At 62.3% G+C, this 57,671-nt stretch carries 55 protein-coding genes (1 of these 55 cut by a window edge); 23 read left to right on the top strand and 32 right to left on the bottom strand.

Annotated elements, in window-relative coordinates; translation table 11 throughout:
• A protein-coding gene (locus C7T36_RS19625) for an SDR family NAD(P)-dependent oxidoreductase (RefSeq protein WP_045067289.1) crosses the window boundary here: on the top strand, window positions 1-725 show its 3' portion. 106 nt of this gene lie to the left of the window's left edge; 725 of the gene's 831 nt are visible here — the last part of the coding sequence; its start codon lies beyond the left edge, outside the window; the stop codon is at window positions 723-725.
• Here the strand turns inward: C7T36_RS19625 and C7T36_RS19620 are convergent.
• Window positions 687-1,679, bottom strand: coding sequence for a DMT family transporter (locus tag C7T36_RS19620; protein WP_045067288.1), 993 nt, complete (start codon window positions 1,677-1,679; stop codon window positions 687-689). The genes C7T36_RS19625 and C7T36_RS19620 overlap by 39 nt on opposite strands.
• Between C7T36_RS19620 and C7T36_RS19615 the strand changes: the two genes are divergently transcribed.
• The gene (locus tag C7T36_RS19615) at window positions 1,678-3,078 is read left to right on the top strand and encodes a PLP-dependent aminotransferase family protein (protein ID WP_045067286.1); all 1,401 of its coding nucleotides are present in this window, start codon (window positions 1,678-1,680) and stop codon (window positions 3,076-3,078) included. The two genes, C7T36_RS19620 and C7T36_RS19615, sit on opposite strands and share 2 nt — an antisense overlap.
• A gap of 50 nt (window positions 3,079-3,128) precedes the next feature.
• A complete protein-coding gene (locus C7T36_RS19610; RefSeq protein WP_033234918.1) occupies window positions 3,129-3,554 on the top strand; it encodes a pyridoxamine 5'-phosphate oxidase family protein in 426 nt (141 codons plus the stop codon).
• Between the two features lie 53 nt (window positions 3,555-3,607).
• Here the strand turns inward: C7T36_RS19610 and C7T36_RS19605 are convergent, their stop codons facing one another.
• From C7T36_RS19605 to C7T36_RS19585, 5 genes are all read right to left on the bottom strand, one after another.
• Window positions 3,608-4,387: a nuclear transport factor 2 family protein gene (locus C7T36_RS19605; RefSeq protein ID WP_033234919.1), complete on the bottom strand. Its 780-nt coding sequence runs from the start codon at window positions 4,385-4,387 to the stop codon at window positions 3,608-3,610.
• Window positions 4,384-6,114 (bottom strand): acyl-CoA dehydrogenase family protein, encoded by a 1,731-nt coding sequence (locus tag C7T36_RS19600; RefSeq protein WP_045067284.1) that lies wholly within the window; start codon window positions 6,112-6,114, stop codon window positions 4,384-4,386. Before C7T36_RS19600 ends, C7T36_RS19605 begins: the two co-directional genes overlap by 4 nt.
• Before the next feature lie 58 nt (window positions 6,115-6,172).
• The gene (locus C7T36_RS19595; protein WP_045067282.1) at window positions 6,173-6,832 is read right to left on the bottom strand and encodes a rhomboid-like protein; all 660 of its coding nucleotides are present in this window, start codon (window positions 6,830-6,832) and stop codon (window positions 6,173-6,175) included.
• A 22-nt stretch (window positions 6,833-6,854) separates the two neighbouring features.
• Window positions 6,855-7,526, bottom strand: a complete 672-nt coding sequence (locus C7T36_RS19590) for an O-methyltransferase (protein ID WP_033234922.1) — start codon at window positions 7,524-7,526, stop codon at window positions 6,855-6,857.
• A gap of 79 nt (window positions 7,527-7,605) precedes the next feature.
• Window positions 7,606-9,351, bottom strand: coding sequence for a proline--tRNA ligase (locus C7T36_RS19585; RefSeq protein ID WP_033234923.1), 1,746 nt, complete (start codon window positions 9,349-9,351; stop codon window positions 7,606-7,608).
• A 55-nt stretch (window positions 9,352-9,406) separates the two neighbouring features.
• Here C7T36_RS19585 and yaaA point away from each other — a divergent pair, with 55 nt between their 5' ends.
• Together yaaA and C7T36_RS19575 are read left to right on the top strand one after the other, a co-directional pair.
• Window positions 9,407-10,150 (top strand): peroxide stress protein YaaA, encoded by a 744-nt coding sequence (gene yaaA, locus C7T36_RS19580; RefSeq protein ID WP_045067279.1) that lies wholly within the window; start codon window positions 9,407-9,409, stop codon window positions 10,148-10,150.
• 175 nt (window positions 10,151-10,325) lie between these two features.
• A complete protein-coding gene (locus tag C7T36_RS19575) occupies window positions 10,326-11,192 on the top strand; it encodes an AraC family transcriptional regulator (RefSeq protein ID WP_045067943.1) in 867 nt (288 codons plus the stop codon).
• 73 nt (window positions 11,193-11,265) lie between these two features.
• On the opposite strand, the gene C7T36_RS19570 is transcribed toward C7T36_RS19575, so the two are convergent.
• The 10 genes from C7T36_RS19570 to mqo all read right to left on the bottom strand — a co-directional run bounded on the left by C7T36_RS19570 (window position 11,266) and on the right by mqo (window position 22,686).
• Window positions 11,266-12,774 (bottom strand): YdiU family protein, encoded by a 1,509-nt coding sequence (locus tag C7T36_RS19570; protein ID WP_045067277.1) that lies wholly within the window; start codon window positions 12,772-12,774, stop codon window positions 11,266-11,268.
• Between the two features lie 35 nt (window positions 12,775-12,809).
• Window positions 12,810-13,238, bottom strand: coding sequence for a CBS domain-containing protein (locus C7T36_RS19565; RefSeq protein ID WP_033234926.1), 429 nt, complete (start codon window positions 13,236-13,238; stop codon window positions 12,810-12,812).
• Window positions 13,239-13,317: 79 nt separating this feature from the next.
• Window positions 13,318-14,829, bottom strand: a complete 1,512-nt coding sequence (locus tag C7T36_RS19560) for an MFS transporter (RefSeq protein WP_045067275.1) — start codon at window positions 14,827-14,829, stop codon at window positions 13,318-13,320.
• Between the two features lie 11 nt (window positions 14,830-14,840).
• Window positions 14,841-16,067 carry a uroporphyrinogen-III C-methyltransferase gene (gene cobA / locus C7T36_RS19555; protein ID WP_045067274.1) on the bottom strand — a complete coding sequence of 409 codons (1,227 nt, stop codon included), beginning with the start codon at window positions 16,065-16,067 and terminating at the stop codon, window positions 14,841-14,843.
• Window positions 16,064-16,504, bottom strand: coding sequence for a cobalamin biosynthesis protein (locus C7T36_RS19550; RefSeq protein ID WP_084702745.1), 441 nt, complete (start codon window positions 16,502-16,504; stop codon window positions 16,064-16,066). Before C7T36_RS19550 ends, cobA begins: the two co-directional genes overlap by 4 nt.
• Complete coding sequence (locus C7T36_RS19545) at window positions 16,497-17,873, bottom strand: cobyrinate a,c-diamide synthase (protein ID WP_045067273.1); 1,377 nt, start codon at window positions 17,871-17,873, stop codon at window positions 16,497-16,499. The genes C7T36_RS19550 and C7T36_RS19545 overlap by 8 nt, the downstream gene beginning before the upstream one ends.
• Window positions 17,867-18,481, bottom strand: a complete 615-nt coding sequence (cobO, locus tag C7T36_RS19540; RefSeq protein ID WP_033234930.1) for a cob(I)yrinic acid a,c-diamide adenosyltransferase — start codon at window positions 18,479-18,481, stop codon at window positions 17,867-17,869. The genes C7T36_RS19545 and cobO overlap by 7 nt, the downstream gene beginning before the upstream one ends.
• A 23-nt stretch (window positions 18,482-18,504) precedes the next feature.
• Window positions 18,505-20,424: a magnesium chelatase subunit D family protein gene (locus tag C7T36_RS19535; protein WP_106939807.1), complete on the bottom strand. Its 1,920-nt coding sequence runs from the start codon at window positions 20,422-20,424 to the stop codon at window positions 18,505-18,507.
• 235 nt (window positions 20,425-20,659) lie between these two features.
• A complete protein-coding gene (locus C7T36_RS19530) occupies window positions 20,660-21,136 on the bottom strand; it encodes a GNAT family N-acetyltransferase (protein WP_045067941.1) in 477 nt (158 codons plus the stop codon).
• An 11-nt stretch (window positions 21,137-21,147) separates the two neighbouring features.
• Window positions 21,148-22,686, bottom strand: a complete 1,539-nt coding sequence (gene mqo, locus C7T36_RS19525) for a malate dehydrogenase (quinone) (RefSeq protein WP_084702743.1) — start codon at window positions 22,684-22,686, stop codon at window positions 21,148-21,150.
• A 146-nt stretch (window positions 22,687-22,832) separates the two neighbouring features.
• On the opposite strand from mqo, the gene C7T36_RS19520 reads away from it, so the two are divergent.
• Window positions 22,833-23,864 carry an alpha/beta hydrolase gene (locus C7T36_RS19520; protein ID WP_045067271.1) on the top strand — a complete coding sequence of 344 codons (1,032 nt, stop codon included), beginning with the start codon at window positions 22,833-22,835 and terminating at the stop codon, window positions 23,862-23,864.
• Complete coding sequence (mtr, locus tag C7T36_RS19515) at window positions 23,861-25,237, top strand: mycothione reductase (protein ID WP_045067268.1); 1,377 nt, start codon at window positions 23,861-23,863, stop codon at window positions 25,235-25,237. The genes C7T36_RS19520 and mtr overlap by 4 nt, the downstream gene beginning before the upstream one ends.
• A 95-nt stretch (window positions 25,238-25,332) precedes the next feature.
• Here mtr and C7T36_RS19510 read toward each other — a convergent pair whose 3' ends face one another.
• Window positions 25,333-25,878, bottom strand: a complete 546-nt coding sequence (locus tag C7T36_RS19510; RefSeq protein ID WP_045067266.1) for an alpha/beta fold hydrolase — start codon at window positions 25,876-25,878, stop codon at window positions 25,333-25,335.
• Between the two features lie 161 nt (window positions 25,879-26,039).
• Between C7T36_RS19510 and C7T36_RS19505 the strand changes: the two genes are divergently transcribed.
• Entirely contained in the window at window positions 26,040-26,348 is a 309-nt protein-coding gene (locus tag C7T36_RS19505; protein WP_033235026.1) for an amphi-Trp domain-containing protein, read from the top strand.
• 241 nt (window positions 26,349-26,589) lie between these two features.
• A complete protein-coding gene (locus tag C7T36_RS19500) occupies window positions 26,590-27,987 on the top strand; it encodes a DUF1254 domain-containing protein (protein ID WP_045067264.1) in 1,398 nt (465 codons plus the stop codon).
• Between the two features lie 188 nt (window positions 27,988-28,175).
• Here C7T36_RS19500 and C7T36_RS19495 read toward each other — a convergent pair whose 3' ends face one another.
• The 3 genes from C7T36_RS19495 to C7T36_RS19485 are packed head-to-tail and all read right to left on the bottom strand — an operon-like array spanning window position 28,176 to window position 32,588.
• Window positions 28,176-29,156: a linear amide C-N hydrolase gene (locus C7T36_RS19495; RefSeq protein WP_045067263.1), complete on the bottom strand. Its 981-nt coding sequence runs from the start codon at window positions 29,154-29,156 to the stop codon at window positions 28,176-28,178.
• 26 nt (window positions 29,157-29,182) lie between these two features.
• Window positions 29,183-31,090, bottom strand: coding sequence for an alkyl/aryl-sulfatase (locus C7T36_RS19490; RefSeq protein WP_045067262.1), 1,908 nt, complete (start codon window positions 31,088-31,090; stop codon window positions 29,183-29,185).
• Window positions 31,091-31,133: 43 nt separating this feature from the next.
• On the bottom strand, window positions 31,134-32,588 hold the full coding sequence (locus C7T36_RS19485) for an MFS transporter (RefSeq protein WP_045067260.1): 1,455 nt from the start codon (window positions 32,586-32,588) through the stop codon (window positions 31,134-31,136).
• 125 nt (window positions 32,589-32,713) lie between these two features.
• Here C7T36_RS19485 and C7T36_RS19480 point away from each other — a divergent pair, with 125 nt between their 5' ends.
• Window positions 32,714-33,301 carry a helix-turn-helix domain-containing protein gene (locus tag C7T36_RS19480; RefSeq protein WP_045067257.1) on the top strand — a complete coding sequence of 196 codons (588 nt, stop codon included), beginning with the start codon at window positions 32,714-32,716 and terminating at the stop codon, window positions 33,299-33,301.
• Window positions 33,302-33,458: 157 nt separating this feature from the next.
• On the top strand, window positions 33,459-35,264 hold the full coding sequence (locus tag C7T36_RS19475; protein WP_045067256.1) for an alkyl/aryl-sulfatase: 1,806 nt from the start codon (window positions 33,459-33,461) through the stop codon (window positions 35,262-35,264).
• 67 nt (window positions 35,265-35,331) lie between these two features.
• Here C7T36_RS19475 and katG read toward each other — a convergent pair whose 3' ends face one another.
• The 3 genes from katG to C7T36_RS19460 form a co-directional block, all read right to left on the bottom strand.
• Window positions 35,332-37,557, bottom strand: a complete 2,226-nt coding sequence (gene katG / locus C7T36_RS19470) for a catalase/peroxidase HPI (RefSeq protein ID WP_045067255.1) — start codon at window positions 37,555-37,557, stop codon at window positions 35,332-35,334.
• 36 nt (window positions 37,558-37,593) lie between these two features.
• Window positions 37,594-38,037: a Fur family transcriptional regulator gene (locus C7T36_RS19465; protein ID WP_045067939.1), complete on the bottom strand. Its 444-nt coding sequence runs from the start codon at window positions 38,035-38,037 to the stop codon at window positions 37,594-37,596.
• Between the two features lie 210 nt (window positions 38,038-38,247).
• Complete coding sequence (locus C7T36_RS19460; protein ID WP_239654714.1) at window positions 38,248-38,877, bottom strand: TetR/AcrR family transcriptional regulator; 630 nt, start codon at window positions 38,875-38,877, stop codon at window positions 38,248-38,250.
• 100 nt (window positions 38,878-38,977) lie between these two features.
• Between C7T36_RS19460 and C7T36_RS19455 the strand changes: the two genes are divergently transcribed.
• Both C7T36_RS19455 and C7T36_RS19450 read left to right on the top strand, forming a co-directional pair.
• Window positions 38,978-40,123: a hypothetical protein gene (locus tag C7T36_RS19455; RefSeq protein ID WP_045067251.1), complete on the top strand. Its 1,146-nt coding sequence runs from the start codon at window positions 38,978-38,980 to the stop codon at window positions 40,121-40,123.
• Window positions 40,116-41,147: a phosphotransferase family protein gene (locus tag C7T36_RS19450; RefSeq protein ID WP_045067248.1), complete on the top strand. Its 1,032-nt coding sequence runs from the start codon at window positions 40,116-40,118 to the stop codon at window positions 41,145-41,147. Before C7T36_RS19455 ends, C7T36_RS19450 begins: the two co-directional genes overlap by 8 nt.
• Before the next feature lie 22 nt (window positions 41,148-41,169).
• Here the strand turns inward: C7T36_RS19450 and C7T36_RS19445 are convergent, their stop codons facing one another.
• From C7T36_RS19445 to C7T36_RS19430, 4 genes are read right to left on the bottom strand one after another with little or no spacing between them, the layout of a single operon-like run.
• Window positions 41,170-41,985 carry an enoyl-CoA hydratase/isomerase family protein gene (locus C7T36_RS19445; RefSeq protein ID WP_045067246.1) on the bottom strand — a complete coding sequence of 272 codons (816 nt, stop codon included), beginning with the start codon at window positions 41,983-41,985 and terminating at the stop codon, window positions 41,170-41,172.
• Window positions 41,982-42,995, bottom strand: coding sequence for a TIGR03617 family F420-dependent LLM class oxidoreductase (locus tag C7T36_RS19440; protein WP_045067244.1), 1,014 nt, complete (start codon window positions 42,993-42,995; stop codon window positions 41,982-41,984). The genes C7T36_RS19445 and C7T36_RS19440 overlap by 4 nt, the downstream gene beginning before the upstream one ends.
• On the bottom strand, window positions 42,992-43,609 hold the full coding sequence (locus tag C7T36_RS19435; protein ID WP_045067242.1) for a TetR/AcrR family transcriptional regulator: 618 nt from the start codon (window positions 43,607-43,609) through the stop codon (window positions 42,992-42,994). Before C7T36_RS19435 ends, C7T36_RS19440 begins: the two co-directional genes overlap by 4 nt.
• Window positions 43,610-43,631: 22 nt before the next feature.
• Window positions 43,632-44,078: a PPOX class F420-dependent oxidoreductase gene (locus C7T36_RS19430; protein WP_045067240.1), complete on the bottom strand. Its 447-nt coding sequence runs from the start codon at window positions 44,076-44,078 to the stop codon at window positions 43,632-43,634.
• Window positions 44,079-44,230: 152 nt separating this feature from the next.
• Here C7T36_RS19430 and ctaD point away from each other — a divergent pair, with 152 nt between their 5' ends.
• The 3 genes from ctaD (at window position 44,231) to C7T36_RS19415 (ending at window position 46,898) form a co-directional block, all read left to right on the top strand.
• Complete coding sequence (gene ctaD / locus C7T36_RS19425; RefSeq protein WP_033234946.1) at window positions 44,231-45,961, top strand: cytochrome c oxidase subunit I; 1,731 nt, start codon at window positions 44,231-44,233, stop codon at window positions 45,959-45,961.
• Between the two features lie 122 nt (window positions 45,962-46,083).
• Window positions 46,084-46,488: a YtxH domain-containing protein gene (locus C7T36_RS30605; RefSeq protein WP_045067238.1), complete on the top strand. Its 405-nt coding sequence runs from the start codon at window positions 46,084-46,086 to the stop codon at window positions 46,486-46,488.
• Between the two features lie 107 nt (window positions 46,489-46,595).
• The gene (locus C7T36_RS19415; protein ID WP_033234947.1) at window positions 46,596-46,898 is read left to right on the top strand and encodes a hypothetical protein; all 303 of its coding nucleotides are present in this window, start codon (window positions 46,596-46,598) and stop codon (window positions 46,896-46,898) included.
• 139 nt (window positions 46,899-47,037) lie between these two features.
• On the opposite strand, the gene C7T36_RS19410 is transcribed toward C7T36_RS19415, so the two are convergent.
• Both C7T36_RS19410 and C7T36_RS19405 read right to left on the bottom strand, forming a co-directional pair.
• Window positions 47,038-47,958, bottom strand: coding sequence for an NAD(P)-dependent oxidoreductase (locus tag C7T36_RS19410; RefSeq protein ID WP_033234948.1), 921 nt, complete (start codon window positions 47,956-47,958; stop codon window positions 47,038-47,040).
• Window positions 47,959-48,076: 118 nt separating this feature from the next.
• Entirely contained in the window at window positions 48,077-48,832 is a 756-nt protein-coding gene (locus tag C7T36_RS19405) for a tryptophan-rich sensory protein (RefSeq protein ID WP_045067938.1), read from the bottom strand.
• Between the two features lie 94 nt (window positions 48,833-48,926).
• Between C7T36_RS19405 and C7T36_RS19400 the strand changes: the two genes are divergently transcribed.
• The 4 genes from C7T36_RS19400 to C7T36_RS19385 all read left to right on the top strand — a co-directional run bounded on the left by C7T36_RS19400 (window position 48,927) and on the right by C7T36_RS19385 (window position 51,758).
• Window positions 48,927-49,730, top strand: a complete 804-nt coding sequence (locus C7T36_RS19400; protein ID WP_033234949.1) for a hypothetical protein — start codon at window positions 48,927-48,929, stop codon at window positions 49,728-49,730.
• A gap of 197 nt (window positions 49,731-49,927) precedes the next feature.
• Complete coding sequence (locus tag C7T36_RS19395) at window positions 49,928-50,344, top strand: ATP-binding protein (protein WP_141486061.1); 417 nt, start codon at window positions 49,928-49,930, stop codon at window positions 50,342-50,344.
• Between the two features lie 99 nt (window positions 50,345-50,443).
• Window positions 50,444-50,824, top strand: a complete 381-nt coding sequence (locus tag C7T36_RS19390; RefSeq protein ID WP_045067236.1) for a hypothetical protein — start codon at window positions 50,444-50,446, stop codon at window positions 50,822-50,824.
• A 73-nt stretch (window positions 50,825-50,897) separates the two neighbouring features.
• Entirely contained in the window at window positions 50,898-51,758 is an 861-nt protein-coding gene (locus tag C7T36_RS19385; protein ID WP_045067235.1) for a PhzF family phenazine biosynthesis protein, read from the top strand.
• A 14-nt stretch (window positions 51,759-51,772) separates the two neighbouring features.
• Here C7T36_RS19385 and C7T36_RS19380 read toward each other — a convergent pair whose 3' ends face one another.
• Both C7T36_RS19380 and map read right to left on the bottom strand, forming a co-directional pair.
• Window positions 51,773-53,287 carry a cobyric acid synthase gene (locus tag C7T36_RS19380; RefSeq protein ID WP_045067937.1) on the bottom strand — a complete coding sequence of 505 codons (1,515 nt, stop codon included), beginning with the start codon at window positions 53,285-53,287 and terminating at the stop codon, window positions 51,773-51,775.
• A gap of 2 nt (window positions 53,288-53,289) precedes the next feature.
• Window positions 53,290-54,147, bottom strand: coding sequence for a type I methionyl aminopeptidase (gene map / locus C7T36_RS19375; protein WP_033234952.1), 858 nt, complete (start codon window positions 54,145-54,147; stop codon window positions 53,290-53,292).
• On the opposite strand from map, the gene C7T36_RS29920 reads away from it, so the two are divergent.
• The 3 genes from C7T36_RS29920 to C7T36_RS19365 are packed head-to-tail and all read left to right on the top strand — an operon-like array spanning window position 54,146 to window position 55,178.
• The gene (locus tag C7T36_RS29920) at window positions 54,146-54,490 is read left to right on the top strand and encodes a hypothetical protein (protein WP_146153461.1); all 345 of its coding nucleotides are present in this window, start codon (window positions 54,146-54,148) and stop codon (window positions 54,488-54,490) included. The genes map and C7T36_RS29920 overlap by 2 nt on opposite strands.
• 14 nt (window positions 54,491-54,504) lie before the next feature.
• Window positions 54,505-54,855 carry a multidrug efflux SMR transporter gene (locus C7T36_RS19370; protein WP_045067234.1) on the top strand — a complete coding sequence of 117 codons (351 nt, stop codon included), beginning with the start codon at window positions 54,505-54,507 and terminating at the stop codon, window positions 54,853-54,855.
• On the top strand, window positions 54,852-55,178 hold the full coding sequence (locus tag C7T36_RS19365; protein ID WP_084702742.1) for a multidrug efflux SMR transporter: 327 nt from the start codon (window positions 54,852-54,854) through the stop codon (window positions 55,176-55,178). Before C7T36_RS19370 ends, C7T36_RS19365 begins: the two co-directional genes overlap by 4 nt.
• Here the strand turns inward: C7T36_RS19365 and C7T36_RS30180 are convergent.
• A complete protein-coding gene (locus C7T36_RS30180; protein ID WP_258190625.1) occupies window positions 55,062-57,671 on the bottom strand; it encodes an amino acid adenylation domain-containing protein in 2,610 nt (869 codons plus the stop codon). The two genes, C7T36_RS19365 and C7T36_RS30180, sit on opposite strands and share 117 nt — an antisense overlap.

Raw genomic sequence — 57,671 nt, 5'->3', positions numbered from 1 at the left:
GCGGTGAAGTCGGCACCAACAGCCCACTCGACGCTGCAGCCGCGGAGATCACCGAGCGTGGTGGCCGGGGAATCGCCGTGCAGTGTGATCACAGCGATGATCAGCAAATCGTTGATCTCTTTGCCCGCATTGCCGACGAGCAGTCCGGCCGTCTCGATCTCCTCGTCAACAACGTGTGGGCCAACCCTGCCGGCTACGCAGGTTTCACGGATCCGTTCTGGAAGCGCCCCGTCGCCGACTGGGACTCCCTGATCGGAATCGGTTTGCGCGCGCATTACGTCGCGTCCGTGGAAGCCGCCAAGTTGATGGTCCCGCGCGGAAGCGGTGTCATCGGCCATATCTCGTCGTTCGGCAGCCGCGGATACTTGCACTCCGTGCTGTACGGGATGTCGAAGACCGGACTCGACAAGATGGCCGCGGACATGGCCGTCGAGTTGAAAGGAACCGGAGTCACCGCACTGTCCTTCTGGCTCGGCTTGATTCGCAACGAGCGAATGGAAGCCAGCGGAATGGAGAGCTTCGAGGGCTTCTCCCTCGCCGAGGCGGAAACCCCGGAATTCGTCGGGCAGGTCATCACGGCACTGGCCAACGATCCCGACGTCAACTCCCGCAGCGGGCACACGCTGATCACCGCGGAAACTGCACTCGACTACGGAATCACCGACGCCAACGGCAAGCAGCCGGCGTCACATCGTGCTGCATTCGGTGGCGGCCCGCTCTTCTGAGCCACGCACACCGGACGCCGTAGCGGCGTCGCGCACCCTCGCGGTGCCCGGCGCCGCTACGCGCGCCTTGAGCGCAAGCCACGCGCAGCCAATCACCACGATGCCGCCCGCGACGATGGACAGCGACAATTCCTCGCCCAGGATCAAGGCCGACCACGCGATGCTGAGAACCGGTTGAACCAGCTGCGTCTGACTGACTGTGGAGATCGGCCCCATCGCCAGGCCTCGGTACCAGGGGAAGAAACCGAGAAACATGCTGATGGCACCGAGGTAGGCAAACGCAAGCCATGAATTGGCGTCGGCGTGGACGGGCGTATTCACCACCGACACAACGGTCATGGTGGCCGTAACGGGCAGTGCGAGAATCAACGCCCAGGCGATTGTCTGCCATGATCCGATTTCGCGGGCCAGCAAAGCTCCTTCGGAGTACCCGAGAGCAGCACAGATCACTGCCCCGACCAGCAGAAGATCCGCGAGGTGGAACGAACCGAGTCCGCCGCCTGCACATGCGACAAACACTGCCACCGATATCGCGCCGGCCGCACTCGCCCACCAAAACGCCTGACTCGGCCGTTCTTTCCCCCGAAGTACGGCCAGTACGGCCGTCGCGGCAGGCAATAGCCCGATCACGACGGCGGCATGACTGGCCGGTGATGTTTGCACTGCAAACGTGGTGAGTAGAGGGAACCCGAGAACAACTCCGATGGTGACAAGGGCAATCCGTGCCCATTGCCGAAGGCTCGGAATGGCGGCGCGCGAAGCCAGCAGCGCAATCGTCGCCAACCCTCCCGCCACTACAGCTCGGCCGGCGCCGATGAACAACGGATCAAGGTCAGCGACTGCGATTCTGGTCAGTGGAACCGTGAACGAAAACGCCAGAACTCCCAGGAGCCCCCACCACAGACCCGATAGCGGTGCCGATTCGTTCGCGATAGCGCTACTATTGTCATTCATGTCCCACGATAGCAGTAGCCGACGGGTAGTCGACGGCTTACGCACGCTGATCACGTCGTCGACCGCCGGAATGCAACTCCCCTCCACTCGGGCGCTGGCCGCAACGCACGGCGTGGGGCCTGTCACTGTGCAGCACGCAATCCGCCAACTCGTGGGTGAAGGCCTGGTTGAAACCCGCCCAGGTTCGGGAAATTTCGTCGCCCGCACGCGAGCGCCTCAGATATCCGACTATTCTTGGCAGACAACCAGTCTCGGGCCGAGCCGGGTCGACGCCAATCCCATCGGATCAAGCATGCTCACGGTTACGGCAGACACGATCTCGCTGCACAGCGGCTACCCAACGGACGAGTTGCTTCCCCTTCGTCAGATCCGCGGAGCACTGTCGAGGGCTGCGCGGAGCTCACTTGCGGCACGTCGACCGCACACTGCAGGGCTTGGAGAACTCCGCGAGTGGTTCGCCCACGAGCTCACCACGGGCGGCGCTACCACGGTGCGCGATTCCGACGTCCTGATCACACCGGGTGGGCAGAGCGCACTGTCTTCGACGTTCCGCGCGCTTGCAGGTCCCGGCGATGCCATCGTGATGGAGTCGCCCACGTACTGGGGTGCCATCGCAGCAGCCAAACAGGCCGGGCTGACCGTTGTGCCCGTCGCCCGCGGGACGCACGCGCCGGATCCGGATGATCTTGCCAGCGCGTTCGAACTCTCCGGGGCGCGCTTGTTCTATGCGCAACCACATTTTGCCAACCCAACCGGAGCACTCTGGTCGGACGCTGAGAGGCAATCGATCATGAAGGTCGTGCGTGATCACGGCGTATTCATGATCGAAGACGACTGGGCGCACGATTTCGGAATAGACAAGGACGTCACTCCCCTGGCTGCGAACGACCCCGACGGTCACGTGATCTACGTCCGGTCGCTCACCAAGAGCACGTCTCCGGCACTACGGGTCGCGGCCGTTGTTGCACGCGGTCCGGCGCGACGACGAATCGAAACCGATCGCACCATCGATGACCTGTACGTTTCCGGGATTCTCCAAGCTGCGGCGGTCGACGTCCTCACCCAACCTTCGTGGGTTACTCATCGGCGAAACGTTCGCGAACTACTGCGCGAACGGCGTGACCATCTGATCCGCGAATTGGATACTCATGCACCGGAACTCACGCTCACCCACAAACCCGCCGGTGGTCTCAACTTATGGCTTCGCCTGCCTGAGGGTTTCGATTCCGAAACGTTTGCAACCAGGTGCCTCACGCACGGCCTCTCGATTTCCCCTGGGGCCGAGTGGTTTCCGGCGGAACCAACCGCCGCATACATTCGTCTGAACTTCGGCGGTTCACATCCAGATCGTTTCGAGGAAGCCGCCCGGATCCTCGCCGCTCAACTCGTCCCGAAATGAGGGCGCCACAACGCTGGCCAGCCTGTCGAACACCGCTGTAGTCTCAGGTGATGGCACTCTCCGAGAATGAGCGTGAACAGTTTCTGGCCGAGCCGCACGTAGCAGCGCTGTCGGTGGCGAACAATTCCGAGCGCGGTCCGTTGACAGTCCCCATCTGGTATCTCTACTCACCAGGTGGCAGCCCCTGGATTCTCACGGGAAAAGGATCGAAAAAGGCCCAGCTCATAGAGTCTGCTGGGCACTTCTCCCTCATGGCTCAACGACTCGAGCCGACCATCCGCTATGTGAGCGTCGAAGGTTCCGTCGACAAAATCGTGCCAGGAACCGATGAGATGCTGGTCGAAGTATCGCGGCGATATTTGACCCCGGACAAGGTTGACGGATATCTCGACTTTGCCCGCTCTCAACTGGGCGAGCAGGTCGCAATTTACATGAAACCGCACACCTGGCTATCCGCCGATCTCGGCGCTCTCTAAACAAGGACGACGCACGCTCGGCGCGCCGGAATCGGTGCGCCGAGCCAATAACGTCAGCTCTCGGTGAAGAACCGCACCCGGTTGATCCGATGCCCCGAGGCCTCGAATCCGAAGAGCGCGATGGCCGGTTCACCGCAGACGACAACGCTTGCCGTGACCGTGCGGCCGGCAGCGAGGACCTTGCCCCGGCTCACGCCGGCCAGAAGATCGTTGGCGTCTGCGGTAGACAGGTGCGTGCCCGCCGGAAGCTCGACCGGAATGGGCGGAATCCGGCCGACCTTTGCGGCGTCGAGGAATCGTGTTGCCGCCCGCTTGCCCTTGGACCCGACCCCGAGGATGCCGCTGGAGAAGCCAATCGCTCCCCCGATCCCCTGGTTGGACAGCAACTGCGGCGTGAGCTTGGCCGCAGCCTTGACGCCTGCTGCGCCCGCGGTGGCAAGCTGACTCAACATGGTCGCCAATTCCCAATGGGCGTAGAGGGTTCCGATCTGCAACGAATCCGGCTCGCCCACCAGGTCGTAGCGCAGATGCATCGGCACGTTCAGGACAACGCCCGTCGACATTTCGGTGGCGAGGCTGAGGTCGCGCCACACTGTTCGGCCACACACTATGTCGCGCTCGACATGGAACGTGATGGTGTTCGGGGCAATGAATGTGTCGTAGAACTTCTCGATCGACGCCCGCCCGTTGTGCGGACGCGAACCAACAGGATCATTGACCTGACCGTCTGCGCTGAACAGCGACACCCACGCCGAACGATCGTGCGCACCGACAGCTTTGGGAGATCCCTCGACTACCGCCATCAACTGATCGCGGGTTGCCACCGCGCTCATGCGCGCATCTCGTACGCGCCGTCGTAGGCCTTGACCTGCTGCCACACGCGGTCGAAGCGCTCACTGTCTACGACGGGTTTGCGCACAGCTGCGAGCGCCCAAGCTTGCTGTTCCGGTGTCGACGACGGTTTCCCGTGCAGCGCAATCGCATAGCCGGAGAAATCGCGAATCTGGAAGTCGAAGATCTGATCCACGACATCGGAGTCGAGTCCGGCGATGTCAGCCTGCTCGAGGATCAGATGCCCGTACACGACGAGCGAGAACAGGTGCCCGACGTTGAGCATGAAATCGAGATCCTTTTGCTGCGCCGCGTCCGGGGCCGCCGACGTCAGCAGTTCGGTCAACGCGATCGCCTGCTCGTAGAAACGAGCGACATTCGGGATACCGGAGTGCTTCTCGTACACCGGCTTCCACTCGTGGAACTGAATTTTCGCGGCGCCGCGAGTCGGTCCCTGATTCCAGAAGAACTCGTCGTCCGCAGCGTCGTCGCGCGTGACAATCTCCGGGAACTCTGCCGGATTGAAGAGGTAGTTCGGCAAGAACTTGAGGATCAAGCCCACATTGACGTGAACGGTGCCTTCGAGCTTGGGCAGTGTGCCGATCACCTGCGCGGCTTCGCGGAAGTACGTGGACTTCTCGTAGCCCTTGGCAGCAATCACGTCGTGCAGAAGTCCGACAACGCGCTCACCTTCTGAGGTGACCTTGGCCTTGGTCATCGGGTTGAACAGAAGGTAGCGACGGTCATCGAGACTCGCACTTCGGAAGTAGTCGACAGCCCGCGCGCTGAACTGCTTCATCGCAACCAGCCGGGAGTACGCGTCGACAAACGCCGCTCGGACGTGAGCGAAGTCGGTGACGGGATTTCCGTACAGAATTCGGTTCTGCGCGTGGGTGATTGCCTCGAAGAACGCGTGCTCGCTGATTCCGATCGAACCGGTGCAGAGGTTGAACTTTCCGACGTTCACGGTGTTGAGCGCTGCCTCGAACGCCGCGACACCGGTGTGCAGGATGTCTTCCTCGCGGACCGGGTAGTCCTCCAAGCGGAAGTTGCTGACGTACATCTGACCACGGAGGACGTTGTCGACGAGGTGGTAGTTCGGGTGCGCGCTGTCCGCAACGAAGAACACGTACCCCTCGGGTCCGTCGACATCGGTGCGACGCCCGAATACCGACACCATTCCGGCGACGTTGCCGTTGCCGATGTAGTACTTCTCACCGCTGGCCCGGAAGGCAACGTCGCCGTCGGCCGGAGTGAGAAGCATGTCGGTGGAGTAGACGTCGGCGCCATGGTCGCGCTCGGAGAGTCCGAACGCCATGACTCCGCCGTCGGTGAGTTCCTGCGCTGCACGCTTCTTTGCGGCGTCGTTGTCACTCATCCAGATCGGTCCGAGTCCGAGGATCGTGACCTGCCACGCGTACCAGTACGCGAGTCCGTAAAAGCCGAAGACCTCACTCAGTGCCGCGTTGCGGGCACCGTCCCAGCGACGGTTCTCGTCGCCGTCGGCGTAAGCCGCTGGAGTCTGGAATGTCGCGAACAACTTCTCCTTCTTGACGAAGTCGAGGAAGTCCGACACCCAAACAGCTTCGAGATCGTCATGCAGGAGCTGATTCTTGCCACGGCTTTCGAACCATTCGACTGTTGCCAGCAGCAGCCTGCGAGTCTCGGGATCAAAACGGGCAAAATCTTCGGTGTGGGGGTTGAACAGCAATCCGTCGGTGTCAGACATGTCATACCTTTCGTCGATGCCGTAAACCTACCAGTGAGTAACTTAGGTTGGGAAGAGTTCACGAAGCCGGCGCAGCCCTCCGCGCCGGCAATAGATCCGCCGGATTCCACACCCCCGTCCGAGCCCGCGTCAGCGGATAACACGCCACTCCGAGAAGTAACGCCGACATGTGCCCGACCGCAGTGAATGTCGTAGCAAAGATCAACGGCACCGCAAAGAAAATCACTGCTGCGCCGAGGTAGACGTAACGCCAGGGCTTCGAAATCCGGTACACGAGAACACCGACGACACCGGCCAATCCGTAGCTGACCCCGACGTCGAGAGTGTTGACCGCCGACTCTGCGACATATCCGTGCCGAATGCCTTCGTAGAGAACACCTTCACTGATGTAGGTGGCGCCGACGTGCGCGATCACGACAACGCACAACCACCGCCACGTCCCGAGCCAGCGCTCTGCCGTGGCATGAAAAACAGTGAACAGAACCAAATACCCCAGCCAGCCACCACCTTCGAGCCAGAAGGCACTCGAGAACAGGACGCGGATCGGGTCTTCGGAGAGGTGATGCAGATTAGTGGAGCGTTTACCGAGAAAGTGTTCCTCGACATTGTCGGGAAGATGCCGCAGGAACAGTGTGGTGAAGAGCAGGGCCAACAACCAGATATACGTCCCGGGTGCGCTCCGCACCCACTGCCATACCGCCTTTGCTGTCCCCAGCATCCTCACCGCTTCGAGTGTGCGCTCACTCGTTGACTACTGCAACGGCGAACCCGTCCCACCCCTTCGATCCGACGGTCTGAATCGCGGTGCCGTCGAGTCGCGGTTCGGCCGCGATCATCTCGAGGACGGCCCGACTGGCCTTGACTCGCTCGTCGTCGATGTCCGGATTCGAGACGTGTCCCCCACGCACGACGTTGTCGACGACGATGACGGTTCCCGGGTGCGACAGTGCAAGGGCCCACCGCACGTATTCGCTGTTGTTTTCCTTGTCCGCGTCGATGAACACCAGGTCGAAGGGACCGAGTTCTTCCTTCGCGATCAACGGCAGGCTGTCAAGGGCAGCGCCGACGCGGATATCGACCCGATCGGCGAGTTCGGCGCGTTCGATGTTGGCGCGCGCTACCTCGGCGTGTGCCGGCTCGAATTCGAGACTGATGACGCGTCCCGACGGTCCGACGGCGCGGGCCAACCAGATGGTGCTGTACCCGCCGAGGGTTCCGATTTCGAGAACGTTGCGCGCCAAGCACATTCGAGCAAACAGATGTAGCAACTTGCCTTGGTTCGGCGCTACGTCGATAGGCGGCAGGCCGGCCGCGGTGTTGGCGGCGAGTGCCGCATCGAGGACCGGATCTTCACCTACCAACGTGGAGACAAGGTAACCGTCGACTTCTGCCCAATCCGGTTCGCGTTCCATAGGAACGATTGTGGCAGAAAAGAAGGGCCGCCGCAGACACCTCGAACGGTGTCTGCGGCGGCCCGCACATCTTCTCGGATCAGCCGCGAACTGCGGCGATGATTTCCTCGATTGCCGAATCGGCGTCGATTTCGCGGCTTTCGCCGGTGAAGCGGTCGCGGATTTCGACCTTACCGTCGGCCCAACCACGGCCGACGACAACGATCAGCGGAACACCGATCAGCTCGGAGTCCTTGAACTTCACGCCAGGCGACGCCTTGCGGTCGTCGAGAATCACTTCGAGTCCGGCACGGTCGAGTTGCGCCGCGAGGCCTTCGGCGCCTTCGCGCGCGGTCTCGTCCTTGTTCGCGATGACGAGGTAGACATCGGCCGGTGAGACCTCGGCGGGCCAACGCAGGCCCTTCTCGTCGTGGTGCTGCTCGGCGATGACGGCCACGAGGCGCGAGACGCCGACGCCGTACGAACCCATGGTCGGGCGAACCGGCTTGCCGTTCTCGGCGAGGACGTCGACGTTGAACACATCGGTGTACTTGCGGCCGAGCTGGAAGACGTGACCGATTTCGATACCGCGGGCCGAGACCAGCGTGCCGGCTCCGTCGGGAGATGCGTCGCCGTCGCGAACCTCGGCGGCTTCGATGGTTCCGTCGGGTGTGAAGTCGCGCCCGGCAACAAGGCCGACAACGTGCTTGCCGTCTTCGTCGGCGCCGGTGATCCAGCTGGTGCCATCCACGACGCGCGGATCAACGAGATAACGAACACCGTTGGCCTGCAGTGCCTTCGGGCCGATGTAGCCCTTAGCCAGGAACGGGTTGTTCTTGAAGTCGGTCTCGGTGATCATCACGAACTCGGCGGGCTCGAGCGAAGCTTCGAGGCGCTTTTCGTCGACCTCACGGTCGCCGGGGATGCCGATGCCGAGAAGTTCCCATTCGCCGCCGGGCAGGCGGGTCTTGACCATGATGTTCTTGAGGGTGTCGGCAGCGGTGATCGTGCGGCCGAGGTCGGCACCATTCGCCCAGTCCACCAGGGTGTCGATGGTGGGGGTGTTCGCGGTGTCGTAGACCTTGGCCTCAGGCAGACCGTCGAACGGAATAGCCTCGGGCACAACCGTCTTGACGGCCTCGACATTTGCGGCGTAACCGGATTCGAGGCAGCGCACGTAGGTGTCTTCGCCGATCTCACTCTCGGCGAGGAACTCCTCGGATGCGCTGCCGCCCATCGCGCCCGACGTAGCCGAGACGATGACGTACTTGACGCCCAACCGCGTGAAGATCTTCTCGTACGCGTCGCGGTGCGCTTGGTACGACGCCGTCAGACCCTCGTCGGTGAGGTCGAAGGAGTACGAGTCCTTCATGACGAACTCGCGGCCACGCAGAATGCCGGCGCGCGGACGCTCTTCGTCGCGGTACTTGGTCTGTACCTGGTACAGAGTGACCGGGAAATCCTTGTAGGAGTTGTACTCACCCTTGACCGTCAGAGCAAAGAGCTCCTCGTGGGTCGGGCCGAGCATGTAGTCGTTGCCCTTGCGGTCCTTGAGGCGGAACAGTCCGGCGCCGTATTCGGTCCACCGGTTGGATGCCTCGTAGGGTTCACGCGGCAGCAATGCGGGGAGCAGGATTTCCTGGCCGCCCATGGCATTCATCTCTTCGCGGACAACGCGCTCGACCTCGCGCAGCACCCGCAATCCCAGTGGCAACCACGAGTAGACGCCTGGAGCGATTCGGCGCACGTAGCCGGCGCGAACCAGCAGTTTGTGGCTCGCAACTTCGGCGTCCGAGGGATCGTCACGCAGGGTACGCAGGAACAGGTGGGACAGACGGGTAATCACGAGGTACAAGGATAGTCGGCGCTGTACCGTCCGCAGGCGTCGGTACGGTATCAGGGTGCTTGTATTGCTGCCTCCCTCAGAAACCAAGTCCGACGGCGGCAAGGACGCGCCCCTCGATCTGGCTGAACTGTCGATGCCCCAGTTGACCGAAACGCGCGAATTGCTGGTGCAGACGCTCGTCGATCTAGCCGCCGATGTCGACGCCTCGTGCCAGGCGCTGGGGCTCGGACCGACCCAGGCGGACGAGGTGGAACGCAACGCGAAACTGTGGGTCTCGGCAACCCGCCCCGCGCTGCAGCGCTACACCGGTGTGCTGTTCGACGCCCTTGACGCGAAGTCGTTCACGCGCGCTCAGAAGGCCAAGGCACTGGATCGAATCGCTATCGGTTCTGCCCTGTTCGGTGCCGTCCGCGCAGGTGATCTGATTCCCGCCTACCGCCTCTCCGGCGGGTCCAAGCTGCCGGGGATGGGGACGCTGCGCTCGCTGTGGAAGCCGGAGCTGCCGAAGGCCTTGGCCGCCGAAGCCGACGGACTTGTCATCGATCTACGATCCGGCACCTACCAAGACCTCGGACCTGTTCCGGACGCCTTGATCGCAACGGTCCTCACCGAGAAGCCGGACGGCAGTCGCACCGTGGTCAGTCACTTCAACAAGCATCACAAGGGTCTGCTCGCGCGCGCCCTGGTGGTCTCGCGCGCCGAACCCAGCGACATCAAGGGAGTTGCCCGAGTCGCATCGAAGGCGGGCCTGCGCGTGGAAATCGCATCGGACCGCGAATTGATCATCCTGACGGATTGATGACTTCACCAGCCGATCAACCCTGCACCGCAAAGTCAGCTGGACGGTTTGTGCACAGCACTTCTGAAGACGGAATGTCGGAGGACGACTGCGCGTACGAAGACGATCCGATCGGACCGCGATAGTAGGGTGCCGATCGGGACGACCCGGAAGTGTGGGTGTCGAAGGAGGCGCCATGATCGCGGAGTTGAACAGACTGGTCGAACTCGTCGAGGATCGTCTGAACGACGACCTCGATGTGGCTTCATTGGCGACTGAGCTCGGCACGACGGAATACCACCTCCGGCGGATGTTCTCGTCCCTGGCAGGCATGCCGCTGTCGGAGTACATCCGGCGTCGCCGCATGTCGGTCGCAGCGGCAGACGTTCTCGGAAACGGGAACCTGCTGAGCATCGCGGTCCGCTACGGCTACGGGTCGACCGAAGCCTTCGGCCGAGCCTTCCGATCCGTGCACGGCGTCAGCCCCGGCGACGTCAAGCGAGATGGCGGCCCCCTTCGAACGCAACCGCAGCTCAGGTTCCGCCTGACCGTAGAAGGGAACATCACCATGGATACCCGCATCACCGATCGACCGGCGCTCCGCCTCGTCGGCCACGCCACGCGCGTGCCCCTCATCCACGAGGGCGTCAACCCCCACATCCAAGCCCACATCGCTTCTCTGCCGACTGCAGAGCACGCCCGCCTCAAAGCGCTGGGCAACACCGAACCGGCCGGCCTGCTCCAAGTGAGCGCCGACGTCGACCCGGATTACACCGAGGGAAGCGAGTTGACCTACCTGCACGGCGTCGCCGTCACCGACACGACGCCGGTGCCCGACGATCTCGACACGATCGAGGTTCCCGCCGGTAGGTGGGCGGTGTTCCGCACCGAGGGCGAGTATCCGGCTGCGTTGCAGGCGACCTGGGCAGCGACCGCGACGGACTGGTTTCCGTCGAACCCGTGGCGACTCCGGCCGGGTCCGTCGATCGTCGCAGTTCTCGACCGCGCCGATGATTTCAGTACGGCCACGTGCGAGCTGTGGTTCCCGGTGGAACGCGCGTGATCAAGCGGCCCGCCGGCAGTGAGGTGCTGGCGGGCCCGAATTTCACCTTGTGCTGGCGGCGCTCGATCATAAATCAAGTGCCACAGAAGGTTTGGAACGTTTCGCTGAAAGACTGCGGAGCCGCCTCGGTGTAGTCGGACCACTCGTCGCGTCGGTCGAATGGATGCGTGACAACCTCGAGCAGCTTCTCGAAGGGAACGAGGTCGCCGTCGGTCGCGGCAGACAGAGCAGCATCGAGCTGATGATTACGCGGAATATATAGCGGGTTGACGCGATCCATCGCGCTCGCGGTCTCCACCGCCGCGCGTCCCTGTTCCGTCAGGGCGCCGTGCCACCGCTGCAACCAGGGCGCGATGTGATCCCGTGGCACGAGGTCGTCGAGGCGCGCGGAATTTACGCGCAGTTCGTCCGCGAGAGCACGGAAACTGCCCGTCCAATCAGCACCGTGTTCCGCCAACAATGTCAGCAGATCGTCGACAAGCGCCCGATCGACAATCGGGTGGGCTAGACCGAGCTTTGCCGCCATCCCGACCGCGTAGTGGCCCTCGTAACGCTCGTCGAAGGTGTCGAGAACTGCCGACGCCGCGGTAATCGCATCGTCGGGTGTGGAATCGATCAGCGGCAACAGTGTTTCCGCGAAGCGCGCCAGATTCCACTTCAAGACGGCGGGCTGATTGCCGAACGCGTAGCGGCCGCTGCTGTCGATCGAGCTGAACACTGCCGCCGGATCGAACGCGTCAAGGAAGGCGCACGGACCGTAATCGATGGTCTCCCCCGAAATTGTCGTGTTGTCGGTGTTCATCACTCCGTGTACAAAACCGATGAGCATCCACCGCGCCACCAGTGACGCCTGCGCCTCGACCACCCCCTCGAGGAACCTCAGGTAGCGATTGTGTGTAACCGTTGCCGGCAGTTCGGTCAGCTCCGGGTAGTGCCGGGCGATCGCGTAATCGGCGAGCGACTGCAAGACCTCGCCCTGCCGGGCCGCGAACTCGAAGGTCCCAACGCGTAGGTGACTCGACGCGATCCGTGCAAGCACGGCACCGGGTTCTGCGCCGTTGCGGCGAACGTCCCGGCCCGTCGCCACGACAGACAGCGCGCGTGTAGTCGGGACACCGAGGGCACACATCGCCTCACTGACCAGATATTCGCGCAGCATCGGCCCGACAACTGCATACCCGTCACCGCCCCGAGAGAACGGGGTGCGCCCCGAGCCCTTGAGATGCAGATCCACTCGCCGACCGTCACCGGTCAACAGTTCACCGAGTAGCAACGCCCGACCGTCCCCGAGGATCGGTGCGTATCCACCGAACTGATGACCCGCATACGCCATCGCCACCGGTTTTGCGCCGACCGGCACCGTCGACCCGGACAGGACGCCAACCCCGTCCACACTTCGCAGCGCTTCTACGTCCAAGCGCAACGACGCAGCCAGCCGCTCGTTCACGACGAGCAATTGCGGGTCAGGTGCGGCAGTACCTTGCCACGGAACTGTCAAAGCGCCCAACTCGTCAGCGAACGTGCTCTCGAGGCCGGCAACGGTGGTGTCCGTGCCTACTGTGGAATCCTGGATTGCAGCCATCACACGAGAGTAGCCACCGTGAAACAGCCCATCGATCAGCCCTGGTCGATGTACGACTCGAGGTGATCGCGCTCGCTCTGCAACTCGTCGATCCGGCTCTTGACCACGTCACCGATGCTGACGATTCCGAGCAGTTCGCCGTCTTCGATGACCGGCAGATGGCGGATTCGGCGATCGGTCATGATCGCGGCAATGCTGTCCACGGAATCAGCAGGCACGCACGTGTACATCAACGCTGTCATCACCTCGGACACTTCCGTGGCCAGCAATTCCGGACCCCGCTCGTGCAAACGCCGCACGACATCGCGCTCGGAGATGATTCCGACAACAGCGTCGCCGTCCAGCACGACCATTGCGCCGATGTTGTGGCGGGCAAGATCGCACAGCAACGCGTTGACGGTGGTGTGGGCATCGATGGTGACAATGCTGTTGCCCTTGTTGCGCAAGATATCCGCGATCCGCATCACGGCACTCCGATCCTTCGAGAATCTCGGCCCTCTTGCAACGATCGTATCCAGTTGCGACGCACAAAAACAGGGCTGATCAGCTAATTCCCTGAGCTGCCTTCTCCGCAGCCTGCGCCTGAGCTACCTGAGCAGGAGTGAATCTGATGCACACGGCCGCAATGCCGGCAAGTACGGCGCAGATCGCGCAGCCGACAAGCGCAAAGGTGTACCCCTCTCCGAGGGCAATCAGCTGGGCCGGATTCATGTCGGCAGCCTTGCCCGAAATACCGCCGAGCGAGAGAGTTTTCGACGTCGCCATCGCACCGATGACCGACAGCGCGAGTGGGCCGCCAAGCGTCTGGGCGACCTGGGAAATGGCGGTCAACGGACCGATCTCCGTCTCGGGAACACCGGCGATCGCGCACAGTGGCAGCGGCACCATCGCCAGTCCGATACCGAATCCGATGCCGATGACGGGGACAAAAAGGTTGGCAAGGTAGGTGGAACTGGAGTCGAGGGTGGAGCCGTAGAGAAGTCCGACGATCATGATCAGCACACCGGTCAGAACCAGCCAGCGAGGTTGGACACGCACCGCCAACTTCGACGCGACCGTTGCTGCGGCGCCTAGTCCGATGGCAAACGGAATGAACGCCAAACCTGCGCGCAGCGGCGAGTACTCCATGATGTCCTGCACGAAGAGCGCAACAAACGCGGTCATACTGAACATCGCGCCACCGACGAAGAAGATCGCCAGGAAGGTCGCAACGCGGTTCCGATCGGCAAACAACGAGAACGGGAGCAACGGATTCTTGGCGGTGCGTTCGACGAAGAGGAATGCTCCGAGAGCGATCAGTCCGGCGACCAACGCACCGATAACGGCGACGCTCCCCCAGCCCATTTCCGGCCCCTCGGTCAATGCGAAGACGATGCCAGTGCAGCCGAGCGTGGCCAGAATTGCGCCGGGAACATCCAGAGCAAGCCGAGTCTGCGTTGTTTCACGAAGTGCCCGGAATGCCATCCCCACGAGCACGATGCCGATGGGGACGTTGATGAGGAAGATCAGTCGCCATGACACCTCGGTCAACGCGCCGCCGATGATCAGACCCGCGATCGAACCGACACCGGTCATGGCGGCAAAAATCGCGATGGCCTGATTTCTCGCCGGACCGGCCGCAAACGTCGTGGCAACCAGAGCAAAAGCCGTCGGCGATGCGACGGCCGCGCCAACACCTTGCAGTGCCCGCGCCGCGATCAGCATGCCCTCGTTCAACGCCAGACCACACAGCAACGACGCCACGGTGAAGAGCGTGACGCCCGCGATGAACATTTTCTTGCGGCCGTACGCGTCACCGAGTCGCCCACCAAGCAACATCAGCCCGCCGAACGCCAGGGCATACGACGTCAGCACCCAATTTCGGCCGCTGTCGCTGAGGCCGAGATCAGCCTGAAGCGGCGCAAGCGCAAGGTTGGCGACGGTGCCGTCGAGCACCACCATCATCTGCAAACCGCTCAGGACGATGATGGCGAGTCCGATGACTCGGGTCGCTACCGGCGCATTGACCGCTGGGGCCGCGGATTGAGCGGTTTCAGATTTTGGGGAATCAGACACAAGACTTCACGTTACCCAGCGTTGACGGAAAAGCCCGCCACCGGTCCGATCACGATGATGGCCGGGGGCTTGATCTCTTCGTCCTTGACGCGCTGAGCAACGGTCGCCAGATCGGCCCGCAACTCACGCTGCGTACGCAGTGTGCCCTCCTGGATCACCGTAACCGGAGTGCTCGAGGCACGCCCACCCTCGATGAGTGCAGCCGCGAACTGATCGATACGTTCGACTGCCATGAGCAGCACGATCGTGCCGCGCAGCTTCGCCAAAGCCGACCAGTCGACCAGCGAATCCGGATGATTCGGAGCAACGTGCCCACTCACGACGACAAACTCGTGGGTGACGCCGCGATGCGTGACGGGAATACCGGCTGCCGACGGTACGGAAATGGCACTCGTGATTCCGGGCACTACGGTCACCGGAACACCGGCCGCGGCACACGCTTCGAGTTCTTCGTAGCCACGACCGAAGACGTAGGGGTCGCCGCCCTTGAGCCGCACGACGAACTTTCCGGCCTTCGCGTTGTCGATCAGCGCCGCGTTGATGGCTTCCTGCGCCATGGCCCGGCCGTACGGAATCTTCGCGGCGTCGATGACCTCGACATCAGGACCGAGCTCAGCCAGCAACTCCGGCGGCGCCAGGCGGTCGGCAACAACAACGTCGGCCCGGGCCAGCAACCGTCGACCGCGCACCGTGATCAGATCCGGGTCACCTGGCCCACCGCCGACCAGTGCAACGCCAGGCGCCGCCGGTTCGGCCGTATCCGCGAGGACACCGGACTGCAGACCTTCGACCACGGCGGTACGGACGGCTGCCGAACGACGATGATCGCCGCCGGCCAGGACGCCGATGCTCATACCGTCGTACTCGGCACTTGCGGGTGTGACGGCGGTGCCGTGCTTGGCGTTGTCGGCGCGCACGCAGAAGACTCGATGACGCTCGGCCTCCGCGACGATTGCCGCATTGGTCTCCGGTTCGTCCGTCGACGCGATTGCGTACCAGGCACCCTCGAGGTCACCCTCCTGGTACGGACGCAGCTCGAGTGTGATCTGCCCTGCCGTTGCCATGCCCTCGACTGCCGGCGTGACCTCGCGGCTGATGACGTGAACTGCTGCGCCCGACGCGACCAGCAGGCCGAGGCGGCGCTGAGCGACCGTCCCGCCGCCGAATACGACAACGCGTCGATCGGTCAGGTTGAGTCCGACCAGGTAGTTGGTCTCGTCTGCGGTGGGCTCGCTCACTCGCACTCCATTTCATCGTCGATCTTTGTGCTCGCTGGAAAAGCTGTGCGCGCTGGAAAACCTGCGCTCGCTGGGGGAACTTTACTGGCCACGGCTACTGTCACCGCACCGGTCGAGGTCTTACCCACTGTCAACTGTCCGTGACCGGTAGCCAGGATCGCTGCCGCCTCGGCAACGCTCGCAGTGCCGACAGCCTGCTCTACGCGCGTTGACGGTGACGGAACGTGCACGGCTGCAAGTTCTTCCGACGTGAACGCCGCGACATCGACTGACAGGATCTGCGCGGCGTCGATCAGCGCCGGGGCGAAGGCTTTGACCGCGGCGGTGGCAAGACCAACGAGCGTCGCGCCCTGCGGCACTATCCCTCGCACGGCGTCGACGATCTCGACAGCAGAGGCAGTTGTAGTGAACCCGAGTCCGACATAGACCTCAGCCACGCGCGGCCTCGACAAAGGTGGCGATCGACTCGGGCTGACCCGCCGGATGTGTGTGGAGATACGACGCGTGAACTCCACCGCGGACAAATCCCTCGCGCACTGCGCCGCCGTCCCACGGTCGCCAACCCCATGCGGTTGCGCACCCGTCGGCGTCGGCGCTGACGAGAGACGTTCGGTGAAATTCGTGCCCGGCGACACGCGAACCCGCCGCAAAGAGACTCGAGTCCGTCAACGCAACCGCCTCCCGATAACCGAGCGTAAGTCGTTTACCGAAAACGGCGTCGACGCCGACAACTCCGGCCATGGCATGACCGTCGAGGCTGCGGGACAGGTAGAGCAGTCCCGCGCACTCGGCGTGGATCGGTGCTCCGCCGTCGGCCAGCTCTCGAACCTGCGCCAGCAGAACAGTATTCGACGCGAGGTCAACGGCATGCTCCTCCGGGAATCCGCCGGGAAGAACCAATGCACCAGTACCGGAGGGTAATTCGTCGCGCAGTGGATCGAAGACCTGCACGTCCGCGCCTGCTGCAGTGAGAAGTTCACGATGTTCGGCGTACCCGAAGGTGAAGGCAGGCCCGCCAGCCATCGCCACCACAGGCCGCGAGCTGCGAAGCTCCCCCACTTCCTGCGCCGGATTCCACACAGGTGCAACAACATTCGATGCGGCCAAGGCGCGCACCGCGCCGAGATCGACGTGAGTTGCGATCAACTCCGACATAGCGTCCACCGCGGCGACTGCCGCGGTGCCGTGCTCGGCAGCCGGAATCAACCCCAGGTGACGCGAGGGCACTTCCAGTTCGGCCAGGCGCGGAACAACCCCGAGTACCGGTATCCCCACTTTGTCGCACGCGTGGCGCAGAACCTGCTCGTGCCGGGCGCTGCCGACGCGGTTGAGGATGACGCCGCCGATCCGCACACTAGCGTCGTAGGTGGCAAAGCCGTGCAACACGGCGGCCAGGCTCTGGCTGTGGCCGCGAGCGTCGATGACCAGAACAACCGGTGCACCCAGAACCGCGGCCACCTGCGCCGTCGACCCTTCTGCGGATGCCTGCGCATTGGCTTCGTCGATCTTGCCGTCGAAGAGGCCCATGACGCCTTCGATCACTGCGATATCGCACTCGGCGGTGCCGTGCTGATAGAGCGGCGCTATGCGTTCTTCGCCGACGAGCACCGTGTCGAGGTTGCGACCTGGCCTTCCCGCCGCAAGTCCGTGGTAGCCGGGGTCGATGTAATCCGGACCCACCTTGAACGGTGCCACACTGCTGCCGGATCGCCGGAGTGCACCGATCAATCCCGTTGCCACCGTGGTCTTTCCGCTACCCGATGCGGGTGCGGCGATGACAACGGCGGGAGTGGACGAACTCACCATTCGATGCCTCGCTGGCCCTTTCGGCCGGCGTCCATCGGGTGCTTGATCTTGGTCATCTCGGTCACCAGGTCGGCTGCGTCGATCAACGCCTGCGGCGCGTCACGGCCGGTGATCACCACATGCTGATTTCCCGGCCGATCACGCAGGGTCTGCACAACCTCGTCGACGTCGACCCATCCCCATTTGAGCGGATAGGTGAACTCGTCGAGGACGTAGAAGCGGTGCGTTTCGTCGGCGAGGCGACGGGCGATCTCCTGCCATCCCTCCGCAGCTGCTGCCGCATGATCTTCTTCGCTGCCCGCTTTACGAGTCCAGGACCAGCCCTCACCCATCTTGTGCCACTGCACCGGACCGCCGACGCCACTCTCGTCGTGCAGGTTTCCGAGTGCGCGGAAGGCGGCTTCCTCGCCGACTTTCCACTTTGCGCTCTTCACGAACTGGAAGACACCGATGTCGAATCCCTGGTTCCAGGCACGCAGCGCCATCCCGAATGCTGCGGTGGACTTGCCCTTTCCCGGTCCGGTGTGGACGGCAAGCACCGGTGCGTTACGACGCTGACGTGTGGTCAATCCGTCGTCGGGGACAGTGTCGGGAACGCCTTTAGGCATGATGATCTCCTGAAATGAAAACGTTAGGCGGCGGCGCGGACGACACCCGCGACCTGCTGAGCTGACAATTCGGCAAGGCGGACGCATCCACCTCGTAGTTCTCGGGCCAATTCGGCGGCCAACCCCAAACGGACGAGCCCGGTTTCGCAGTCCACGACGATCGAAGCGACCGATGCATCGGCCAGTAAGTGCGCGGCAACGCGAGCGCGGTGCAGCGCGTCTTTGCCGCCGGTGGCGCGCCCGTCTGTCAGCGCAACCATGAGCGCGCGGCGCTGCGGATCCCTGAGCCGCTCACGCAGAATCACCTCGCGGGCACGCAAGAAGCCTTCTGCGAGTGGTGATTTGCCACCTGTTCGCATGGACTGCAACCGGCGAACAGCGATGTCCACGGACGACGTCGGCGGCAGAACCAGTTCGGCTTCGCGGCCCCGGACGGTGATGACGGCAACCTTGTCGCGGCGCTGGTATGCGTCGCGGAGTAGCGAGACAACGGCGCCGGTCACAGCGGAGAGCCGGTCGCGCGCCGCCATCGACCCCGACGCGTCCACCACGAACACGATCAGATTGCCCTCGCGCCCTTCACGAATCGCGCCGCGCAGGTCGGCCGGCGCCAACCGCAGACGGCCCTCCGTCCGGCCCCGCGCAATCTGCGATTCCGCAGCGGCAAACACCGTGCTCGTCAGGTGCAGACCGTGCCCGCGGTCGGTGGTGGACCGCACGACGCGTCCACGCGACGACGTGGAGCGCGAACGCCGACCGGGCGCACCCTCACCGACACCGGGAACTTCGAGAAGTTTGGCCTTGAACGCACTACTCGGTGGGGCAGACGGTCGATCGGTGGCGCGCACTCCCCCGCCCGGACCGTCCGGATCGTCTTGCGGCCCATCATCGTCAGGGCCGTCATCATCAGGGCGGCCCCCGTCATCGGGTTCACCGCCGTCGGATTCCCCGCCGTCAGGTTCGCCGCCTTCAGGATTCTCGGGTGGTTCAGGCTCGCCGGCCCGAGCATCCTCGTCTGCACGATCCATCGCGTCGTCGAGTTGCTGCTGATCGAGGCCCGGCTCGTCGAAGGGATCGCGACGGCGGCGATGCGGCAGTGTCAGTTCCGCTGCGACTCGTACGTCTTCCTCGGTGACCTCGCTGCCGCCACGCCACGCAGCATGAGCGGTGGCAGTACGGGCGAGAACAAGATCGGCGCGCATACCGTCCACGTCGAACGACGCGCACAGCGACGCGATGCGCCGAAGTTCGCGGTTGCTCAGCTCCACGCCATCCAGTTTGTTACGCGCAGAAAGGATTTCGGCGGCGAGTTCCTGATCGGCCGGCGCATACCTGCGGGCAAACGCCTGTGGATCGCGCTCATAGTCGAGGCGTCGACGCACTACCTCCATCCGCACATCCACGTCGCGAGACGCCGACACGTCGACCGCCAGGCCAAAACGATCCAGCAACTGTGGACGCAGTTCTCCCTCTTCTGGATTCATTGTTCCGACGAGGACGAACTTCGCGGCGTGCGAGTGCGAAATTCCGTCCCGCTCGACATGCACTCGGCCCATCGCGGCCGCGTCGAGAAGAACGTCCACCAGGTGATCGTGCAGGAGATTCACTTCGTCGACGTACAGAACCCCCTGATGCGCCGCGGCCAGGAGTCCGGGCTGGAAGGCGCGCTCACCGTCGCGTAATACCTTCTCGAGGTCGATCGAGCCGATCACGCGGTCCTCCGTCGCCCCGACGGGCAGTTCGACCAGCCTGGCCGGACGCGTCACACCGGCGTCGTCGACAGCCGGTAGCAAAGCCGTCAAGGCTCGAACGACGGTGGATTTTGCCGTGCCCTTTTCACCGCGAACCAGCACGCCACCGATTCCGGGGTGTACGGCGCACAGGATCAACGCCAATCGCAGTTGGTCCTGGCCTACTACCGCGCTGAACGGGAAACCCGCCACCGCTGCCTGATCGTCTTCTACACGCACGTCGACATCCCTCCACCTCTCGGTTTCCTCGCCGAGAACTTGGCTTCATCCGAACGTCGCGGCAATCTGGCTGGGATCTCGTGAGATCTTTACAGTGGCGGGACCGCACCTGAATCGAACAGGACTTCCCCGCGAGCATTCGGTATCGAAAAAACCCTAGTCGGCCCACAATTGCGTGAGCCGACTGGGTCGGGTGTATGACTGCGTTTCAGCTGGCAAGCACAAACGCCTCGCCGCCACCGCGGCGCATCGGGGTGTGCGGAATACCGTCCTCGATAAATTCTTCGCCGTCAGCTTTGAAACCGTGCTTGCTGTACATGTCGACCAGATAGGTCTGAGCGTTGATGCGGCACGGCGCTTCGCCCACTTCGGCCAGCGCAGCTTGCAGCAATCGCGTCGTATGGCCCTGTCCGCGTGCTTCACGTGACGTGCAGAGTCGACCGATACGGAAGCTCTTCGTGCCGTCGTCGTGCTCTTCGAGGAGGCGCAGAGTGCACACCACCTCGCCGTCCTGCTCCAGCCAGAAATGGCGGGTTTCCGTCAGCAGGTCCCGCCCGTCCAACTCGGGGTACGGGCAGGCCTGCTCGACGACAAATACTTCTACCCGAAGCTTCAACAACTCGTAGAAAGTCTTGTTGTCGAGGTCGAGTGCCCATGAACGCTTCAATGCTGCTGTTGCCGTCATGGTTGCGACTATCACACAGTTGCAGCGGTCTCCGCGACCGGAAGAGAATCGGTTGACGCCGAGGAATCGAGCTCGAGCACCTTCGAGGACCAATCCCAGACCTGGTTGAAAAGTCCTTCGTTGTCGGTGAGCTTGACGCCGATGGACGGAACCATCTCGCGCAGCTTGCCCTTCCAGCCCTGGAATTCGGTCGGGAAGCAGCGCTCGAGCACGTCGAGCATCGCGGGAACAGCCGTCGACGCTCCGGGTGACGCACCGAGCAGTCCGGCGATGCTTCCGTCTTCGGCAGCCACCACGGCGGTACCGAATTCGAGGACGCCGCCCTTGCCCTTGGCCCGGCGAATCACCTGAACACGCTGGCCTGCGGTGATGAGCTCCCAGTCCTTGGTCTCCGCCTTGGGCGCAAATTCACGCAGGTCCCAGATGCGTCCGGTTTCGCTCTTGGTGAGCTCACTGACCAGGTACTTGACCAGACCGAGTTCGCTGACGCCGACGCCGAGCATCGAGAGGATGTTGTTGGGCTTGACCGAGCCGGGCAGGTCCGTGAAGCGCCCCTGCTTGAGGAACTTGGGCGACCAGCCGGCGTACGGTCCGAACAGCAGGCCTGGCTTGTTGCCGATGACACGCGTGTCGAGGTGCGGAACCGACATGGGCGGAGCGCCGACGGCAGCTTTGCCGTAGACCTTGGCGCTGTGCTGGTCGATCAGCTCAGGGTTGGTGCATCGCAGGAACGCGCCGCTGACGGGGAAGCCGCCGAAGCCCTTGGCTTCCTTGATGCCCGACTTCTGCAGCAGGTGCAGAGCGCCTCCACCGGCTCCGACGAACACGAATCGTGAACGCACGACGCGCTTTTCACCGGTGCGACGGTTGGTAACCTTGACGGTCCACGTCTTGTCGGAGTTCTGGGTGAGGTTGGTGACCTCGTGACCGAAGTACATGTTGCCGCCGGTCTTGCCGATGTAGCCGACGAGCTGCTTGGTGAGCGCTCCGAAGTCGACGTCGGTGCCGTCCTGGCTCCAGTTGAGGGCGATGGGATCCGAGAAGTCGCGGCCCTTTGCCATCAGCGGCAGGCGCTTGGTGAACTCGGCCGGGTCGTCGATGTACTCCATGCCACGGAAGAGCGGGTGGCCGGCAAGTGCGTCGTAGCGGGCACGCAGGTACTTGGCGTTTGCCTCACCGTGAACGAAGCTCACGTGCGCGATGGGGTTGATGAATTCCTTGGGCTGCGTCAACACGCCCTGCTCGACAGCGTGTGCCCAGAACTGCCGGGACACCTGGAACTGCTCGTTGACGTTGACGGCCTTCTTGATGTCGACCGTACCGTCCGAGTTCTCGGGGGTGTAGTTGAGCTCACAGAGCGCGGAGTGACCGGTTCCCGCGTTGTTCCACGGGTCGCTGCTCTCGGCTGCGACGGCGTCGAGCCTCTCGAAGGTCGAGATCGACCAGTCCGGCTGCAGCTGGCGCAACAATGCACCAAGCGTGGCACTCATGATGCCCGCACCTACGAGCACTACATCCGTCTTCGTCTCTACCGCGTTCTGATTCGACACTGGAGAATCGACTTCCTTGTCATTAGCCGTGCGCGCATCCGCCTGCTGTGTTACGCCGAATAGGTTACCTGGGCGTAAGTGCGCCGTTTACCACCCCCAATTGTGCTCTACAACGCCGCCGGGAAACGACGATTAGATTGTGATCTGTGACTACATGGGTTCCAGACGTCCTCGGAGACGGATATCAGCAGCTGACCATTCCTCTCGGAACCGATCCGGACGGTGAAGGTGAGGTCGACGCGACACTCGTCCGCTATCAGCCGCCTGGCGAGGCAGTTCGGGCGAACCGTGCAGTTCTGTACGTACACGGGTTCACCGATTACTTCTTCCAGAAACATCTGGCGGAGCACTTTGCCGAGCAGGGCTACGCCTTCTTTGCACTGGATCTGCGCAAGTGCGGGCGTTCACTGAAACCGGGCCACACCGCTCACTATGTGTCGGATCTCGCACTGTACGACGCCGAACTCAACGAGGCCCTGCGCATCGTGAACTCCGAAACCGACGGCAGCGAACTGCTCCTGATGGCTCATTCGACCGGTGGGCTCATCGTTCCGCTGTGGCTGGACCGACTCCAGCGCAAGCCGGGCGGCAGCGCAGGACACGGCATCGCGGGTCTTGTGCTCAACAGCCCGTGGTTCGACCTGCAGGGTCCGGCGATGGTTCGCAGCGTCGGCACCGCCGCCATCGACGCACTGGGACGGGTGTCCGCGAAGACTGTCATCCCCGGCACCGGCTTGCCGACGTACGGCTCGAGCCTCCACGTCTCCGCCAACGGCGAGTGGGACTACAACCTCGACTGGAAGCCGCTCGAAGGTTGCCCGGTCACGTTCGGGTGGATGCGTGCCGTGCGCGGCGGACACGCGCAACTGCATCGCGGCCTGGATATCGGTGTACCCGCGTTGATCCTGCGCTCGAAGAAATCGGAGTTCGCCAGGGCATACCACCCCGGCGTCGACCTGGCAGATTCCGTCCTGGATGTGAGGCAGATCGCACGGTGGGCCGGTTGCCTCGGTGATCGGACTACGATCGTTCCCATCGACGGCGCGCGCCACGACGTCTTCCTCTCGACTCAGAAGCCGTTGGCCACAGCCTTTTCCGAACTCGATCAGTGGCTGGAGTGGCTAGAGCGCCATCTGACCGCAAACGCAGACACCACCACACAGGAGAACGCGCAGTGACGCATTACGACCTTGCCATCATCGGAAGCGGCTCGGGGAATTCGTTGCCCGACGAGCGATTCGACGGCAAGAAAATCGCCATCCTCGAGGAAGGCACCTTCGGCGGCACGTGCCTCAACGTCGGTTGCATACCGACCAAGATGTTCGTCTACGCGGCAGAGGTCGCGAACACGGTGTCGCATGCCGAGAAGTTCGGCGTCGACGCCACCCTGGACGGTGTCCGCTGGTCCGACATCGTCAAGCGCGTCTTCGGCCGGATCGATCCCATCTCCGCGGGCGGCGAACGCTACCGCAGCGAGGACAGCCCCAACACCACCGTCTACCGCGGCCACGCCACCTTCACCGGACCGAAGACCATCAACACCGGCACGGGTGAGACCATCACTGCCGACCAGGTTGTGATCGCGGCCGGTTCACGCCCGATCATTCCCGAGGAGATCGCCGGCTCTGGTGTGAAGTACTACACCAACGAAGACATCATGCGCTTGCCGGAACTCCCCGAGCACCTCGTAATCGTCGGCTCGGGTTTCATTGCCACCGAGTTTGCACATGTGTTCTCCGCCTTGGGTTCTCGCGTGTCGATCGTCGGCCGCAGTGGGCGCCTCCTGCGTCATCTCGACGACGAGATCTCGGAGCGTTTCACCGAACTCGCCGTCAAGAAGTGGGACGTGCATCTCGGATCACCGATGCAGTCGGTCCGCGCGGACGGTGAGAACATCGCCGTCGAACTGGCAAATGGCACAGTCGTTTCCGGCGACGTTCTGCTCGTTGCGGTGGGCCGCAAGCCCAACGGAGATCTCCTGGACCTCGACAAGGCCGGCATCGAACTCGACGACAACGGCTCCATCGTCGTCGACGAGTACCAGCGCACCACCGCGGAAGGCGTCTTTGCACTCGGCGACGTCTCCTCCCCCTATCAGCTCAAGCACGTGGCCAACCACGAGGCGCGTGTTGTTCAGCACAACCTGCTCCAGGACGCGTGGAACGACACTTCCGGGCTGCGCGCCACCGATCACCGGTTTGTCCCGGCCGCGGTGTTCACCGATCCACAGATCGCCGATGTCGGAATGACGGAGAAGCAGGCGCGCGACGCCGGACTCGACATCACCGTCAAGGTCCAGGCGTACGGCGACGTCGCCTACGGCTGGGCGATGGAAGATCAGGAAGGTCTCTGCAAGGTCATCGCGGAGCGCGGCACGGGCCGACTCCTGGGCGCTCACGTCATGGGAACCCACGCGCCGACCGTCATCCAGCCACTCATCCAGGCCATGAGTTTCGGGCTGTCCGCGCAGGACATGGCCCGTGGGCAGTACTGGATCCACCCGGCCCTGGCCGAGGTCGTCGAGAACGCGTTGCTCGGACTCGACATCTAGAACGCTCGACATCTAGGAACACTCGACATCTGTTTCGAACGGACGCACAAGGCGGGCACCCCCTCGGGGGATGCCCGCCTTGGTGGTTCTCGGGTCTACCAGGGGCTGGTGCGCAACACGATCTCCGTGGCGAGTTCAGCGGGCGCGGACTTCACGATGTCATCGACGCCAGGCACTTCGGCCACCCGGAAATCGGAGTACACAAACCGTCCACTGGCGTCGGCGATCGCCCGCCCAGCACTACCGACCACGATGGTTGTCGGCACCTCCACCGGCGGAACTCCGGCGATGTCGGCCGCCGACGGATGTCCACGATCCACCGAAATCAAGCTCGCGAAGCGGCCGAACTGGCGCGCCGCCAATAGCCACGCAAGGTCTGCCCCTTCCCGGTGTCCCACCAGGTTTACCCAGGCGATGTTCAACTCGTCGAGCAGAACCACTGCCGTCTTCTCGTCGAGATTCTCGATCGATTCGACCGCTACCGTGCGCAAATCCGAATTGTGGAGGCGTTCACACACTTTGTCGTATACGTCGACAGGGTCGCCCTTGCCCGGAAGAAGGAGGACCGCGTGCTTACTGACCGGTCCGTCGATCCGAACGGTGCACGACCCCTTGCCCACCGCTACTCGAGTCAGTTCCATGAAAGGCAACGGTACGCGATCCAATCCCCAGGTCGGCGAGCAGCGGACTGAAAATGACAACTCACACAGGAGCGCGGTAATCAGCGGTCGCGCGAAACTCCCACAATCTTTCGATGGTCCAATTACCGTGAACAATGAATCCGCCGAGGTCAGGAGTGATCGTGCCCAAATTGGAGATCAAAAGTAAGTCCGCACTCTCGCGAGCGGAAGTCGCCGAGCGACTGATCGCGCTCGGGCAAGCGCTCGCCAGCGGCTCGGAAGTGGAACTGGGATCGGGCGGCGACTCGATCGAAATCGCTGTCCCTGAACAGGTTCGGTGGGAACTCGAGATCGAGGTAGACGGCAACGAAGTCGAAATCGAAATCGAGATTCACTGGCGCGACGATCCCCCGGCTGAGCCGGCCGCAAAGTCCACGCCTCCGACTAAGGCAGTTCGACGCGGTCGGCCTCGCAAGAGCGCCGCCAAGTAATTCGTCGACATTCCATCGGTGCGCTCCGGCCGAGCTTTCAGAGGTCCCGGCCGTCGCCACTTCGTAACTCTCCGTGTGACAACAGAATCGGGTAACGGCTCCGAATAGAGTCGCGCGCCCCACACGCGACCACACCGCAAATCGATCTGCCATTGCGTCGGACGCAATGCCTGCCAGAGTTCTAGGGATCATCCGACGCGGGTGATGCCGTCGTCGATACCGACGGTTGATGATCTGTGGCATGGACCAAGCACATCCGACGTCTGAGACACCCTATGAATTCTCCGGGGGCTACCCGACCGCTGCGACCGCGAAGAAAGCCCACGAGGACGCCTATCTGGAGCGCGCACTCGTCGCCTACCGGTTTTGGTACCCGACAGTGTCCATTGAGGGGATTTTCAACGGCAACCGCGAACTAGGTTTCGACGACAACAAGGCGATGGGAATTGCAGCGACAACCCCTCGGCAGGTCGGATTCACACTTAACTCCGATACCCCCTACGGGGCAGCGGCTTTGGACCTCACTGAGGGGCCGATGGTCATCGAATTGCCGCCCGGAGCGTACATCGGTCTCGTCGACGATCATCACCACAGGTGGATCACCGATATGGGTATCCCCGGGCCCGACCAGGGCGCTGGAGGAACATACGCCATACTTCCCCCCGATCACACCGGAGAAGTACCGGCAGATCATCACGTCAGTCGGTCGAATTCCTTCAAAGTGCTGGTGGCAGTACGAGCCCTCCCGGTAGGGGGCGATCTCGATGCAGCCAAGGACGCACTCCTCCGAGTGAAGATCTACCGCCTCGGCACCGACAAACTACTCGATGTGATCGACACCAGCACCAAGACCGTCGACAGCACCTGTCTGCGGTGGGAGGACAACCTCGAATTCTGGCGAGTCCTGCACGGCATCCTCGAGGAAGAACCGCTTGTAGAGGAGTTCCGGCCAATGCACGGACTGCTCGACGGACTCGGAATCGGGAAAGGAACCCCGTTCGCACCGACAGACCGCGACGCTGCAGCACTCACGAAGGCCGCCCGAATCGGCCGTGATCAAATGTTGGTGACGGCATTCGCCGGAACACGCCCTGACCAGGCCGCCTGGACCGATCGGCAGTGGGAATGGGTGGGATTGGTTCCCGACAACGCGGACTTCGAGACACCCGCAGGTCTCGATCTCGAAGCCCGTGAGCGGTGGTTCGCGCAGGCCATCGTCGCGTCGCCGGCGATGTTCCGGCGCGTGGAGGGCAGTGGATCGCTGTATTGGCTCGCCACACGCGACAGCACCGGGACATACCTGGACGGCGCCAACGCCTACACACTCACTATCCCGCTGCCGGTCCCTGGCAAGCTCTTCTGGTCCGTCACCATCTACGACGCGCAAACACGTTCGCAAGTGCAGACGGACGGCAACAAGGGAGCGCTCAGATCGTTGTTCGAACTGTCATCGGCTCTGACCTCTGGCAATGAGATCACGCTGCACTTCGGTCCGACCCAACCAGACGATGCGGCGGACAACTGGCTGGAAACGGTTCCAGGTCGCGGATGGTTCGCATACATCCGTATCTACGGACCCGAAGCCGCAGCATTCGACGGCAGCTGGCGTCCCGGAGACTTCACCCCGGCAAAACGCTGAAACTAACTGGGCATCGACCGCCCACTGTTCGCCCTGCGCCGCCCTGAACGGGTGACAGGTCTGGAGGTCAAAAGCACTTCTCCCATGGGAGGATGCCAAACCGAAAGCCCCCCACGCGGCCAGGGCAACAGTGGCGAGCGGTCGGTAGCTGTTCCGTCACCTCAGCAGCGCACATCCACATCCCGCCCCTACAACCCGGCAAAGGTGAACGGTTCGGCGGGTTTGAACTGATCGGTGGAATCCCCCGAAAATACGGTGCTCTCGTCCGGCCCGAGTTCGAGCTTCCGGACGGTTGACCCCTCACTCAGATCGATCGACGACACATCCACCCAGAAAGTGTTCGGCGTCATGGCCGATTCGAAGAAGTACAGTCCCCGTTTGTGATCGACAACGGTGCGCCACCGTGTCGAGGATATATTCGGCTCGTCGGGAGTCGAAATACCCAGGGGCACTGACACGTTCCGAATGACACTGAAGGTCGCGGCCAATGCGGTACGCGGGTCGTCGGTCTTCGGGACCGCGTCGACGTAGAACGAGGCACGGGCAAAACGATCCGCGGCGCGATTGGTGCCGGGCAACATGACGGTTCCGTTGATCTGCTTCCAGTACTCGTTGACGGCGAGTTGTTTGTCGAAGATCGGAGAATTGGTCATCACCTGATACTCACGACTGTGGTGAATTGTCTGTCGGCCACCGATGTACTCGATGATGGCGCTGTCACCGCGAGCGTCCGAGAGCGACATGTGCAGTGTTGCCAAGCGGTCTTCTCCCGGAACGGCCGCAGTCACGATGGTGAAGGGCTCCGCTGCCAGCACCTCGACGGCTTCCGCGACGCTCCCACACCGGTCCAACACGTACTGCGCCCACGCAGCAATCGACAGGCCTGGAGTTGATCCGTCGTATTCCGGATACTCGGATTCAACGAGCCACAACAGATTTGCGGACAGTCCGGCGTCATTCACCCCATCTGTCGTGCACATGTCGTAAGCGGAAGCCACAACACTGCCGTACAACGATGTCCACGTTATCGAATTCGGCCCGGCGCAGCCTTCACGCTCCATACCGCGGGGAAATGCCCACAGATTGGTACCGAGATCGAGCTTCCAGTCCATCGACCGGGCAGTGATCACGGTGTCGTTCGGTCCTAGGTAAACCAATCGCGTACACATCGAGAAAATCTCCCTTCGTCTCTGGGTTACGGCGTGACGATATTGAAGGTGGGATCGAAGGTATCCAACAACCCTCCGAGCGTCTTCAAAGCCGAATCGTCGCCGTCGAGCGAGATTTTCCCGGCCCGAGCCAACTCGGGCGCTGCACCTGGTTGCAGAAGTGCGCCGATCAGCGCAGGTTTCGGCCCCGAGACCGTCAGCTGCGTGTTCGACGCCGCCCCCCGCCTGGCATTGAGAACGCCACGCTTGACCCACGTCGTCCATGCCTCGTCGTCGTGATCGGTGAACACAAAATCGATGCGGAGATCGACGTCAGCTGCCTTGTCGCCGATGAGATGTACTGCGACGAAGTCGAACAGGATGTCGATGGGCATCGCTAGGACACTGTCCTCACTTGCCGTGATGTAGGGAGGAGGTTGCGAGCCTTCACGTAATTCCAGGGCGGCTGTCAGGTAGATCCCGCGCCACTGCGGCCCTTCGGCTTGATACCCCATCTGTTCGTAGACGTCGGCCTGGAGGTTCTTCGCCTCGGTGTTCTCCGGTTGCGCGAACACCAACTTGTGCAGGATCTCAGCTGCCCAGCGGTAGTCCCCCGCATCGAAAGCCCGCTTTCCCTCGTCCAGAATCTTCTGTGCACCAAGGAGATCGACAAACCGTCTGGACGACTCCACCGGTGGATGCGGATGGAGCGACACCGGATCGCCGTCCCACATTCCCAGTTCCTTGGTGTAGACGGCGCGAACGTCGTGGTGCAGTGTTCCGTGATATCCGCGGTTGTACCACTTACGGCCGAGTTCCTCCGGTAGCTCGATGACTTCGGCAGCTTCGAGTGGTGTGTATCCCTTGTTAGCCAGACGCAGCGCCTGGTCGTGAATGTATTTGTATGTGTCTCTTTGTGATTCGATGAACGGCACCAGGTTCTCGTTGCCCCACACCGGCCACGTGTGCGGACCGTAGTGAACTGCTGCGTCGTCTCCCCATCGTTCGAGAGTCTCGTCCAGATATCGGGCGAAGTTCCGAGCGTCGCGCGTGCGTGCCCCCCGCAATGTCTGGATGTTGTGGAGCGAATGATTGGCGTTCTCCGCACAGGTCAAGGCCGCGAGTTCGGGGATCCAGATGTGCATTTCCTCGGGAGCCTCGGTGTCCGGCGCATAAAGGAATTCGAACTCCAGACCCGCAATTTCTCGTCTCGTTCCGGTCTCGGTGATGCTATCCGTGGGGGAAATGTACGAGACCAGTGGACCTTTGGTGCTGATCGTTCCGATCCCGCACGTAACCATCCCCTTCGGCCCGAGGTCGAGCAGTCCGCCGAACGCATAGAACGAACGCCTGGCCATGGCATTACCCGCAACCACGTTCTCACCGATTGCAAACTTGTCGAACGACGCGATCGTGCCTGGCGCGATGATCGGTACCTTCCCCGACGCAACGTCGTCGACATCGACGATTCCCTTGACGCCGCCGTAGTGGTCGATGTGAGTGTGCGTGTAGATAATTGCCGCCACCGGTTTGTCGCTGACGTGCTCACGAATCATCTTCATGCCCTGGCGCGCCGATTCAACGCCCGCCATACAATCGATGACGATCAGGCCCTCGTCGCCTTCTACGACCGTCAGGTTGGCGAGGTCGTTGTTTCGCACCTGATACAGACGATCCGTGACTTGGTACAGCCCGCCCCGGCGCATCAATTGGCCCTGACGCCACAAGCTCGGATTGACGGTATCCGGCGCAGGAGTGTCGTCGGTGAGGTAAGCCATCGCCTCCGGGTCGAACACCACGTGACCGTCGTCGCCGAACACCTCTCCCGGCAATGGAGCGATCAAGCCACGATCCGCATCCACGAAATCTTGCCGGTCTTCCATGGCATACCGCGCGACGGCTTCGCGATTCACCGTCACAGTGGCCGGTGTTGCGTCTTGATGGTTCTGGCACATGGCACTCCCCGTTCGGTTACGACGATCGGTTACACCCCCATCTCTATCGGGCGGGCGGGGTAGTTGGAATCACCCGTGCTGGGTGAACCGATGCTGACTGAGCCAATGTCGGCTGAGCCGATGCACACGCGATGACAAGAACCACCAACCCGCACGCGACAACGAGCATCCACCCCGCGTGTGACGCCTGCGCGACGTCCGAATCGACAGTGTTCGCGACAAAGCCACCGGCCAGTGCGACGCCGAGAGCAGCGCCGAACTGTCTTGCACTGGATGTGATTCCACCAGCGAGTCCAGCTTGCGATTGAGGCAGTCCGCTGACAGCAGTGTTGGTGATGGGGGCATTCGAGAAACCGAACCCGATACCGAGAAACAGGTAGGCGACAAGCACAGTCGGAAGACCGGTGTTGTTGTCGAGCGATACGAGACACAGGCCACCCAACGCGGTGAAGCCGCCGGCGATCAGCAGCGGTAACCGCGGCCCGACGCGTCCGACCAGAATCCCCGACAACGGTGCGCACACGGTTGCTGCAACAGCCATCGGGAGAATGACGACGCCCGCGGTGGCCGGGGTCATGCCACGCGCTTGTTGCAGGTAGAGCGTGCCGAGCAGCAGCGTCGCGTTCAATGCCACGAACACCACAACTGCGCCGAGAACCGCCGCAGAAAACGGTCTGTGCCGAAACAGTGCAGGGTCGACGAGTGGTTCAGCTTTCCTCGATTCGACAGCAATGAACGAAGCCAGAGCGAGCGCGACTGCGATGTAACCGACCACCGCACCGGGGGACGTCCATCCGATTCGTGGGCCCTCGATGAGCAGCCCCACTGCACCGCCCACAACAGCGACCAACAGTATTTGTCCCGGCAGATCGAGCCTTCGCGCCTGCGGAGCGCGCGATTCCGGCACGAACACAGCAGTCAACAAAAGGACAATCACGATCACCGGGACGTTGACCCAGAACACGGATCGCCAACCGAAGCTCTCGATGAGCACTCCACCGACGATCGGCCCGACGGCCATACTCAGACCGAAGACCGCGGCCCACACGCCGATCGCCTTGGCTCTCTCCTTCGGGTCGGTCATCACGTTGACCACGATTGCGAGCGCGACCGGACTCAACATCGAACCGCCAACGCCCTGTGCAATTCTCGCGGCGATCAGCACGCCTACCGACGGCGCAAGTGCGCACGCTATCGACGCGACTCCGAACACGACCAGTCCGATCTGGAAAACGCGTCTACGGCCGAACCTGTCGGCCAGGGCTCCGGACGAGATCAGTAAGCTCGCCAGAACGAGTGTGTATGCGTTGACGACCCATTCGAGACCAGGGATGCCGACGTGGAAACTTGCCCCGATCGTCGGCAGCGCGACATTGACGATGGTCGTGTCCAATCCGACCACGAACAAACTCGTGCAGCAGATTGCCAGGACGCCCCACCGCCGTCGGGCATGCATTCCGATCGCCTGCGGTCTGTCGATTCCGCTCGAAGGTTTCATGGTTGGACTCCCCTTGTACTGATGCTGTTGTGCTGATGCTGTGCCGTGGTCGCCTGTCGAAAGGATCGTCGCAACCGGGCCTGCAAACTCGGTAGGAAATTTGCGGAAACTGCAAAGATGAGCTCATGGATACCGAACTGGAGAAGATGCTCAGCGATATCGGACCGAGATTGCGGGCACTTCGTCGCGATCGCGACATGACCCTCGAAGCTCTGTCCGACGCCACGGGTATCTCCGTCAGCGCACTGTCACGACTCGAGTCGGGCAAGCGTCGTCCTACCCTCGATTTGCTTGTGCCTCTTGCCCGAACCCACCGTGTGGCACTGGACCAACTGGTTGGGGCGCCCGCCACCGGGGACCCCAGAGTTCACCTCACACCGAGTCGCCGCCGAAACGGAAGCGCTGTAGTGCCGTTGACGCGCTACCCGGGCCGGGTTCAGGTCTTCAAGCAGGTGATCGGGCCTCGCCCGCCGAAACTCGTCACACATGCCGGATACGAGTGGCTGTACGTTCTCGCCGGCGACCTACGCCTGATTCTCGGCGAGCACGAGGTTGTCCTCCGGCCAGGAGAAGTCGCGGAGTTCGACACCGCGGAGCCCCATTGGTTCGGCCCGGCAGATGACCAGGTTGTCGAGATCCTGCACCTGTTCGGCCCCAGCGGCGACAAGGCCCGCGTGCGCACGAACTCGAAAACTATTGCCGCACAAAAGTGAGACCTCCGGCTGATCTGCCTGCGACGGCGAGTCGGCACGAGGCGTTCGGTCGCGTTCGGTGCCACTCGATTCACCCGCCGCGGATGATGCGCAGAGCCGTGCGGAATTCGACCATGTGAGGACGTGATCATCGACTCTTCGAGGGAGCTGCATCGATATGGCGCTGGATTACTCCGACCGCACGGATTTCGACAACGCCGAGCGGGGCTTCATCGCCACGCTCGAACCGCTTACCATCAAGAACGCCGACGGACGGATTGTTTTCGATCTGTCCGGCTACAGCTATCTCGACGAACCGTGCCCGGAAACAGTTCATCCGAGCCTGTTTCGTCAGGCGCAGCTCTGCGTCAAGAACGGACTCTTCGAGGTCACCGACGGGATCTATCAGATCCGCGGGTTCGATATTTCCAATATGACGATCGTCGAGGGCGATACCGGCGTCATCGTGATCGACCCGATGATCTCCGCCGAGTGCGCTGCCGCAGGTCTTGCGCTCTACCGCGAGCACCGCGGTGACCGTCCGGTCACCGGCTTGATCTATACCCATTCACACGCAGACCATTTCGGCGGCGTGATGGGAGTTCTGCCGGACGGCGCCGGCGACGTGCCGATCATCGCGCCCGAAGGATTTCTCGAACACGCGGTATCGGAAAACGTCTATGCGGGAACGGCAATGAACCGTCGCGCGAACTACCAGTATGGCTACACATTGGACGTCGGACCAGAGGGCCAAGCCAGTCTCGGACTGGGCATTCAGACATCCGGTGGATCGGTGGGTCTGATCCCCCCAACTGTCGACATCACCCGTACCGGGCAGGAGGAAACCGTCGACGGAGTGCGGATCGTCTTCCAGATCACGCCGGGCACCGAAGCGCCGTCGGAGATGAACTTCCACTTTCCGGGCAGCCGCGCTTTGTGCGTCGCCGAAAATGCCACGCACAACCTGCACAACATCCTCACACTTCGGGGCGCACTGGTACGTGACCCACGCATCTGGTCCCATTACCTCGACGAGGCTGTCGAATTGTTCGCGCCGGATTCCGACGTCGTGTTCGCGTCACACCATTGGCCAACATGGGGATCCGAGAACATCGTGCAGTTCCTGACCGAACAGCGGGACATGTACGCGTACTTGCACGATCAGACGTTGCGGATGGTCAACATCGGACTGACCGGCAGCGAAATCGCCGAGGCGATCACGCTTCCCGCGTCGCTCGACGACGCCTGGCACGTGCGCGGTTACTACGGATCGGTCAGTCACAACGTCAAAGCGATCTACCAGCGCTACATGGGCTGGTTCGACGGTCATCCCAGCTCACTCTGGCAGCACCCGCCCGAGCAGTTGGCGGCCCGATACGTCGACGTGATCGGTGGCGTACCGGCAGTGCTCGACAAGGCGCGCGGCTACATCGATGCCGGTGACACGCGGTTCGCGGCCGAACTGCTCAAGCACGCGGTATTTGCCGAACCAGACAACACAGAAGCGAGAAACGCTCTCGCAGATCTCTACACCACGCTCGGCTACGGCGCCGAAAATCCGACCTGGCGCGGTTTCTACCTCACCGGGGCGAAGGAACTGCGAGGCGAAATCACCCCACCACCCATCGATCTCGGCACCGGAATGGCAGCGGCACTGACGGTGGAGCAACTCTTCGACACACTCGCCATCCGCGTCAACGGGCCCCGCGCCGGGGGTGAAAAGCTCTGCATCGAGTGGATTTTCACCGATCTCGACACAAAAGTCCGCATGACTCTCTCCAATGGCGCGCTGATACAGACACCCAACCCGCGGACCAAGGCAACCGCCGATCTCACCCTCACGTTGACCAAAGCCCAGTTGCTCGGGTTGCTGGCCGGCGGCGGACTGGACGGTATCGAGCATTCCGGCGACCCGGCGACGATACAGCGGCTCCTCGGGCTACTCGACAGTCCCGATCCGGCATTTGCGATTGTGACTCCCTGAACGAATACGTAAGGCCCACCCGGCAATTGATTGCCAGGTGGGCCTTACGTATTCAGCAGGGCGGCGATCAGTCGAGGTCGAACCGATCGAGTTCCATCACCTTGGTCCACGCGCTCGCGAAGTCCTCCACGAACTTCTGCTGTGCGTCCGCACTTGCGTACACCTCTGCGAGAGCACGCAGTTCCGAGTTCGATCCGAAGACAAGATCGACGGCAGTGGCAGAGTATTTGACGTCACCGGTGGCCCGGTCACGACCCTCGTAGACGTTCTCCGACGACGTAGACGGCTTCCACTCCGTGCCCATGTCGAGGAGATTGACGAAGAAGTCGTTGGTCAACGTCTGCGGCCGATCGGTCAGCACACCGTGGGCGGTACCCCCGACGTTGGCGTTCAGCCCGCGAAGGCCGCCGACCAGCACCGTCATCTCCGGTGGGGTCAACGTCAACATGTATGCCCGATCGACAAGCAGGATTTCGGCCGGAATCTTCTCCCCGCCGCGCAGGTAGTTCCTGAATCCGTCTGCCCGGGGTTCGAGAACCGCAAAGGACTCCACGTCCGTCTGTTCCTGCGACGCGTCCGCCCGACCGGGTGTGAACGAGACAGAGACTTCGTGGCCGGCGTCCTTGGCGGCCTTCTCGACCGCCGCGGTTCCCGCCAGAACAATCAGATCGGCAAGCGAGACCTTCGCTCCGCCGGACTGGGAATTGAAGTCCTGCTGGATCTGCTCGAGTGCACTCAATACCGTTGACAACTCGGCGGGACTGTTTGCCTCCCAACTCTTCTGCGGCTCGAGGCGAATCCGGGCTCCGTTTGCGCCGCCGCGCATATCGGTGCCACGGAAACTCGCCGCCGACGCCCAGGCGGTAGACACCAACTGCGAGATCGACAGCCCGGACTCCAGTACCTTGCTCTTGAGGGCAGCAATATCCGCATCGCCGATCACCGGGGCAGCGGCGTTGGGAACAGGATCCTGCCACAGCTGCGGTTCCGGAATCCACGGACCGAGATAGCGAGTGACCGGTCCCATGTCGCGGTGCAGCAGCTTGTACCAGGCCTTGGCGAACTCGTCGGCAAATTCGTCCGGGTGATCGAGCCAACGGCGCGTGATCTTCTCGTATGCCGGATCGAGCCGCAGCGACAGGTCCGTGGTCAGCATGGTCGGAGAACGCTTCACCGACGAATCGAACGGGTCCGGGATCGTGCCGGCACCGGCGCCGTCCTTGGGCGTCCACTGCCACGCGTCAGCGGGGCTCTTGGTCAGTTCCCACTCGTAGCCGTAGAGAATTTCCAGGAACGAGTTGTCCCACTGCGTCGGCGTATTCGTCCACACGACCTCGAGGCCGCTGGTGATCGCATCCTTCCCCACGCCTGTGCCGAAGGAACTCTTCCAGCCCAAGCCCTGTTGTTCGATCGGAGCGCCTTCGGGTTCGGGCCCGACCAGATCGGCGGGGCCGGCCCCGTGAGTCTTACCGAAGGTGTGTCCGCCGGCGATCAAGGCCGCCGTCTCGACGTCGTTCATCGCCATGCGCGCAAAGGTTTCGCGGATATCGCGGGCAGCGGCGACCGGATCGGGCTGCCCGTTCGGTCCCTCCGGGTTCACGTAGATCAAACCCATCTGCACCGCGCCGAGCGGACCGGACAGCTCACGGTCGCCGCTGTACCGCTCGTCTCCGAGCCACGAGTCCTCCGGGCCCCAGTACATTTCCTCCGGCTCCCAGATGTCCTCGCGACCGAACCCGAAGCCAAAGGTCTTGAACCCCATGGACTCCAAGGCGCAGTTGCCGGCAAAAACCAGAAGGTCGGCCCACGAGATCTGCTTGCCGTATTTCTGCTTGACGGGCCACAGCAAGCGGCGAGCCTTGTCGAGGCTTGCGTTGTCCGGCCAACTGTTCAGCGGCGCAAACCGTTGTGCGCCTTGACCTCCGCCGCCACGGCCGTCCGCGATACGGTAGGTCCCCGCGGCGTGCCAACTCATCCGAATGAACAGACCACCGTAGTGACCGTAGTCTGCGGGCCACCAATCCTGCGACGTTGTCATCAAGTCGATGACGTCGCGCTTGAGAGCGTCGACGTCGAGTTTCGCGAACTCCGCCGCGTAATCGAAGTCCGAACCCAAAGGGTTGGATTTGGGCGAATGAACACGCAACACCGAAAGGTTTGGCTGGTTCGGCCACCAGTCCTGGTTTGTCATCGGACGATGCGCCGTGGGCGTCGGAGCCGAGATCGCGGGATTTTCACTTTCGCTTCCCCCCTGCGACTTTCCTTCAGGGGCCATCGGGCAACTATCGGACACGTTAATCCCTCCATGAACAAATAGATCCGACTCCGATCACGGGTGTGATCGCGAACTCTGTGATGCCACGCAGTCGGGGCACATCCCCCAGAAGACAACTTCGACTTCGACGAACTCGAAACCGTCGTAATCCGGTGGCGTCAGACAAGGTGCCTCTCCAACTGCGCAGTCGACGTCCGACACCGTCCGGCACGATCGGCAGACGACGTGATGATGGTTGTCACCAACCCTCAACTCGTAGAGAGCCACTGAACCGGAAGGCTGAATCCGCCGCACGATTCCCACGGAGGTCAACGCATGCAGTACGTCGTACACCGCTTGGCGAGACACTCCCGGTAGAACCGCCCGAACAGCATCGAAAATCGAATCCGTCGGGGCATGTGGACGCGCATGCAGGGCTTCGAGCACCGCAACCCGTGGTCGGGTCACACGGAGCTCTGCGTCACGCAGTTGTGCTGGAAAGTCCGGCGTCGAGGACACCCCACTACTATGACGCGGATTTCTGGACTGATCCAAGACTTTCGCGAAAATAGTTGGAATTGACGCCAACCGAATGATTTCGAGCTCGAATTGATTCCGGATTGTTGCCACAGATGTCACTGTGGCCGTTATCCTCCGGCGCAGTATCCGAGCGGAACCAACGGGCCGACCGACGCGCAGGGTCGAATCCCTCACCTAGCCTGAATGCAATTACTCGGCGTTGATATCGCTGCGAGTAGAGGTGATCAGCAGCGCCAATGATGCGGCGGTTCGGGTGCAGAAAGCGTCGGCGTCGGTGAGTCCACTGGTGAGTCCGCGGACAATCGTGGCCGCAACGAGGAAATCGAAGGCGACATCGGTGGCGGCGGCAACGTCCGCCTCGGACCGCTCCGGGTACTCGGCGCGCACCCGCTCGAGGAGTGCCAGTCGGGCGGGATACTCGGAACTGAGAACCAGTCGCTGGTACGCGCCTTCCTCTTGTTGATATGCAGAGAGTAAGCCCGGAATGGCTGCGCGAGTTGCCGGTTCCGCCACTTGCGTGAGGAACCATCGCGTCCAGATCAGTAGGTCCTCGCGCAAATTCGAGGTAGTCGCGGGCAATGCACCATTCTGCATGCCGAAGACCGCTTCTTCGATAATCGATTCGCGAGTTGCCCAGCGCCGATAGATCGCTGCCGTACCCAAGTTTGCTCGTCGGGCGATCGCCGTGATGGTGGTTTTCTGGTAGCCGAGCTCTACGAGCAATTCCCGGGTGGCGGCGAGAACGGCCAGGTCCACCTGAGGATCGCGGGGCCTCCCCACGCCAGCGGTACCGGTTCGACGATCTCTGCGTTCATCCACATCCGCGGACATTACCGGAGATATATTTGCCGAAAACTATTACGTTGCGATGCGCTCCGTCATAGATTGAAGGCATCCATCCACCACGAAGGGGCCCGCAGTGATCACTCCGCACGACGAACTGCTCATCCACCAACTACCCACGACACTCGACCACGTCTCGCAAAGCGACCTGCGTTGGACCGAACGCATCGTGATGTACGGGTTCGACAAAACCGGCGAGGTCTCCGTCATGACCGGCCTGGCCAAATACCCGAACCGCAACGTCCTCGACGCCTACGCGATGGTCACACGCAAGGGCGAAGAGGCTCGCGTGGTTCGTCTGTCGACCGAACTGAACCCGCAGACCGGCGCTCTTGCGGCCTGGAGCGTCGGGCCGTACACCTACGAGATCGTCGAACCGCTGCGCAAGGTTCGCTCGACCGTCGAGTCGAACGAGCACGGACTGAGCCTGCAACTCGATTTCTCCGGCGACTTTCCGGTCTACGAGCAGACGGCAGCATTCCACCGCACCCGTGGCAGAGTGCGCGAGGACGCCCGTCGCTTCTACCAGAACGGCACGATCACCGGCTGGATCGAGATCGACGGCGAGCGCATCGAGATCGATCCGGACAACTGGTGGTTCGGTCGTGACCACTCGTGGGGCGTTCGCCACGGCGGCGGGGGCGGCAGCCTGTCGGAGGGCGCGAACCTGCAGCCGTCGGAGGTTCCGGAGGGAGTCCTGTACTACATGGGGATCTTCCAATTCGACGACGAGGTAGTGCATTTCGCGCAGCGTGAAACGAGCACGGGAGCGCGTTGGCAGTTCGAGGGCGAAGTGCTCTTCCCGATCGACAGCGGCAAGGACCCATTACCCATCATCGACGTCGAACACGACCTGAAGTTCCGTGACGATCTGCGCGTCGTGAAATCCGGTACCTTCACCGTGCATCGCGCCGACCGAACCACCGACGTCATCGAAGTGAATCCGGTGTGCGATTTCTGGCCGGGACTGGCCGGTTACGACGAATACCGCGGCTACGCCTCGGGCATGTACCGCGGCAAGGACTTCAGCGACAGCTTCACAGTGGACATCACCAACCTCGAAGAGATCCGCCAAGTGAGCATGCTCAGCGAAACACTGTGCGAGGTTCGGATGGGTGACAAGATCGGGCACGGACTGGTCGAGATGGTTTTCATGGGTGCGAACCCCCGGTACGGGTACACGGACTGGTCGGCAAACCGGACGGACGCACACAATGACTGAACGTGTCGCCGCGCAGGCCCTGGCATCGACCCTGGAACCCGTTGTTCGCGAACAGATTCCAGGCGCACAGGAAGCGAAGATCGTCGCCTGGCAACGCACCGAGCGCGGGTTCTCCACCGAGACCTACCTGTTCGAGCTGGAAGGGTCCGAAAATTCGGGGGCGGGCTTCGTATTCCGACGCCCACCCGAGATCTCCCTGTTTCCCGACTACGACCTACGACGCCAGTATTTGGTGTCGAAGCGACTTGCCGGTACCGATCTGCCTGTCCCCCAGATGCTCTGGATAGACAACGCCGATAATGCTCTCGGCGGGCCGTACTACGTCATGGAACGCATCGGAAATGCCGAGGCTCCCAGCGATTTTCCGTCGTATCACACCGCCGGAAACTACTTCGAGGCCGACGAGCAGAGTCGGGCGCGGATGTGGTGGGGCTGCGTCGAGACGATGGCCCACATCCATCAACTCGACCCCGGCGAGCTTCGCCTCGACTTTCTCTCCATGCCGAGGTTCGGGGACAAACCGATCGAGCAGGCCGTGAACTATCTCGACTGGGCCGTGCGTTGGGCAGCGCCGAGTCTGTCGCCGGTAATGGAGAAGGCACTGTCGTGGCTCCGCGCGAATATCTACGAGCCCGAACATGTCACGTTGTGTTGGGGCGATGCGCGCATGTCGAATATTCTGTACAGCCCGGACCATTCCGTTGCCGGTGTGCTCGACTGGGAAATGGCGTATCTGGGTGATCACGAAGCCGACCTGGCGTGGATGCTGTTCCTCGACTGGGCCTGCAGCGAGTTCGAGGGTCACCCATCTCTGCCGGGCACACCGACCCGGGAGCAGACGATCGCCCGCTACGAGGAACTGACAGGATGGCCGGTCCAGAACCTGTTGTTCAACGAGGTGCTCGCTGCGGTGCTGTTATCGGTTCCGCTACTGCGACTGTCCACGCACCTACAACTCGGTGAGCACGCGGACATCACCGCATTCTGTAGCCGCCGCCTCGAACAGTTGTTGGCACACGCCTAGCGCGGCCTGACCCCACACTGAGTCATTGCGGAGCAATCTCCTGCCAGTCGGTTGACAGCCGTGAGACCCAGTGTGGGTCACGCCGTTCCAGGTAGGCGCGAACCCCCTCGGACGAGTCGGGCTCACCCATCACACGCAAGTGCAACTCTGTCTCGAGGTCCGCTACCCGCTCGGGACTGTATCCATGCCGGGCCGACTGCCACAGTAGACGTTTGGACAGTGCAACCGACATGGGGGCAACGTTCACCGCGATATCCCGAGCGATGTCCAGGGCTGCGGGCAACACGTCGTCTGCGGGCAGGCAACGGCTCGCGAGTCCCAGCCGAACAGCCTCCGCACCGTCAAATGTGCGACCGGTCAACAGGATATCGGCAGCAACCGCCATACCGGCGATATGCGGAACGGTCCAATGTGACATCGCGTCGGGCAACACTCCCCGGCGAACCTGCGGAATCGCATACTTGGCATCCGTGGCAAAAATCCGGATGTCTGTTTGCATCGCGATAGTCAGTCCGATACCTATCGCGTGTCCGTTCACCGCCGCGATCACGGGCTTACGCAAATCGAAAGCCGGTGGATTGATCGGCGATGCCGAAAAGCCGTCACCAACAGGCGCATCGAACGTGTCCGCGCCTCCCTCTAGATCTGCGCCCGCACAGAATGCCGGCGGCGCACCGGTCAGCACGATGGCACGAACGCCGTCGTCGGCGTCAAGATTCCGGTAAGCCTCACCCAATGCTCGACCCATCGCCCCGGTGAACGCGTTGCGTCGTTCCGGCCGGTCAAGGGTGACTACGGCTACGCCGCCGTCCAGCTCCACCAGCACCCCGCTTGTCATCGCATTTTCCCGAGCGCCGAAATCATCTCCGCAACATGGGAATCAGATGCCGGGTATCCGGGAAAGTAGCAGCACACGCGCTCAGCGTGGTCGCCGAATCGCGCGATGATCTTTGCCGCACATTCCTCGGGGGTACCCACCACTGCAAGCGTGTTCATCATGTCTCGATCAATCAGGTCCGTCATTGCAGCAAACTCGCGCCGCTTGGAGAGCGAGTTGAGTTCGGGCTGAACATCTTCCCAGCCGTCGACCTCCAACACCGGCCGATACGCCGGCGTGGAACCGTAGAACCCGAGCAGACTCCGGACCCCGCGCTCGGCGTCGGCGAGTTCGTCTGCGGTCCGCCCGACACCAACCAGCACCTGCGGGTAGATCGCAAGATCCGCCCTGGTACGCCCGCCGAGTTCGAGCCCCTCCTCGATTGCGGGCATGGTCCGCTCGCGAAAATGACGGGCACTGTTGAAGGGCATGACAAGCAACCCGTCTGCCACTTCCGCAGCGGCCCGAGTCATCAAGGGCCCCAACGCTCCCAGACAGATTTCCGGCGGACCGTACGGATTAGGTCCAGGATCGAACGTCGGTCGCATGAGCGTGTGCTGGGTGAACTCGCCCACGAAATCCAGGGGCGAACGCTCTTCCCACGCAGTGAAGATCGCTTTGATCGCAAGTACTGCTTCCCGCATTCGTGCGGCTGGCCGCGACCACTCGCTACCGTAGCGTCGCTCGATATGGGGACGGATCTGCGAACCCAAACCGAGCCGGAATCGACCGCGGCTCAATGCCTGTAGGTCGTTCGCAACATGAGCGAGGTGCAACGGACTGCGGGGCAACGCGATCGCCACATTGGTCATGAGGTCCGCCTCGACCACACCTGACGCTGCGACGAGCGGGACAAAAACGTCGTGTGCGCCCTCGAACGTGAAAAGACCGTCGGCGCCCAGCGCAACAAGTTCCTTCGCGCGCGCTGCCGAGTCTTCGGGACGTGAATCCAACTGGAGATCGATCTTCATTCGTGCCCTGCTTTCAGACCGATCGTCTCGCTTGCATGCACTGCCAACACGAACAGCGAACCTGCAAGTGAATCGACGAAGCGGTCCTCGCCCTCGGCGCCACGCGTGAGACCACGCATAGTGGTGGCGCCCGAGAGTAGATCGAACAGGAACGTCGCGTCGACGTCGGCCGGGATTTCTCCCCGCTCGGCGGCACCGTCCAACATCTCTTGAAAGGCCTTGCGAACCGGCGCGCCGATGGCCAGCAAGCGCTGCCGGGCGTCCTCACTCTGAGAGTCCGCGAGCAGTCCGGGAACACCGGCCCTGGCCGCAGGTCGCGCGGCTCGAACCAGGAAGATCCGCACCCACGTCGCGAGGTCTGTTCGGAGGTCTCCGGACACCTCGGGCAACGGATGGCCTCCGGTCCCGTGCACAGCTTCTTCGATCAATGCTTCGCGAGTCGGCCATCGGCGGTAGATAGCCGGCGTATTCACTTCTGCTGACCGGGCGATAGCGGCAATCGTCGTCTGCTGGTAGCCAACTTCGGCCAGGAGGCGGCGCGCTGCAACCAGCACAGCTTGGTCCTTGCCCGGGTCGCGCGGCCGGCCGGCGCGTGGTGTCTCCGAATTCACCATTACATAGTAGCTCGTAACGTTATTAACCGGTGCCCGACATGCCGTACACATGATCTGCTCGCACACTCAGGATCTGGCGGCGCTCCGCCACCATCGCGCGGCGGTAGTCCTCCCAGTCGGGATGCTCATTGCCACTGATGTCTCGATAGAGATCAACCAGCGCGTCGACCACCTCGTCGTGTGGATCGGAAGCTGATGGAGTCAACTTCGCAATGCCTTCGATCACTGCATAGCTCCAGAAATCCGGAGCACTCACATGCAGTGACACCCGCGGGTCACGCTCGGCATTTTTGCTCTTGACGCGGTCCGCCGTAATCGAGATCGATGCCGTTCGCGACTCGGAATCCCAGCGGTAAATGATGTTGGACAGCTGCGGCCTGCCGTCCCGCTTGATTGTTGCCAAAACACCCTGTTTCCCATTGGCAACAAGCTCGAAGAGTGCGTCCCGGACTTCCGTATCGTCGCTCATAGCCCGGACAACGACGCAGGAATGGATATTGTTCCGCACCGGGATCCGCCGAGAATCCACACCATCCGAGATAGTTCAGCGCTGTTTCGCCAGCTTCAAGTACGGGTAACAACTCTTGCAGTCGCGCTTCCATACGTGCGATGGGAGACCTGATGACCGCAGTACCAGTCCGCGCCCTCGTAGGCCGACGGCCGTATCCCCCACGCCGCCTGCGGAAGGGCCAGGCGCTTCTTGACACGTTGACGACCACAGATCCGAAGAAACTCGGCTTGATGTATCTGTTCACGTCGTTCGCCTACTTCTTGATCGGCGGCGTGATGGCGTTGATGATGCGTGCCGAGACAGCTGTTCCAGGAATGCAGTTCCTGTCCAACGAGCAGTACAACCAACTGTTCACCATGCATGGCACCATCATGCTTCTGCTGTACGCGACCCCGATCGTCTTCGGCTTCGCGAACTACATACTGCCGCTGCAGATCGGAGCACCTGACGTCGCGTTTCCCCGATTGAACGCCCTCAGTTACTGGCTCTACCTGTTCGGCGCGATTACTACGATCAGTGGGTTCGTCACCCCTGGCGGCGCGGCCGATTTCGGTTGGACTGCGTACGCGCCGTTGTCCACCGACACGTTCTCACCCGGCGCCGGAGCCAACCTCTGGATTACCGGTCTTACATTGGCCGGAGTCGGAACCATTCTCGGAGCGGTCAACATGATCACCACCGTGATCTGCCTCCGCGCGCCGGGAATGACGATGTTCCGCATGCCGATCTTCACCTGGAACATCTTCATCACGTCGATACTGATCCTGATCGCCTTTCCGATCCTGACTGCAGCCCTGATGGCACTCCTCGCCGACCGAAACCTCGGCGCACACGTCTACGACGCGAGCAACGGCGGTGCCGTCCTGTGGCAGCATTTGTTCTGGTTCTTCGGCCACCCCGAGGTCTATATCGTGGCCCTCCCCTTCTTCGGCATCATTTCGGAGATATTGCCGGTCTTCAGCCGCAAACCGATCTTCGGCTACAACGGCCTGGTCTACGCCACTCTCGCCATTGCGGCGCTGTCCATCGCCGTCTGGGCACACCACATGTTTGCCACCGGCGCCGTTCTATTGCCCTTCTTCTCCTTCATGACCTTCCTGATCGCGGTGCCCACCGGAGTCAAGTTCTTCAACTGGATCGGCACAATGTGGAAGGGACAGTTGACTTTCGAGTCACCCATGCTGTTTTCCCTCGGCTTCTTGGTCACGTTTCTGTTCGGCGGATTGACTGGCATCATCCTCGCGAGCCCACCACTCGACTTCCACGTCACGGACAGCTATTTTGTCGTCGCGCACTTCCACTACGTTCTGTTCGGCACAATCGTGTTCGCGACGTTTGCCGGCATTTACTTCTGGTTCCCGAAGATGACCGGCCGGATGCTGGACGACCGGCTCGGCGTCTGGCATTTCTGGACCACGTTTGTCGGATTCCACGGCACATTCCTTGTGCAGCACTGGCTGGGCGCAGAAGGAATGCCGCGCAGATACGCCGACTACCTACCTTCCGACGGGTTCACGATGCTGAATTCCGTGTCCACGCTCTTCGCGTTCGTTCTCGGTGCATCCACGTTGCCGTTCGTGTGGAACGTCTTCAAGAGCTACCGATATGGCGAAGTGGTCACGGTCGACGATCCGTGGGGATTCGGAAACTCGCTCGAGTGGGCAACCAGTTGTCCCCCGCCCCGGCACAATTTCACCGAACTTCCCAGAATTCGATCAGAACGCCCCGCGTTCGAACTTCACTACCCACACATGGTCGACCGGATGCGCGCCGAAGCTCACATCACCAGCGATGGCCACTCCGCGCGCGCAATGTCCTTGGAAGACACCGCTGATCGTTAAGACGCTCCGTCATACCGCCGCTCGCGCGGTTAGCAGGCTTGTTGACGGGTATTCGTGGGTGGACGAGCGATCAGTGACAACTCGTCCACCTCGTTCCATGCCGGACGACACCAGGAGACGTCATGCAGAAAGCACTGATCTTCATAGCGGGCGCCGCTGCGGGATTCGTCGTGGGCACCAGATCCGGACGACAAACCTACGAAAAGATGAGGGACCAGTCCCTCGAACTGTGGCACAACCCGACTGTCCAGGAAAAAGTGAGCGAAGTGGCGGAAACCGTCAAGGAGAAGGCACCGCAGGTGCAACACAAGGTCGGCGACCTTGCCAAAAAAGCTAGCCACCACAACGCCGAGACAAGCACTGCGAGCGGTCCAGCCATCGGAGAAACACCCGATGAGGTTGCGACCCCAACTCCGACAGCGGAAGGCAACTCGCCCGGCACCCCGGCCCCGCCAGACGATGCCGCACCAAGCGATTCCGGCCAGGGGCACACCAGCCGCAACCAAAACCCGGATCCGAAAGCCTGACCTGACAGAGGCGTTGGTGTGCGGGACAACGGAAATCGCGTGCACCCGAGCCGAACATCCGTCACCTCAATGCAACTGTCGGGTGAACCTCGACCTACAGTTGTCGGATGTCTGTGAATATCGATGTCCGTTTTGGTGTGTATGGCCTCACGCCGGCAGACGCCGACGCGATCTACACATTGTTCGAGCAGGTAGTTGAGGAAAATCGGCTCGAACGTGAGGTGGTCATCTCACGGCGAGAAAATCCCGAAGGGACCCGTGACGTGCACGTCGTGTCACAGCATCCCGTAATTTTCAGCGGTTTCTACAAGTGGCGTCCCACCTTCGAGAAGTCGTTGCAGCTTCGCGTCGCGGAGGCGGTTCCGCCCGCGAAGGTTGTGTTCGACTGGAACTACCCTGACGAGGACTGAAGACGAGGATCGCGGTAGCGGCGCGTAGCGCGGCCGCAAGCCGCGGCCTGGCTCGCTGGGCCGGCCGGCCCGCTGTCCACTGGCGTGGGCTTGGCGACACACCGAAACAGGATCACCAAAAGGACAGCGGGCCACGACGTCAGCGTGCGTCGACGGCTTCCTTCACTGTCTCGTGCATCTCGGTAAGTGCTCGCGCACAGTCGTTCCGGGTGTAACCGAGGAGCGCGGTGTCGGCGTCAGACGGCTCGTAGGAGATGACGTTGCCGCGCCCCTGGACGATGAAGCTGTCCGGAAGGATGGGGTGCTCCTCATTGCGTTCGCCGATCTCCCGGTCGCCGCCTGCCGCAGCAACCAGCAACTGGAAATACTGCTGGTAGGTGAGATTCTGGTCGCCGATCAGATATGCCTTGCCGGATTCCGCGTGTTGCAGCGCGCCCCAGATCGCTTCCGCCAAAGACCGCACCGACATGAAATTGGTGCCGCCGGCCGGAGCGAAATCAGGAATCTGTGCCTCGTTGCCCGCAGCCCACGAGAACATCTTGCGGTAACGCTTGGCAGACGTTCCACTGATGACGCCGAGAATTGAGGGCGGGTTCAGCGTCGAGACATTGAAGGTCTCGTCGGCCAACGCCCGTGCTCCTTCGTCGGCAGCCTTTCGCGCAGCGATGTACGGCATCGTCTCTGCCAATTCGGGACGCAGATGGTGGTAGTAGCTTCCCACCTGGACGAACCGGGCAACACCAGCCTCTTTGGCCAGGGCCGCGAACCGCGGCACCCCACCGGACTGTGTCTTCTCCCAGAATTCCGCCTCGTCGACGCCGCGGCCCATGTGTCGCACGTCCTGACCGGCGGCAAAGACGATCGCGTCGAACGGTGCCAGTTGATCCGCTGTGAAAGTTTGTTCCGTGTAGTCACCGAGCAGGACCGGGAAATCTCGCACAGGCGAGTCATCGGCGAGTGGATTACGCGCCGCGACGGTGACGTCGTTTCCCATGTCGCGAAGGTGAAGTGCCGTGTGGGCACCGATCATGCCAGTTCCGCCAACAATCAGGATCTTCACAGAATGCCTCTTCTTTACGTAGAGAATTACTTCAAGGTGGAGAAATACTTCGATTCATGAATCTAGGTAAACCGGAATCGCTTCGGGATGACTTCTCTCACCAACCGGGATCAAAAATTCATTTCGCCGGGTGCGCGCCGGTCAGCTCGAGCCTGACGCCGGCGGTATAGACACCGACCAACAGGGCGGCAAGCACTGCCGAGATACCGACCGCCGTGTTCGCCACTTCGCCACCCAGTCGGCCCTGCGCCACCCACGCGAGTCCCCACACAATGCCGATCGACGGCGCGATCGCGCCGCGCGAACCGGTCGCAAGGCCAACTCCGACCATGGCAGCGACGGCGAGAACAATGACTGCCCACGTCGTCGCGGCACTCGTGATACCCAGATCGACGAGCCAGGCGGTGACGTTGGCAATGGTTGCGACGCACACCCAGCCGAGATACAGACCCATGGTGCCGTCCGTGATCACCGCGTCGATCCCGTTCTCCGGGCGCTGTCGCTGAAGCAGCACGAACACTCGCGCAAGCACGGCCAGCAGACTCGCGATAATCACGACGCTCAGCCACAACAATCCGGCCTGCACCGAGAGAATCCAGGCAGCATTGAGGAGCATCGACACGGCTATCGCGGGACGCAAGGCCTCGTGACGCACAGTTCTGCCCGGCAGGAACTGCCAGATCGCGTATGCGAGAAAACCGCCGTAGACAACCGACCAGATCGAGAACGCAGTCCCGGCCGGTGCCACCAGCGTTGACGTAGCGCTCAGTGCACCTCCTGCTGCCTCCGCGATAGGCGTGCCGATCCAGGCTCCCGAACCGATGAACGATCCGACTACTGCGATCACGGCGCTGACAACAACGACGAGTTTCATAACCTGACCCATACCGGATGTATGCCCAGCGAGTCCGAGTACGACTCCCGTTGGCGATCGCGGTGCCACGGCGTTCCCGGTGTAACAATGATGTGTGGACTTCGACAGCACAGCCGACGAACTCTACGCACTCGACCCGTCCGAATTCATCGGCGCGCGACGCGCCGCAGTCGCGCGCGCCAAGGAGTTGGGCGATACGACGCTGGCGAAAAATCTGAATGCCCTGCGCAAACCCACGACAACGGGATGGGCTCTCAACCTTCTCGTTCGGGTCGAGCCGGAAAGCGTCGATCGTTTGCTCGAACTCGGAGCAGCACTGCGATCCGCACAACAGGCCCTACGCGCTGAAGAGTTGCGGTCCCTGGCTTCCCGGCGAGCGGCCGTCATCTCAGCGCTGACCGAACGCGCCTCGGCCGCGGCACAAGATCGTGGCCGCCCGCTGTCGGAGACAGTGATGCGCGAGATCGGGCAGTCACTGTCGGCGGCGCTCTCCGAACCCGATATCGGCGCCGATCTACGTCGCGGCCGGATGCTGGGCTCAGTGTCGTACAGCGGCTTCGGCCCTGCCGCGCTCGCATCGGTACCTGAACCGACCGCACCGGCGCCTTCCGACGCCGAGCCGAAAGGACAGCCGACTGGGGCCGCGCGAAAACAGGCCCAGGCTCGCGTCAGTGACGCGGAAACTGCTGCGCATCAGGCTACTTCGGAACTCGACTCGGCTACTGCGAGGGTGAACGAGGCGGCGCAGAAGGTCTCCGATCTCCGAGAGGCTTTGTCACAGGCCGAGCAGGAGTGCCGGTTTGCCGAGTCCGCTCGGCGCACCGCCGAGGAAGCCGCGGAGCGGGCGGCGACGAAGCTGACGCAGGCCAGGGATCTTGCTGCCGAGTTCGACACCTGATATTTCCCACGTCCGACCCATCCGCCTTCGATCCGGCTACGAATGCACTACAGACGGCATCTGGCCTGTCCCTGCCGAATCGTTTCGACGGGAGGCCACTGGAAAGAGCACCTTTTGATGCGCGCACTGGTAGTCATCAGGACGGTCCGCCGCCGCTGCTTCCTGACACGACACCGCAACGCATCGTAGGAGCACTCATGGTTGTCGACGAGTCTTTCCCTTTACCTTCACTGTCCGTAGCCGCCACCGCTGATCAGCTCCATATCCTGCGAGCTCTCGTCCGGTCGAGGGGCAGACACCACGACCTAGCAGCCGACGCTGTGGCAGACCTCGTTCTCGCGGTCGATGAAGCAGCGAGCACTCTTTTGCGCCACACGCCTACCTGCAGCACTCTCACGTGCACCGTCGGAGCCGACCCTGGCAGCGTGTCGGTGATCCTCACCGGGACGACGTCGGCAATGGTCGACACCAGTACAACCTCATTCAGTTGGTTCGTGCTGCAAAAGCTGGTGGACAGCGTCGCTCTCGAGCAGTGTCCGTCCGCAGTCGCAGGCCCTACCGAGATGTGGGCTGTGACCGTCACCATGGACATGACACTGAAGGCTGACCCCTGATTCCATCCACGGACGACGAGCGTCCAGCTGGAGTCCTCAGCACAAACAGACGGTATGTGCGACGGAGGTAGGACAACGGATTGTGGGTACACAGAGATCATGACGCCAATCCCCACTGCGCGATTGCTCCCTCAAGCTCTCGGTGTCCTGACCGCCGCCTACAGCGCCGCCCTCGTCCTCTCACCGAGAATTCTTGCGAAGCCGTGCAAACTCACCAAGGCTGACGGCAGCATCGCACCGGAAGTAGGGACCGTGATCAGGGCGGTTGGAGCGCGCGATGTCGCGAGCGGACTTCTGCTGGCCATGGCACCGTACGGGCCGGCGCGTCGCGGCGCTGTCGCGTTCCGAGCCGCAGCCGATCTCGGTGACGCCGCAATCTTCGGATCGACGCTGCCCGGAACCGCAACGCGGCTCAAGGTCGCTGGATTCGCGGCCACCTGGGGCTTGCTGTGCGCCTACAGCTGGCGCTACGCGGGCTGATCGAAACGCTCGCAGTCCAGTTCCGACCATCCGGCCATTTGTTGCCGGCACGTCCACGAGGGACGATAGATCCATGGCCATCACACCCGATATCCTTCGATATACCGCATTCAGCTCCGATCCCGCGGGCGGCAATCCCGCAGGAGTGTTGCTGGACGCACGGGGGCTGAGCGATGCGGAGTTGCAGGCCATCGCAACGGACATCGGATACGCGGAGACTGCATTTGTCACCAAGCCTGGATCCGAGGAAGACAAGCAACACAACGTTATTCGATACTTTTCCCCTATTGCGGAAATTCCGTTTTGCGGTCACGCCACCATTGCCACGGCGGTGGCGCTCACCGAACGTGACGGCGCCGGAACCTTCACGTTCGAGACATCCGTCGGACCGGTGTCGATCACGACCACAACAGAGGCATCAGGCATTCACGCAACGTTCACCAGCGTGGAACCTGCAGTCTCGCCCATCGACCATGCCGTGCTCACTGCACTGCTCGGCCTCGTGGGCATCGACTCGTCGGCAATCGACACCAACTTTCCGCCGCAGCTGTCGTATGCCGGAAACACCCATCCGATTGTGGTTCTCAGTGACAAATCGACCTTCGACCAGTTCACCTTCGACCCCGCGGCAATGCGCACACTCATGGACGCACAAGGCTGGGCCGGAACCGTGACCTTCCTGCATCAATTGGACGCCAACACTTTCGAAGCCCGAAATCTCTTCCCCGCGGGCAACATCACCGAAGACCCGGCAACAGGATCTGCGGCGGCTTCCACCGGCGGATACCTGCGGGCACTCGATCCCGCTGACACTCCTCGGCGCATCACAATCCACCAGGGCAGACACGTCGGCCGTCCGAGCGTCCTACTCGTCGATATTCCGGTACAGGGAGGCATCGCTGTAACGGGAACGGCTGTCCCGATCACCGCGTAGGAAACTAGCGAGCGTCAGACGCAATTCACGTGAGAGGTGATGACGGGCAATCCATTCGGGACTCCCCCGCCGATCAGTTCCTCGAGAGCATCCTGATCGAGGTACTTCTCCACGAGGTCTGCAAGGAGGTCGAGTTGCTGTTCACGAACCGCAGCCACAGAGGTATCCGGCGCCACGACAAACCCCGCACCGGCAATGTCCGTCAGGAAGCTGCGGCGATAGGCGTCGCTTTCCAGAAGTCCATGCCAGTGAGTGCCGCAAACCGACCCTCGAACACTTCCTTCCGGCGAACCGTCGGCAGCGGTCAACAACGCCAAATCACTGTTGCGGACCACCCGTCCATGATGAATCTCGTACCCGGACACCGGAATACCGTCGTGGTGACCGTCGACCTGAGCCAGCACTTTGTCCGAAGCGAATTCGATGTCGAGGTCGAGCAAACCGAGTCCGGCAGTAGTGCCCGATCCTGATTCGACGTCGTCGACGATGGATTTGCCCAACATCTGATAACCACCGCAGATTCCCAGGATGGCTTGCCCGCGGCCTGCTCGAGCGATGATCTCGTCGGCCAGGCCCGTGCTGCGCAACCACTCGAGATCACTCACGGTGGACTTGCTGCCTGGAATCACCACGAGGTCTGCGTCGCGGATACGTGCCGGGTCGGTGACCCACGAAACCGCAACCCCCGGTTCGCAGGCGAGAGCTTCGACGTCCGTCGAATTGGAAATGCGCGGCAACCGAACTGCCGCGACCGTCAACCACGCCGAACCGACGGGCTGTCCGGGGCGACCCACCGGTGCATTACCGGTGACTCCCAGCGAATCCTCCGCGTCGAGCCACAGTTCGTCGGCAAACGGGATGACACCCAGCGTCGGGCGTCCGGTCAGTTCGCGGAGTTGTTCAAGTCCGGGGTCGAGCAACCCGACGTCACCACGGAATTTGTTGATCACAAAGCCGGCGATCAAGGCCTGATCACTCGGCGAGAGAACCGCGACTGTTCCGAAAAGATGAGCCAGCACCCCACCGCGGTCGATGTCGCCGACCACGATTACCGGAATGGAAGCCGCTTCCGCCAATCCCATGTTCGCGAGATCGGTTGCCCGCAAATTGATTTCAGCCGGTGAACCGGCACCCTCACAAATCACGACGTCGAAGTCGCCGCGCAAAGACGCCAGATCCTCCGCGACGACGCCGCGCAGCCACGCACGGTGCTGCATGTAGTCCCGCGCACCGACAGTTGTCATCGCCTTACCACGAACGACCAGCTGCGATGTCCGGTCACTTCCCGGCTTGAGCAGTACCGGGTTGAACCGCACACTCGGTTCGAGACCGCAGGCACGGGCTTGAAGTGCCTGAGCACGGCCGATCTCCCCGCCGTCGAGAGTGACGACGGAGTTGTTGGACATGTTCTGCGCCTTGAAGGGCGCGACGCGTACACCGCGCCGCGCCAGCATCCGACACAACCCGGCGACAAGGACACTCTTGCCCGCGTCGGAGGTCGTACCAGCCACGAGCAGGGCACCGCGCAGGGTCAAGGCAGAGTCAGGATCTCGGCACCGGTGTCGGTGACAACCAGCGTGTGCTCGAACTGAGCGGTCCACTTGCGGTCCTTGGTGACCACGGTCCAGTCGTCTTCCCAGATTTCGTAGTCGATGCCGCCGAGGTTGATCATCGGTTCGATGGTGAAGACCATTCCGGGTTCGATGATCGTTTCGACGCCGGGCTCGTCGTAGTGCAGGATCACGAGGCCGTTGTGGAAGGTCTCGCCGATGCCGTGACCCGTGAAATCACGCACGACGCCGTATCCGAATCGGTGAGCATAAGACTCGATGACTCGACCGATCACGTTGAGCGCGCGGCCCGGCTTGACGGCCTTGATCGCCCGCATCGTGGCTTCGTGGGTGCGCTCGACAAGAAGTCGATGCTCCTCGGATACATCACCGGCGAGGAAGGTGGCGTTGGTGTCGCCGTGCACGCCGCCGATGTATGCGGTGACGTCGATATTGACGATGTCACCGTCCTGGATGACCGTGGAATCGGGGATTCCATGGCAGATCACCTCGTTCAGTGAGGTGCAGCAGGACTTGGGAAAGCTCTTGTAGCCCAACGTCGACGGGTACGCACCGTGATCAATCATGTACTCGTGAGCAATGCGGTCCAGCTCGTCAGTCGTGACGCCGGGTGCAACGGCCTTGCCCGCTTCCTGCAACGCCCGCGCGGCGATCTTGCTCGCGACGCGCATCGCCTCGATGGTCTCCGGCGTCTGGACCCAAGGCTCGTTGCCTTCCTTGGCTGTCGGCTTCCACGCGTACTCGGGCCGCTCGATCTTCGAGGGCACAGCAAGGACGGGTGAGACGGTTCCGGGGACCAACGGTGTACGCACAGACATGCCGAACAGCCTAGCCCCCGATCACGGCGCTAGCCGGACGCACTCCAGAGTTCCCGCGACTGCGGGCCAGCCCCTCCAGCACGGCAAGTCGTTGGCTGCACGATCCGCGTCCACGTCTGAGCGTCGCCGAAGCCGGTTGTGTGTCATCGAGCCCATACACAGCTCGAATATTCCGTTGGACGACGGCGTGGGCCGCTGCCAGGTACTCGCTGTCGAGGAAACCTCCGCCGGACGGGGGCGAGGCGCGATCGATCACCGAGTCCATGCGCTGCACCCGGGAGTGACGCAGTCGAGAATCTGCGTCGCCGCAAGTTCTCCGTCGGAGCAGCGGCTACTGCTCTGACAGAATCACGGCTTGTGAAGAAATGGCTACTACTGATTGCCGCAATCGTGACCGAGGTCACCGCCACGCTCTCGTTGCGCGCAGCTCTCGATCACCCTGCCTGGTACGTAGTGGTCGCTGTGGGATACGTGGCAGCCTTCACCGCGCTGTCGTTCGTTCTCCGCGCAGGTATGGGACTTGGTGTTGCATACGGAATCTGGGGAGCGACCGGAGTTGTCCTGACCGCAATTCTCGCAACGCTTCTCTTCGGCGATCCCTTGACCGCGACGATGGGACTTGGCATTGCCTTGGTCATCGGTGGAGTCTTGTGTGTCGAACTCGGCTCGCAAGCAGCCGCCACTCGCGAATCGGGTGACACCGCGTGACATGGATATTTCTGATCGCGGCGATCCTGTCCGAGGTTTCCGCCACCCTGGCGCTGCGTATGGCGTCGCAAACTGGAAGCAACAAGAAGTGGTTCGTCGTGGTGGGCGCGGGCTATGTGGCCTCCTTCGCATTTCTGACACTCGCGCTCGACGCCGGCCTTGCCCTCGGAGTGGCGTACGGAATCTGGACGGCCTGCGGGGTGGCGCTAACTGCCCTCGCGTGCCGAATCCTGTTTCGCGAAGCCCTGACGAAGCTCATGGCGGCGGGAATTGCCCTGATTGCCGCCGGTGTTGTCCTCATCGAACTCGGCGCCGGTCACTAGGCCAACCGACGCCAGGTGGCGATTCAGGATCGGACCGATGACTGCCAAACCCGGAGGGCTCGTCATCTGCTCATGCGTCGTGGGGATCTTGTACTCGTGGATGTCGCCCACGATGTAGTCCTTCCAGTCCGCTGCCCCGATCGAGCCTTCGGGTCCGCCATTCCTTTCGGCTTCGCGCGATTCCACAGAGCTGAAGTAGAGAAGATCGGAGAGATCAAGGTTCGACGGGTGGTGCGCCACGGCATCATCGACCAGCTTGCAGTACTGCCGGTACAAAGTCCCGAGGTGATCGGCCGTCAGTGTCGAAAAGAATCCGCCCTTGCGGCGCAACAACTCCGCGACCTGATCGAATGTGGGGTCTTCCTCGAGCGCATCGAGAGAATCAACCTCGGCGAACTCGGCGACCAATCGCGCGACAGACGGCATCGGAGCGTCAACCTCCGTCATCAAGCGACTGTCCATCATCGCGAGCGTTGCAACGTCAGCACCGTCACGACGAAGCCTGGCCGCCATTGCATGTGCGATCTGGCCACCCACCGAGTATCCGAGCAGATGATAGGGCCCGTGTGGCTGCACGGATCGGATCTCACGGACGTAGCGGGCCGCGAGATCGTCGAGCGAATCGAAATGCACGGACGAATCTGTCAGTGCGGGTGATTGGATTCCGTAGATCGGGCGGTCACTGTCCACATACTGCACCAATCCACTGAAACACCACGCCAACCCGACCGCGGGATGGACACAAAAGAGCGGTTCACGATTCCCCGTGGCCCGCAGGGGAAGCATTACCCCGACCGCGTCGTTCGTCTCCGCTGTGCACGTCGCAATTCGGTGCGCCAACGTCGCGGGCGTCGACTCGGTGAAAATCCAGTGAACCGGCACTTCGGTCTCAATCGATTGATGCAATCGCGCAGCCACTGCGGTGGCTGTCAACGAATTGCCTCCGAGTGCAAAGAAATTGTCGTCGGCGCCCACTCGCGATATACCCAGTGCATCTGCAAACGCTGCGGCGACGGCGGCTTCCACGCCTTCTCGAGGCGGCCGATATTCTGCGCGCTGGGCTTCGAAGTCGAGTGTGGGCAATGCATCCCGGTCGATCTTCCCATTCGGAGTGACCGGCAACTCGTCAACCACCACCACCGCAGCGGGCACCATCTGCGCAGGCACCCGTCCTGCCACACAATCCACAATCGTCGAAATATCCAGGTTCACAGACGGTTCCGGCACCACATACCCGACCAACCGATCTTCCCGCACCGCAGCAGCAGCCCGAACCACCCCCACACACCCCAACAGCGCCGACTCCACCTCCCCTAACTCGATCCGAACACCACGCACCTTCACCTGCAGATCACCACGACCCACAAACTCCAACGCGAGACCCCCACCCGAAACCCGGCGCCACCGAACCACATCCCCCGTCCGATACAACCTCCGCCCACCGCCGCCAAACGGATCCGCCACAAACCTCGACGCAGTCAACCCTCTCCGATTCACATACCCGCGCGCCAAACCAGGACCCGAAAGATACAACTCCCCCACCACACCCACCGGAACCGGACGCAACCAACCATCAAGAACAACCTCCGCCACACCCCGAATCGGGCCACCAATAGTCACCGAATCCCCCACCACCAACGGCACACTCGCATTCGACTGCACCGTCGCCTCCGCCGGACCATACGTATTCACCACCACCCGACCCGGCGAACACCACCGCGCCACCAACTCCGGCGAACACACCTCACCCCCCACCACCACCGTCGACAAATCCACAAGCCCGGACGGATCAACAGTCCCCAACACCGTCGGCGTCAACGCAACATGAGAAACCCTCTCCCGCACCAACAACTCCCGAAGCTCGCCGCCCCCGAACACCCCCGGTGGAGCAACCACCAACCGACCACCAGACCCCAACGCCCACAACTGCTCGAGCATCGCAGCATCAAAACTCGGCGACGCGCCATGCAACACCACCGAGTCGGCGCCCAAACCGAACCGAACACACTGATCCACAACCAAATTCGCCAAACCCCGATGCGGCACCACCACACCCTTCGGCACACCCGTCGACCCCGACGTATACACCACATACGCCGCCCCATCCGGATACAAAGATCCACCCCGATCCACATCCGTCACCGGTCCAGCATCAAACCCCGCCAGCGCACCCTCGAACTCGGGATCATCGAGCACCAACCACGGCACCGCACCCGGCAACACCCCACCATGCTCCGAAGACATAACACCCAGCACCGCACCACAATCAGCAAGCATGAACTCCACCCGCGCCGCCGGATACCCCGGATCAACCGCAACAAACGCCGCCCCCGACTTCGCCACCGCACACAACACCACCACCGACAACACCGACCGCGACAACGCCACCGCAACACACGACCCCGAACCAACACCACGGCTAATCAACAACCGCGCCAACCGATTCGACCAACCATCCAACTCCCCATACGACAACCGCTCATCACCACACAC

It is taken from the genome of Rhodococcus sp. AD45-ID (genome assembly GCF_003023755.1).
Taxonomy (GTDB): Bacteria; Actinomycetota; Actinomycetes; order Mycobacteriales; family Mycobacteriaceae; genus Rhodococcus_F; species Rhodococcus_F globerula.
Note: the sequence above shows the minus strand (reverse complement) of the source record. Positions and strands in the feature narration are given on the sequence as shown.

Excerpts from the sequence above, each read along its gene's own strand:
- C7T36_RS19615 (WP_045067286.1), top strand. The coding sequence starts at position 1,678 with ATGTCCCACGATAGCAGTAGCCGACGGGTAGTCGACGGCTTACGCACG.
- C7T36_RS19620 (WP_045067288.1), bottom strand. The coding sequence starts at position 1,679 with ATGAATGACAATAGTAGCGCTATCGCGAACGAATCGGCACCGCTATCG.
- C7T36_RS19610 (WP_033234918.1), top strand. The coding sequence starts at position 3,129 with ATGGCACTCTCCGAGAATGAGCGTGAACAGTTTCTGGCCGAGCCGCAC.
- C7T36_RS19605 (WP_033234919.1), bottom strand. The coding sequence starts at position 4,387 with ATGAGCGCGGTGGCAACCCGCGATCAGTTGATGGCGGTAGTCGAGGGA.
- C7T36_RS19600 (WP_045067284.1), bottom strand. The coding sequence starts at position 6,114 with ATGTCTGACACCGACGGATTGCTGTTCAACCCCCACACCGAAGATTTT.
- C7T36_RS19595 (WP_045067282.1), bottom strand. The coding sequence starts at position 6,832 with ATGCTGGGGACAGCAAAGGCGGTATGGCAGTGGGTGCGGAGCGCACCC.
- C7T36_RS19590 (WP_033234922.1), bottom strand. The coding sequence starts at position 7,526 with ATGGAACGCGAACCGGATTGGGCAGAAGTCGACGGTTACCTTGTCTCC.
- C7T36_RS19575 (WP_045067943.1), top strand. The coding sequence starts at position 10,326 with ATGATCGCGGAGTTGAACAGACTGGTCGAACTCGTCGAGGATCGTCTG.
- C7T36_RS19570 (WP_045067277.1), bottom strand. The coding sequence starts at position 12,774 with ATGGCTGCAATCCAGGATTCCACAGTAGGCACGGACACCACCGTTGCC.
- C7T36_RS19565 (WP_033234926.1), bottom strand. The coding sequence starts at position 13,238 with ATGCGGATCGCGGATATCTTGCGCAACAAGGGCAACAGCATTGTCACC.
- C7T36_RS19545 (WP_045067273.1), bottom strand. The coding sequence starts at position 17,873 with ATGGTGAGTTCGTCCACTCCCGCCGTTGTCATCGCCGCACCCGCATCG.
- cobO (WP_033234930.1), bottom strand. The coding sequence starts at position 18,481 with ATGCCTAAAGGCGTTCCCGACACTGTCCCCGACGACGGATTGACCACA.
- C7T36_RS19530 (WP_045067941.1), bottom strand. The coding sequence starts at position 21,136 with ATGACGGCAACAGCAGCATTGAAGCGTTCATGGGCACTCGACCTCGAC.
- C7T36_RS19510 (WP_045067266.1), bottom strand. The coding sequence starts at position 25,878 with ATGGAACTGACTCGAGTAGCGGTGGGCAAGGGGTCGTGCACCGTTCGG.
- C7T36_RS19500 (WP_045067264.1), top strand. The coding sequence starts at position 26,590 with ATGGACCAAGCACATCCGACGTCTGAGACACCCTATGAATTCTCCGGG.
- C7T36_RS19495 (WP_045067263.1), bottom strand. The coding sequence starts at position 29,156 with ATGTGTACGCGATTGGTTTACCTAGGACCGAACGACACCGTGATCACT.
- C7T36_RS19490 (WP_045067262.1), bottom strand. The coding sequence starts at position 31,090 with ATGTGCCAGAACCATCAAGACGCAACACCGGCCACTGTGACGGTGAAT.
- C7T36_RS19485 (WP_045067260.1), bottom strand. The coding sequence starts at position 32,588 with ATGAAACCTTCGAGCGGAATCGACAGACCGCAGGCGATCGGAATGCAT.
- C7T36_RS19480 (WP_045067257.1), top strand. The coding sequence starts at position 32,714 with ATGGATACCGAACTGGAGAAGATGCTCAGCGATATCGGACCGAGATTG.
- C7T36_RS19475 (WP_045067256.1), top strand. The coding sequence starts at position 33,459 with ATGGCGCTGGATTACTCCGACCGCACGGATTTCGACAACGCCGAGCGG.
- C7T36_RS19450 (WP_045067248.1), top strand. The coding sequence starts at position 40,116 with ATGACTGAACGTGTCGCCGCGCAGGCCCTGGCATCGACCCTGGAACCC.
- C7T36_RS19445 (WP_045067246.1), bottom strand. The coding sequence starts at position 41,985 with ATGACAAGCGGGGTGCTGGTGGAGCTGGACGGCGGCGTAGCCGTAGTC.
- C7T36_RS19440 (WP_045067244.1), bottom strand. The coding sequence starts at position 42,995 with ATGAAGATCGATCTCCAGTTGGATTCACGTCCCGAAGACTCGGCAGCG.
- C7T36_RS19435 (WP_045067242.1), bottom strand. The coding sequence starts at position 43,609 with ATGGTGAATTCGGAGACACCACGCGCCGGCCGGCCGCGCGACCCGGGC.
- C7T36_RS19430 (WP_045067240.1), bottom strand. The coding sequence starts at position 44,078 with ATGAGCGACGATACGGAAGTCCGGGACGCACTCTTCGAGCTTGTTGCC.
- ctaD (WP_033234946.1), top strand. The coding sequence starts at position 44,231 with ATGACCGCAGTACCAGTCCGCGCCCTCGTAGGCCGACGGCCGTATCCC.
- C7T36_RS30605 (WP_045067238.1), top strand. The coding sequence starts at position 46,084 with ATGCAGAAAGCACTGATCTTCATAGCGGGCGCCGCTGCGGGATTCGTC.
- C7T36_RS19415 (WP_033234947.1), top strand. The coding sequence starts at position 46,596 with ATGTCTGTGAATATCGATGTCCGTTTTGGTGTGTATGGCCTCACGCCG.
- C7T36_RS19405 (WP_045067938.1), bottom strand. The coding sequence starts at position 48,832 with ATGAAACTCGTCGTTGTTGTCAGCGCCGTGATCGCAGTAGTCGGATCG.
- C7T36_RS19395 (WP_141486061.1), top strand. The coding sequence starts at position 49,928 with ATGGTTGTCGACGAGTCTTTCCCTTTACCTTCACTGTCCGTAGCCGCC.
- C7T36_RS19390 (WP_045067236.1), top strand. The coding sequence starts at position 50,444 with ATGACGCCAATCCCCACTGCGCGATTGCTCCCTCAAGCTCTCGGTGTC.
- C7T36_RS19385 (WP_045067235.1), top strand. The coding sequence starts at position 50,898 with ATGGCCATCACACCCGATATCCTTCGATATACCGCATTCAGCTCCGAT.
- C7T36_RS29920 (WP_146153461.1), top strand. The coding sequence starts at position 54,146 with ATGCCGAACAGCCTAGCCCCCGATCACGGCGCTAGCCGGACGCACTCC.
- map (WP_033234952.1), bottom strand. The coding sequence starts at position 54,147 with ATGTCTGTGCGTACACCGTTGGTCCCCGGAACCGTCTCACCCGTCCTT.